The sequence below is a fragment of the Hymenobacter translucens genome (genome assembly GCF_020685205.1).
Classification (GTDB): Bacteria; Bacteroidota; Bacteroidia; order Cytophagales; family Hymenobacteraceae; genus Hymenobacter; species Hymenobacter translucens.
On record NZ_JAJERB010000008.1, the window covers coordinates 1 to 57671 of the forward strand.

A 57671-nucleotide genomic window follows, 5' to 3' on the forward strand; every position below is an offset into this window, starting at 1 on the left:
TGGCAGTGGTAGTCGATAATCGGCATCGACGACGCGTACTCATGGTAGAGCACCCGCGCCGTCTCGCTCTGCAACAGAAAGTCTTCGTTGAGGAAGGGTTTTTTCATAGTTCTTACCCGAGGGCCAGCTTGAATACTTGTTGAAAGGTAGAGGAGCGTGGGCCCCTCGCCTACCCGCAGTGTCCTGCTCGGCGGCAGTTTTTGCTTGCTTTCTACGCGACCAAAGAGGCTTTTTTGCTGAAGTAAGCCGCCAGCGTCGCGTGGGCGCCCTGGTCGAGCAGCTGCTGCAAGTAGTGGCTTACGGCCGCCGCAAAGCCGGGCAGCTTGGCCAGATCGTGGCCCCACATCACCTGGTTTTGCAGCACGGTCTGCGTCAGCTCCTCCGGCGTGAGGCGGGCCCAGAGGTCGGCAAAGTAGGCCGCCTTCTCATCCTGGATCGGGTAAAGCTGACCGTCGGCCTCCCCGTACCATACGCCGCCCTCCTGCCGCACGCCGTGCATAAAGCGCAGGTAGGCGGCAAAGCCCAGGGCAAAGTAGTGCGGCACCTGCCCCAGCTGCCGGTAGTAGTGCAGCAACGTCGGGATGGTGCGCATCTGCATTTTCAGGGAGTACTGCAGCGTAATGGCCAGCCAGCGGTGCTCGATGTAGGGGTTGCGGAACCGGTCGAGCACCTGCATGCCGAAGCGCTGCCCCACTTTCTCGTCGACGCGGTACGGAATACCGGGCAGCAGATCGGCCAGCAGCAGGTTGTGCACGAAAGCCGCCATCAGCTCGTCGTCCATGGCCTGGCGCACGGTTTCGCAGCCGGCCAGGTGAGCCAGCCCGCAGCTAAGCGTGTGCGTACCGTTGAGCAGACGCAGCTTCAGCTCCCGGAACAGGTCGATGTCGGGCCGGATAACGACGCCGGGATCGGCCTGGTGGAAGCTCAGCACCTCGCGCACGTGCTCGTTGCCCTCAATGGCCCAGAGCTTATAGGCCTCGGTGATGGTCAGCAGCTCGTCGTCGTAGCCGAGCTGCTCGTTCAGGGCGTTGTAGGTTTCGCGGTCGGGGTGGCCCGGCACGATGCGGTCCACCAGGGAGTTGCAGAAGTGGTTGGCGGCTTCGAGCCAGTCGAGAAAGGCGCTGTCGAGCCCGTTGCGGTGGGCCAGCTCCAGCACAATGGCTTCAAGTTTGTCGCCGTTGTGCGGAATCAGCTCGGTGGGCACAATCACGAGGCCCTTGGTTTCGTCGCCGTAAAAGGCCTGGTAGCGGGCGTAAAGCACGGCCAGCAGCTTGCCCGGAAACGACTGGGGCGGCGAGAGGTGAATATCCTCCTGCACCAGCTGGATGCCGATTTCAGTGGTATTGGAAATCACCACCTGCAGGTCGGGGCTGGCGGCAAACTCCAGCACCTTGTGCCACTGGCTTTTGGCCGGAATCACGCGACTGATGGCTCCGCAGACCACGTTTTCCTCGACCGGCTGCCCGTCTTCCACCCCGCGGATGCAAAGCGTATAGAGACCATCCTGCCGGGCAAAGGCCGTGGCATCGCCCCCGTCGGTGCTTTTCACCACCACGATGCGGCCCTTGAAGATGCCCTGGCGGTTGGCCTTGTCGATCAGGTAGTCGGGCAGGCCGCGTAGCAGCACGCCGGTGCCGAACTGCAGCACCTTTTCCGGCAGCTCGAACTGTGCCGCAGCGGGCAGGGATACGGCCGTTCCCGGCAGCAGCTCAATTTCTTGGGAGAGGTACTTCATGATGACAGCGGCTTAGGGTATTCTTTATTTCTTGCTCCACTTCTGCCGCCACCGCGGATAGTCCTTGGCGAGCAGCTTTTCCGGCCAGACGCCGGCGTAGGCATAGCCCACCCGGCGCTCTACTTCAATTTCCGCCAGGCTGGCGCGCTTTTCACCGTCGCGGCCCACGTAGATGGGCTGGTTGGTGTTCAGATCGTAGAAGCGGGCCCAGATGGTGGAACCGGCTTCGGGCACGATTACCCGGTCCTTCCCCTTGGGCTGCTTGGGGTCGTCGATGATTTTCGTGGTGTAGCCGGCCAGCTTCACTTTGTTGAACCAGGTTACCGCCGCGTTTACTGCCTGCACCACCTCAGCCGACGGATTTTCCACGCCCATCAGAAACCGGACAATTTCCACCGACTCCAGCCCGCTCAGCGAGGCCAGCTCAAACGCGCGGGCATTGGCCGGCAGCAGGGTTTTCTCGTCGTGCTGGGCGCACCAGGCCGTGAGCACGCCCTTCTGGCGGTACTGGGTTTTGAGGATACAGTCGATGCCCCGGTCCACGGCGCTTTTGGCGGCCGGAATCAGGCCCGGGCTAACGGCGGCAAAGTCGCCTTTGGTGGTGGCCACGTCGCGCAGAACGCCCAGCGCCCGGATCATGGCGTTGTCGTTGTAGGTAATCAGGTGGCGGTACAGCCGCAGGTCGGGGTAGTACTGCGGGAAGCCCCCGTTAGGGTACTGCATCTTGAGCAGGAACCGGATACCCTTCTCGGCCGCGTCGCGGTAGGCCGGGTTGCCAGTTGCTTTAAAGGCCTTGACCAGGTAGGTGATTTCCCGGGTTGTAGCGTTGTTGTCGATGGTGGCATCGAGGCGGTTGAAGTCGCGGCGGGTAGCCGATATTTCGGTGGGCGTCAGCGCGCGGTCGTAGCTTACCTTCACGCTGCCCACGGCTTTGGGCCAGCCACCCACTGCGCGCTGGTACAGCAGCATCCGCTCGGCAATGGAATCAGTGGGGGCAGCTTGCAGGCCACCGTGCCGGGTAGTCTCCGACGCCGAGAACTGCGCGGCCACCTTCCAGCGGCCGGCAAATGTCCAATCTGCATCAATCCGCTTGGCAGAAGGGGCGTTTTCGGCCGTGTTCAGGTTGTCCTGGTGCCAGGCGTAGTCGCCGCTGGTGCGGTGGCAGCCCGAGTAGTACACCCGCCGGCCCCACCTGGGCGCCCCGTTGCCGGACGGCGCGGCGTAGATGTCGGCATCGGCCATGTTCTTTGGGAATTTGCAGTCAATCAGGTAGAACTGCGACTCCCGGTGAAAGCGGCCCAGCTTGAAGTTGTCGTCGCCCTCGAACGTGCAATTCTTAAGCACCGTCTTGGCGTCCTTGTCGGCGGTGCCGTCGTGCCAGATGGCGGCGTTTTTGTTGTGGCAGATAAAGCGGCAGTTTTCGGCGTAGGCCCAGCCCCGGGGGCAGTAAAAGTCCACGCTGCCTTCCATCGTGCAGTTCTTGAAGTAGTACAGGCCGGCTTCCCCGTCCCAGGGGCTCACGGTATCGTTGCCGAGCGTGCGGAAGGTGCAGTTCTTTACAACCAGCCGGGTGGTGCCCTTGGTCGTGTACAATGCCATCTGGTGGTCGGTTTTCTTAACCATCCGCTTGCCGGTGGGGTCGGTGGGGCAGTCGATGACAATCGGCTCGGCCGGCGCCTCGGCACCGTACGTGTTCAGTACCGTCAGCTTTTCGAGCGTGATGTCGGGGCTGTTGCGCAGGCTGATGGTAGCCAGGCGCCAGTCCTGGGCTGTGGCCGGGTTGCAGCTGTAGATGGCGTTGGCCTGGCTGATGGTGATGACCACACCCTTCTCACTTTGTCCGCGCAGCGTCAGGTGGTCCTTGCCGTCGATAACTACCTTTTCCTTGTAGGTGCCGTTTTTGATGAGGATGACGCGCTGCTGCTCGGCGTGGTCGGGCAGGCTGGCCACGGCCTGCTGAATGGTCCGGAATTTTCCCGAGCCATCCGCTGCCACTGTAACCTGCTGGGCAGTTGCTGCTGAAAATACGCCCCCGAGTCCTCCCGTGAGCAGGAGCATCAGCTTGTTAGACCACCTCATTCTGTGTGTTTATTGGCGCTGGCCCGCAGTGGGGCCCGGCACAAAATCCTCCCGCATCGGGGTAAATACATCTACCAGCTCTCCAGCCTCCAGGCAGACCACCCCGTGCCACGCGTAGGGCGAAGCCAGAAAGGAGTCGCCGGCCTGCAGGCGCCGGGTTTCGCCGCTGATGGTCACGTCGAACACGCCGCTGGCTACGTAGCTGGCCTGAGTGTGGCGGTGCTGGTGCACCGCGCCCACGCCCCCGGCTTCGAACAAGACCCGGACCACCATGATATCGGCGTCGTAGCTTAAGATCTGGCGCTTAAGCCCGGGAGCCACGACCTCCCAGGGAAGGTCGTGGCCGTAGGCAAAAGGCGAAGTCAGCTCGTAGCCCATCCGGGTTAGTAGCCCATGTTCTGGGTCAGCTGGTTGTTGGTGTTGCGGGCTTCGGCCGGAATCGGCAGCAGCTGCTTGGCTTCGGTGTAGCCCGAAGCAATGTCGGCAATGCGGGCTTCGGTGATGCTGCGGCGCCAGGCCACTGCCGTCGAGCCCGTGGGCGTGGTGGCCGGGGCCGGACGGTACAGCGAGCGGGTCAGCACGTAGCCGCCAATCGGAGGCGTGCCGGCGGCCGGCGTCGCGGTGTAGTAGATGTTCCAGGGAATGTCGGCATAGGGGCCCCCACCCGTCTGATCAGCAATCCAGGCCCGCAGCGTGGTTTTGATCTGCTGGAAGGTGCTTCCCAGTCTGTTCCACCGGATCAGGTCGTACTTGCGCATGCCTTCACCACCAAACTCCAGCAGACGCTCTTTCATAACGGCCTCCTGAAAAGCAGTGTAGGAGGTCGGAGCCGCCGGGGCAGCAGCGCCACGGTACGCGCGGGTCCGGATTTCCTGCAGGGCAGCGCGGGCGGCCGCCGTGGGGGCGCCGGTAGCTTCGTTCTCGGCTTCCGCAAACATCAGCAGCACGTCGGCAAAGCGGATCAGGGGCCAGTTGTAGCCCAGGCTCTGGGAAGAGCCAGCACGCACCGAGCCGTTAGTGCTCCACTCGCGGCGGAACTTGCCGTCGGTGGCCGCAATCATCGTGGTGGGAACGCGGGAAGGCGTAGCGTTGATGGAGTAAGCGGCAATGGTGACGTCGCGCCGGGTGTCGGTGGAGTCGAAGGCGTAGAAGTACGTGGGCTGGAGCACGATGGCGCCGCTGCTGGTACCCAGGTTGGTCGAGGCCGCCGTGATGCGGGGCCCGTTGAAGTAGCCCAGCTTGCTGTCGGTGGTCGAGCCGTTGACGTTGCCGCCCATGGCTACCTCAAACATGATTTCGCGCTTCAGGTCGCGGCGGTACTCGGCGATGCTGCGGAACGGCTCCTCGAACGAGGTGTTCAGGTCGTGCTCCGAGCGTTTGGCCATCAGCTCCCGGCACTCGACGCGCACCGTATCAAAGAACTGCTTGAAGTCGGGGGCCCGCTCCGAAACGCCGGTGGCGGAGTTGGGGTAGTAGCTGGCACGGTATAGCGCCAGGCGGGCCCGCAGGGCCTTGACGGCACCTTTGGTGATCCGCTCATCGGCGGCTACTTCCGAGCGCCAGGGCACGAGCTTCGAGGCCAGGTCGAGGTCGGCCAGCATCTTGTCCAGGATGGCGTTGCGGTCGGTCCGGGGCATGTTGAAGTCCTGACCGGTCACGGTGGGCTCGTAGGGCGAGGGTACGTCGCCCCAGTTGCGGATCAGCTCAAAGTAGTACTGGGCGCGCAGCGTCAGGGCCTCGCCGTGCAGACGACGCACAGCGGCCATGTCGGCGCCGCTGTTGTACTGCGCCATCGTGGGAATGTACTTGATGCAGATGTTGGTGCGCTCGATGCCTTTGTACAGCGCGTTCCAGGCGTTGCGCACGTCGGCGTTGGTTACGCTCGACGAGTAGCGGGCAATGCCGCGGCGGCCTTCGCCGGCGTCGTTGCCGGTGGGCGAGTTCAGAAAGTCCTCGGAGTCGTAGGGGAAGTACGAGCTGATGCGGTTGCCGTAGGCGGCGTCGCCGGCCATCGGGGCATAGGCACCAATCACCGCGCTGTAGGCGCCGCTGTAGGTATTGAAGATGGCCTCGGACGTATCAATCGAGGTCGGCTCTACGTCCAGAAAGCTGCAGGACATGATGCTCGACAGGCAGACAATACCCAGAGCGGCCAGTGTGGGGCGAACTATGCGTTTCATACAGAAGGGCAGATTCAGGTATTAGAAAGTAAGATTGATGCCGGCCAGGAACGCCCGGCTGCGGGGGTAGGCGGCGTAGTCAACGCCGGGAGTCAGCGGGGTGCTGCGGCGGGTGTTCACCTCGGGGTCGAAGCCGGTGTACTTGGTAAAGGTATACAGGTTGTTGGCCGTTACGTAGAAGCGGGCCGCCTGCAGCTTGGCGTAAGCCGAAATCGTCTTGGGCAGGGTGTAGCCCAGGGTCAGGTTGTTTACGCGCAGGAACGAGCCGTCCTCAATCGCCCAGGAGTGGGGGAACAGCGTACGGGTGGGCGTCCAGATCGAGGCGTTCTGATTGACGCGGCGCGAGGTTTCCAGGTCCGTAATCAGGGTGCCCTGCTCATCAACCTGACGGTACCGGTCCTTCATGATTGCGAGGCCATTGCTGAGGTGGGTGTTGGTCAGGTAAGAGGTCAGCTCGATCTTGTTGGCATTGTACACATCATTGCCGTAGACAAAGTTCAGGAACAGGCTGGCGTCAAAGTTCTTATACGTAAACTGCTGATTCAGGCCACCGGTGAATTTGGGGTTGGCGTTGCCGATAACCGTGCGGTCGGCCGCATCCACGACACCGTCCTTGTTGATGTCCTTCAGGCGGATGGTGCCGGGCGTAACCTGCTGGTTGGCACCGCTGAAGCCGACTACGCCGCGGTTCGAAACCACGCCGGGCTTCAGCACCCACTGCCCGTTCACGTAGCCCGAGAAGTCGTCGGCATCATAGAAGCCTTTGCCGTTGCCGCTCTCAAAGTCGGTTACGTAGCCGTACATCTGGCCTACCGGTTGCCCCACGCCCACAAAGTAGTCGGCGGTGATGGCGGTGCTGGCCCAGCCGGAGTACTGCAGGGGCAGCTGGTCGATGCCGCCCAGGCTTTCTACCCGGCCGCGGTTCAGCGACACGTTAGCCGTGGCATTCCAGGTAAAGTCGGGGGTTTGGATGGCAGTGCCGGTCAGCTGAAGCTCCACGCCCCGGTTCGAGGTCGAGCCGATGTTGATCTGCTGGGTGGTGTAGCCCGTGGTGGCGGGAATCGACAGGTCGAGCAGCAGGTCGCGGGTTTTGTTGTAGTACGCGTCGGCCGTGAACTGCACCCGGTTGTTAAACAAGCTCAGGTCAATGCCCACGTTGGTGGCGGCCGTCGTTTCCCACTTCAGGTTCGGGTTAGCCAGCGAAATGGCGGCGGCGCCGGGCACCAGCACGTCATTCAGGGCGTAGTTGTTGCCGTTGTTGCCGGTGGCGAACAGCGGGTCGTAGAGGAAGTCGCGGATGCGGTTGTTGCCGGTCAGGCCGTAGCTCACGCGCAGCTTCAGGTCCGAAACCGTGTTGATGTAGGGCTGCATGAAGTCTTCCTGCGAGATGCGCCAGGCCAGGGACACGGCCGGGAATACGCCTACCCGGTTTTTGCCCTTGAACTTCGACGAGCCGTCGGCCCGGAACGTAGTCGTGAGCAGGTAACGGTCGTTGTAGGAGTAGTTGAAGCGGCCAAAGGCGGAAAGCAGTCGGGAGTTTTCACCGATGCCGGTCGTGGGCGAAGGCTGGGGCGTGTTCGGGGCCGAAGGGTCGCGCTGGTTTACGTTGTCGATGGCGCGCTCGGCAGTAATGGCCTGGGGCAGGTAGTAGCTGCTGATGTTCAGGAAGGTGTTCTTGCGGGAATACGTTTCCTGGCCCAGCAGGGCGTCAAACGAATGCACGTCCTTCTTCAGCGAGTAAGACAGCGTGTTCGACTGGTTGATGGTAATGTTCTGGCCGGTACCGATCTGCACGTAGGGCAGGCGGGCGAAGTTGTTGGTATTCGGCGAGTACTGTCCGTAGAACAGCTCGTTGCGGGCGTTGGTGTTGTCGAAGCCCAGCACCGAGCGGAACACCAGGTTCTTGGTGATGTTGAAGCTGGCGTTGCCGCTGAAGTTAAACACCCGGCGACGGTCCTTGCGGTACTCGTTGTTGACCGTCAGCACGGGGTTCGACAAGGAGCCGGAAGAGCTGAAGAATTCGTCGTCGGGGTTGTTGTCGATGTCGACGCCGGCCGCCAGCTGGTTGGGCGTAATCAGGGGCTGGTACACCAGCGTGTTGCGCAGACGGGAGTTGGTGGTGGAGCCGGTGCCCCCGGCCGAAGTGCCCGCGCCGGTTACGGCCTGGTCGGTGAGGCGGGTGCTGAAGCCGAAGCGGAATTTGTCGCTGGCTTTGTGGTCGAAGCGGAAGTTGAGCAGGTTGCGGGTAAAGCCCGAGTTCAACTGAATGCCGTCCTCGTCGTTGCGGGTCAGACTCAGCGAGTAGGTCGTGCCCTTGGCGCCGCCCGAAATGGCCACGTTGTGGGTTTGCTGGAAAGCGTCACGGCCAAACACCTTGTCCTGCCAGTCAATGAACTCGGCGTTGCGTACCGGCGTCAGGGTGTCGGACAGGAAGTTGGAGCTACCAAAGCGGCTGCGGAAGCTACGCAGCTGGTCAGAGCCGGAAATGCGGGACTTCTCGTAGGCGTAGTCGATGTAGTCGGCGGGCTGCAGCACGTCGAGCTTCTTGGTGATGCGGCGGAAACCGGCAAAGCCATTGTAGGTAACGGTGGTTTTGCCTTCGCGGCCGCCCTTGGTGGTGATGATTACCACGCCATTGGCGCCACGGGCGCCGTAGATGGCGGTGGCAGCAGCATCCTTCAGAATGTCAACCGACTGGATGTCCTGGGGAGAAATTACCTGCAGGGCGTTTTCGACCTGCACACCGTCCACCACATAAAGCGGGGAGTTGTCCTGGGTGATGGAGCCCCCGCCGCGGACGCGGATCTGAATGTCAGTGCCGGGCTGGCCTTCCGAAGCCGTTACCTGCACCCCGGCCAGGCGGCCCGACAGAGCTTCGGCAGCGGAGTTAACCGGCACGTCCTTGATCTGCTGGGAGCTTACCGACGAAACCGAACCAGTCACGTCGCGGCGGTTTACGGCCTGGTAGCCGATTACCACGACGTCGTCGAGGGTTTTGGCATCCGTCTTCAGAGTCGTGTTCACCACCGTCGTACCCGCAGGAACCACAATCTTCTTGGGTTCGAAGCCGATGTAGCTCAGGTTGAGCGTCACTTCTTCGTTGGCCGGCACGCTCAGGCTGAACTTGCCGTTGGGGTCGGTGCTGGCGCCGTTGGTGGTTCCCTGCACGACCACGGTCACACCCGGGAGGGTCTCACCATTTTCTGCGGCCTTCACAGTGCCTTCAATCCGGCGCTGCGTGGCCTGCTGGGCCGAGGCCATCAGCGTGGCCTGCAGCAGCAGCAGGAAAAACAGTAGGTGCTTTTTCATTCTAACTAGGTTGACAGTGGGAATTGAAAGTGGGTGACTGATGTGGTTGGGTGAGCAGACACCAATCCGTTGGGAGGCGGAGGCGCCGGTAGGACTCTGAATGACTGCACCCCGCCGGGTTGAACACTTCGCCGGGGAGGCAGGTCATTAAATTTAAGTTGTTTAAGATTGAAAAGGGAAGAAGGCCGGGCCTTTTATTTGTGCAAACGTTGCCGGGAACGTTATCAACAGGCCAGTTAAGCGGATAAATTCTCATTTACGCTTAAGAAACTCACTTTTTCGTTTGAACTGACCGGCCAGAGCTTTCTACGCGGGCAAGTCACCGAAATTGAACATTTCCAATTTCAACAACTTACCGAGCGCCCTCTAAAGAAGGAGGGCAGCCGACTATTTTCCAGCTGGTCCGGTGGTCTTCCATCCCGCGCCGAATGGCGTAAGGAGCCTACAACGGCCTCTTGAAAAAGATTCCTTGCTTTGGGGTTTGCCGCTTGCCGGTGAGCGGGCACGCACTCTCCTACCCTGCTCCCGAGCGGGCAGCGTCTTTCCTGGCACCGGTCAGGCACCAACTGCGTCGTGACTTCCTTGCACTGGGCTCCGCCGGGGAGCTACTGCCGCACGACCTTCACAAAATGGCGCTGCCCGTCGGCTTCCACGGTCAGCACGTACACGCCGGGGACCGAGCGCGACAGCGCCGTACTTAGCGCAGCTCCGGCTTCGGCCGCCGACAGGCCCACTACCTGCAGCAGCATCCGGCCGTGGGCCGAGCGCAGCACGAAACTCAGGCTGGCACCGGCCGGCAGCCCGGCAAGCGTCACCGCCCCGGTGGTCGGATTGGGATAGAGCTGCGGCCCGGGCGCTGCGGCCGGGGCGGGCACAAAGGCTACCGGTCCCCGGGTGGCCCGCCCATCGTAGTCGACCTGACGGAGGCGGTAATAGGCGGCCCCCGCCGCGCTGGGGTCAGCAAGCTGATAGGCTCGGGCAGACGCGGTCGTGCCGCTGCCCGCGACCCGGCCGATCGGGCGGAACACCTGCCCGTCGGCCGACTTCTCCAGCTCGAAATAATCGTTGCCCAGTTCCTGGGCGGTCTGCCAGCTTAGCTGCACCGTGGCCGGGCCCGTGCGCCGGGCCCCGAAGTGCAGCAGAGTTACGGGCATTGGGGAAGGGCTGCATTCATTGGCCGTCTGCTGGCCTAGGTACGAGTACACGTTGGCACCCACCGCTGACCATTCGGTGGCGGCGGTGGTCCAGTTGGTTTGCCCCTGCTTTACCGTGGCATTGCGGATCAGCGTAAAGTCTTCTGTGGAGCCGCCGGGTACGGCCCAGCTGGTGCCGGGGTCAACGCCCTTCACTCCTATTACGTCGAGCGTAGTGGTGTTGTAGCTGAGCACGAGGGCATCGTTGCCGTTGAAATTAGTGACGCCCGAAATGGCATCGCCCTGGTTGAGAAAGTTCGCGTCGGTAGATTGGTTGTTGATGATGACGTACACCTCGCGTCCGCCCAGGGTGCCGCTCAGATTGTGGGTGGCCGTAGCCGTACTACTGCCATTCGTAAAAAGCTGCACCTGGTAGCCGGCCAGGTTTACGGGCTGATCCGAGGGGTTATAGATCTCCACAGCCTTGTTGCTGCCGCTGGTCGATTCAATGTATTCCGAGAAAAACAGCCCGCCGCAGGCCAGAGTCCCTCCCCCACTAGCTACGTCGTCGTTGCGCAGGGTGAGCGAATGCGTTGTGGTACTGCCCCGCGCGGCCCCGCCGGTGGGCGTCCCCAGCAGCAGCCGCACCACTTCGTCGGGCTCCACTGTGGCATCTCCCTGCACGGTTACATTCACGGACCGCGAGGTTACGCCGGCGGTAAAAGTGAGGGAGGTCGTCGTCAGGGTGTAGTCCGCCGCGTCAGCCGAGGTGTTGGCGGCGTCGATTTCGATGGGTACGGTCACGGTTCCGCTGGCGGCCGGGCTCAGGCTCACTGTAACGGTATACGTGGCGGTGCCGGAGTTGCCTTCGGCGGTGGTGGCACTGGCGCTGGCAAAGTTGAGCGTGGGCGTAGCGGTGGTTACGTCGTCGTTGGTAATGGTAAGCGAGTGGGTCGTGGGCGTACCCAGCGTGAGCGGACCGGCGGGAGTCTGCAGCAACAGCTGCACGGTTTCGTCCGGCTCCACCGTGGCGTCCCCGTTTACCGTGACGGTTACCGTCCGGGTCAACGGCAATCCGGGCCCAAAGCTCAGCGTCTGAGGCGACGTGAACGTGTAGTCGGTGGAGGCCGTGGCGGTGGTGCCGCCGGCGTCGAGGGCTACCTGCACGGAGGCGGCGGAGCTGGGCTCGGCTGTCAGCGTTACGGTTACCACGTAGCTGGCAGTGCCGGCGCTGCCTTCGGCTTGGGTGCCCGAGGCAGCGGCAAACTGCACGGTGGGGCTAGTGCCGGTGGTCTGGAAGCCCCAGGCCCGGGCTACCAGCGACGGGTCGTTGATATAGGGGTTGTAGTTGCCCTGACTGGCGGCGGCGCGGCGGTTGCGCTCCTGCTCCTGGGCATCGACCGGGTCGGCCAGGTGCCACTGGTAGAGCATGTTCAGGTCGCCCACGGCCGTGATGACGTTCTTGCCGGAGATGAACGTCTGGTTGGCGTGCATCGTGTAGAAGTAGAACACGGCCCGGGCCAGATTGCCTTTATGGTCTTCGCGGGGCTCAAACTGGGTGTTGGTGTCCTCACTATACTCGTTGATGTTCGAGGTGGGAATCGAGGTCTGGCTGTTCAGTCCGCGGATCCACTTGGTGGTCTGGGCATCGGAAATGTCGGCAAACGGGTCGGATCCCCGGTCTGAGTTCCACTGGATGACGGTCGGAAACAGGTGGTGAATGTCGGAGCGCATGCGCTCTACCTCATTAAACCATGACTGCGGCACGGTGTGCTCACAGTTGATGTTCTGCATCGTGGTACTGGTGCTGCTGAAGCTCAGCGGCTTGGCTTCGGTGTAGCCGGAATATACGCAGCGGACCAGCCCCTGCTGGTTGTCGACATAGTTGTAGAGCTTGGCCCGGGCCGCAGAGTAGCTTAGCACGGTACGTTTGCCATCGTACCAGTTCTGGCGCAGCCAGTCGCGCAGGGCGGCATCGCGCAGGCTGGAGGCCGGAGCGGCGGGCACGGCCGGAAATGTCTGGGCGGCCAGCTTTACCGCTTGCGCCAAACTCAGAAAAAAAATCAGACCGATCAGAAAGGCAGCGCGCATAGTCAGAACAAAGCAGAACAGCCTTAAAACTAGCATTTTTCTAGGGATGCTCCACTATGCCTCCACCTTATAGCTATGCCTGTAGGTAGCACGCCCGCCTTCCCCGCCTTGTTCTATCCTTATAAAAACCCCACTGACCGCTATCAAACCCAGAAAACCAGAACTTCTGACTGCCTACCATACAAAACAACCAGCTCCCACAGCAGCAAGCCGCAGGAGCCGGTTGTAACTATTTAAAGGACTAAATCGGCGTGCCAGGCGCTCCGGCAGATACTGCCTACTCTACCCGGAACCAGTCGATGTCGGCGTAGCCGGCATCGTTGGTTTTGCCGGCGCGGGTGCAGAACAAGCCCACCTTGGCCCCGATCCACTTGCCTTCCCGGGCCTGAAACTCGGCTCCTACCGGCTGGAACGTCTGTCCATCGAGGCTGTAGCTGAACTGGCACTTAGCGCCGGCCTTTACGGCAACACGCAGGTACACGGGCTGCTTGGCCGGTATTTCCACCGGCGCGGTGGTGGTTTCGGCCGTCAGCTTGTCGGCGTTCTGGCATATGCTCTGGCTAAGCAGCAGCTTGCCGTTCTGGTTGGTCACCGACACGTAGGCATAGTCCAGCCCCATCATGAGCAGGCCGGTTTTCTCGCCTTCAAACCGGGGCGTGAAGGTGAGCTTGGTGGTCGTGGTGAATACATCGGCCGGAAGCTTCTGCAGCAGCAGGTTGGGCACCTGCCACAGGTTCTTGTAGCCTTCGGGAACGGGCACCGAGTACAGGCGGGCAAAGCCCTGATTGCCGGCCACGAACAGCCAGTTCACCTGGGGGTTGGCGTGCCACTGCCACTGCAGCCCCAGCTCGTTGCCGCTGAACTCGTCGGACGATGCCGGAGTGGCCAACGGCTGGCCCTTACCCCCTACCCCGGGCTTGCGGTACGTCAGCACGGGCTCCCCTTTGCCGTCCCCATCGGTGTCGACGCCGATAACGGGCCAGTCGTTTTTCCAGGTCATCGGCTGCAGGTGCACGACCCGGCCGTAGGGGCCCTGGTCCTGGAAATGCAGAAACCAGTCTTCCTTGCCGCCGGGCGTATCCACCCAGGCGCCCTGGTGCGGGCCGTTGATGGGCGTCTTGCCCTGGTCCATCACGATCTTGTCTTCGTAAGGGCCAAACACATTTTTGGAGCGCAGCACCATCTGCCAGCCCGTGGGCACCCCGCCGGCCGGCGCGAAGATGTAGTAGTAGCCGTTGCGCTTGTAGAACTTGGGACCTTCCAGCGTGGGGTGCTTCTCGTGCCCGTCGAATACCAGCACCTCGTCGCCGAACAGCTTCAGCCCGTCGGGACTCATGCGGCTGACGGCCAGCACTGTCTTGAAGCCGGCCCGGGAGCCGGCAAAGCCGTGCACCAGATAGGCCTTGCCATCCTCATCCCAAAGCGGGCAGGGGTCAATCCAGCCCTTGGCTTCCTTGAGCAGGATGGGCTCTTCCCAGGGCCCGGCGGGGTTGTCGGCCCGGGTCACGAAAAGGCCCAGGTCGGGGTCGGGGTAGTAGATGTAGAACTTCTTCTTGTGGTAGCGGATGGCCGGGGCCCACACCCCGTTGCCGTGCTGGGGCAGGTCGTAGCGGGACTTGGGCGGCTGCTGAGTGAACACGGCCCCGATAATCGTCCAGTTCACCAAGTCGCGGGAGTGCAGGATCTGCAGGCCGGGCGCGGCGTTGAAGCTCGACGAGGTCAGGTAGTAGTCCTGCCCCACCCGCACCACGTCCGGGTCGGAGTAGTCGGCGTAGAGTACCGGGTTTTTGTAGGTACCGTTGCCTAGGTCGGGCACCCATACTTTCGACAGCGGCCCCTGGGCCCGAAGCAGACCGGGCAACAGGCAGGCACCCAGCAGGCAGGTCAGAAAAAGAAGACGGTTGATTTTCAGCATCAGAAAGGAAAAGCGGAGCTTCCGGCTCCTCAAGGGTAGTCAGATTGAAATCCGGCCGTCAGAAGCAGGGCGGCCGGCGCCACTGCCCGGACATGCAAACAGCGGCGCCGGAAAAGTCCGACACCGCTGTTTGGCACACCGCGCAGCTTACTGCTTTACGATGGTGGTGGTAACGCTTTGCTTGGCCGAGCTGTAGCGCAGCAGATAGGCACCCTTGGCCAGCCCGCTCAGTTCCAGCACCGTCTGCTCCGCCCCGATCTGGGCCGGGAACGTAGCCAGCTTGCGGCCGTCGTAGGCGTATACCGAGATGAAGTCACCGGCGCCGGCTTTGGGGTGCTGCACCGTCACGGCCGCCTGGGCCGGGTTGGGGTACACCTGCAGACCGGCGGCGTGGGCTTTGGCCGCGTGCGTACCGGTGACGATATTCGCTTCGCCCTTCACGATGACGTTCTTCAAGGTAGCAAAGCGGGTGGTGACGGTGGTCGAGCCGCAGCTGAAGTAGGTGCGGAAGGTCAGGCGCTGGCCCGGAGTCAGCAGCAGGCCCGCGGCACCGTTGAAGGCTAGGCGGTAGGTGGCCTGCGAGGTCAGGAAGATCGGGGTGGTAAAGCCGCCGTTGGCCGTGCTGAGCAGGATGCCGCCCGGGCCCTTGCCTCCGGTCACGTCAGCCGAGTCCGTGGCGAAGCCCGAGCGGGACCAGACCACGGCCAGCTTGGTGTTGGAGGTCGAGCCGGTCACGTAGGAAGTGAGCAGCAGCGAGTCCAGGCGGGTGTTGGCCGTAGCCGTGACGGTGAACTGCTCGTAGTAGGTGCGGTTCAGGTTGCCGCCGTTGCCCCCCAGGGCGGTGGTCCAGGCGCCATCGGCCACGGGGGCAAAGGCCTGGCCGTAGCGGTTGGAGTAGGGCGGGATGGTGGCCGCGGCTGAGCCGCTGGAAATCTGAAACTTGCGGAACGTAGGCGTGCTGGCTGCCACCGAGGAGGCGCGCACGGCCGTGCTGTCCTGGTTGTTGCGCGTCATGGGCCACCACTGCAAGGGGTCCGAAATCGGCTGGGGCGTGTTCACCTTGGTACCGCTCACCGCCACCACGGTCGTGGCCGCGCCGGTGCTGGTGTGGGTGATGTCTCCGGCATAGTTACCGGCTGCGCTGGCGTTGAGCCGCACGCTGATGGTCGTGTTGGGAACGGTGTTGTTGACCTGGGCAATAACCAGCGGCGTAGCCGAAGTAGACCAGTTGGTACCGCCGTTGGCCGATACCTCGTAGCCGGCCGGGGGCGTGATGGTCACGTTGTTGGTCAGGTTTACGCCCGACAGCACGTAGGTTTTCGGAGCCGAGGGGCCGTTGGAGTACTGCATGAAGCCGTTCAGGCTGCCGGTCGTCGTGACGGTGGGCACCCGCGAAATCTCTACCGTATCGGTGATTTGCGTGGCCAGGCCGGCTTTGGAGGTGCGGAGGTAGTAGTAGTACGCGGCGCCGGCGGCGGGCAGGGCGTCCGAAGCCTGGTAGTTGTAAGTCGTGTCGTTGGGAGCAATAACCTCGCTGAGCTTGGTGTACGTGCCGCGGCGGGTGGCCGAGCGGTACAGCTCAAACTTCACCTGGCTGATCGCCCAACTCAGGTTCCAGGTAAAGGCCGTAGTGCTGGCGCCCTTCACGCCGCGGAAGTTGGCCACGGCAATGTCGGGAGTAGTCGTTCCGCAGATGCCGGCGGTAGCGCAGGGGTCCCAGGTGCCGAGCACGGCGGCGCGGGTGTACGCCGCCGTATCGGCCGGGGTCAGCTGAATCGACCACGGCACGCGCTGGCTGACGTTCACGAGGCGGCCGTCGAAGTGGCGGCTCTGAAACTCGGCGTAGGTGATGGCGCTGGTCAGGGTACCGGCATCCCAGGCCGACCAGCCCACGGGGCGGATAATGTTGCTGCCCATCTTGGTTTTCAGCCACACGACTTTGGTGTTGCTACGGCTGGCGGCCGTCGAGCCGGCGTCGTTCTGCCAGGGGCGGCCCAGCGTGTAGGTGGTGAAGCCGTGGTTGTCCGGAATAATGCAGTTACGGAACACGTAGCCGTACTGCTGCCCCTGAGGCGTGTTGGCCGCCGTGATGTAACCCAGGGAACTGTTATCGCGGCGCGTTTTGGGGTAGATGACGGAATTCTCAAATACAGCAGTGGAGCTGCCGAAGATAAAGTCCACCGTGCCGTCGATGTAGCAGTCCTTGAAGTACTGCTTCATGCCGTTGCCGTGGGCCAGCACCGTATCCTGCCCACCCAGGAAGCGGCAGTTCTTGAAGATGGCGCGGTCGGCCGTCACGTTCAGAGCCAGGGCCTGGGGCGCGTCGCCGGTGGTATTTTCAAAGGTGATGTTCAGGGCCGTGAAGTTGGCCGCGCTGATGGTCACCGAAGCCGAGTTGGCGGTGCCGTAGGTGCCGCCCCCGGGCATGGGCTTGCCGGAGAAGTCGTCGAAGGTCAGGATCGTATTGGCCACGCTTTCCCCGATAAACTGCAGGAAGGGCTTGTTGCTGGGCACGTTGATCTTCTCCTTGTACTTGCCATTCTTGATGAAGATGGTGTAGGGTGTGGTACGGCCGGTGGGCGCGGCGTTCACGGCGGCCTGCACCGAGGTGAACATGCCGGTGCCGTCCTTGGCGACTACCGCGTCGTAGGTCTGGGCCCGGGCCGTGATGCTCAGCAGCAGCATGAGCAGGACGCTCAGCAGGGTAAGCGGCCGCCAGGCTGGCTGTGTTCCGGCAGGAGTACAATTTTTAGTCATAGATCAAGAAACGTTATGAGTGGGATTCCAAGCTAATATTACCAGGATTGTACCCCGCAGGCACTCTACCGGGGCGGGTTTATTTATGCAATCGTTATCGGGAACGTTGCCAATGGTGGTATTTACCCCGATGATTCGCCTGACTAGCGGCCAAAGCCCTGGGCAGAAGAAAGTTCTGCCCAGGGCATAACAATAGAACAATTCCAATAAATCATCCTTATCAAACTGGCCTATACCCCCCGTTTTCATGACTTCCCGGTAACCCTTCCGGTTTGCACAACCGATTGTTAAAACCACGGTCTGCTTCCCCAAATAGTGCGAAACTCAGTGCTTACTTACCTGGGAAGCCCGGACTGACAACGTTCCCGACATCGATTGCGGAAATAAAGCCGGGGCGCCCTCAAGTTGGACACGACTTATTCACTAACATCAGTATCGCAATGAAGTACTGGTTGGCTGCGCTTCTGGCAACAGCAGCCCCTCGTTTCATGCCAAAAGTCAGTTATGCCCATTACCCGTACCCTTCTGAGAAATAGGATTACGTCGGCCGTCCGCCGCCTGACATTAACCGGCGGGCTGGCTTTCGGGGCGGCGCTTTCCCTGGCCCAGGCCCAGCTGATTGCTTTCCCCGGCGCCGAGGGGGCCGGCAAGTATACTTCCGGCGGCCGCGGGACGGCCGCCGTTCCCACCACGGTATTTGAAGTAACCTCCCTGGCCGACACCAACACGCCCGGCACCCTGCGCTACGCGCTCAGCCAGTCGGCTACCGCGGCCCCGCACCGCACGGTGGTGTTCCGGGTGTGCGGCACGATTCGGCTCACTTCCGGCCTGCGCATCCCGGCCAACACCACCATTGCCGGCCAGACGGCCCCCGGCGACGGTATCTGCCTGGCCGACCACGAGGTTACCGTCAACGGCGACAACGTTATTGTGCGCTTTCTGCGCTTCCGCCTCGGCGACCGGTACCAGAACGCCGGAATGGTGCCCGGCAGCGGCGACGACGACGCCTTTGGGGGCCGCTTCAACCGCAAAACCATCATCGACCACTGCTCGATGAGCTGGAGCACCGACGAGGCCTTCTCCTTTTACCAGGGCGACAGCCTCACGCTGCAGTGGAACCTGATCAGCGAGCCGCTCAACTACTCCTACCACTTCGAAGCCGGCGGCACCAATTTTCAGGAGCATGGCTACGGGGGCGTGTGGGGCGCGCGCAACGGCTCGTTTCACCACAACCTGATTGCTCATTGCAAAGGCCGGATGCCCCGCTTCTCGGGCAGCGGGGGCCTGACCCCGGCCGTGCCGGGCGCCGAGAAGTGTGACTTCCGCAACAACGTTATCTACAACTGGATATCCTACAGCACCAACGGCGGCGAAGGCGGCACCTACAACGTCGTAAACAACTACTACAAGTACGGGCCTTCTACCCAGACCGCCAGCACCAGCGGCGTGCCCCGGCGCACGATGATCATGAACCCGAGCAAGAGCACGGCCCTGCCCTACCCCACTATCTACCTGACCGGCAACTACGTGGATGGCTCGGCACTGGTGACAGGCCGCAACTGGCGGGGCATCGCCATGGCCGACGGCACCCTGGCCGATACCGTCCAGTCAAAGCTCAGCGCCCCCCTGGCCGTGATGTCGGTGCCCACCCAGTCGGCGCAGGACGCCTACAACGCGGTGCTGCAGAACGCGGGCTGCGTGCTGCCCGCCCGCGACGCGCTGGACCAGCGCATCGTTGATGATGTGCGCAACCGCACTGGCCGGGTTATCGACGTGCAGGGCGGCTATCCGCACGGCACGCCCTTCAGCACCTCCCAGGTAGCCTGGCCCACCCTCAACTGCGGCGTCGCCCCCACCGACACTGACCGTGACGGTATGCCCGACGCCTGGGAGACGGCCAACGGCCTGAACCCCGCCAATGCCGCCGACCGGGCCGGCCGGGCTGCCAACGGCTATACCAACCTGGAAAACTACCTGAACGGCATTGCTGCCGTGGTAATGGGCACCAGGACCGGCAAGTCAGGCCTGGGGCTGGGCGTATTCCCCAACCCGGCCCGGGAGCAGGCAACCGTGACGCACCCGCAGGCCCGGCCGGGCGCCGCTTTCACGCTCTACACGTTTGATGGCCGGAAAGTAGCCACCCTGCCGGCCAGTGCCGGCAGCACTTCTACCGTTCTAAACCTGCAGGCTCTGGTCCGGGGCAACTACCTGGTACGATTCACCGATGCTGAAAGCACGGCGACCCTTAAATTCCTCAAAGACTAACCCTTAGCGAGCGGGCGCGTTCTTACCTCACGGTTCCCGGCCGCTCCACCATCCTGCAACTCAACTCCCTTTCATATGACCTTTCTTGCTACTGTTAAACACCGCTCCAGGGCCGGGCTGCTCGCGCTGGGCTTGCTGGTGCTGGGCGGACTGCCCGCCGCCGGGCAGCGCCTGATTGCCTTTCCCGGCGCCGAGGGTGCCGGCAAATACACCAAGGGAGGGCGCGGTACAGCTGCCGTCCCCACCACGGTGTTTGAAGTAACCTCCCTGGCTGATACCAACACGCCGGGCACGCTGCGCTACGCCGTAAGTCAGCCGGCCACCCACCGCACCATCGTGTTCCGGGTGTGCGGAACCATTCACCTTACTTCCCGGCTGACTATCCGCTCCAACACGACGCTGGCGGGGCAGACCGCTCCGGGTCAGGGCATCTGCCTGGCCGACCGGCAGGTGAGCGTAAGCGGCAACAACATCATCATCCGCTTTATGCGCTTCCGCCTCGGCGACCGGCATCAGAACCTGGGCATGGTGGACGGCAGCGGCAACGACGACGCGCTCAGCGGCTCCGACAACAAGAACCTGATCATCGACCACTGCACGATGAGCTGGAGCACCGACGAGGCCTTCACCTTCTATGGCGCCGCTACCGACTCCATGACGCTGCAGTGGAACCTGATCAGCGAGCCGCTCAACTACTCCTACCACTTCGAGGCCGGCGACACCGACTTCCAGCGCCACGGCTTCGGGGGCATCTGGGGCGGCAAGCAGGCGTCGATGCACCACAATCTGTTTGCCCACTGCCTTAACCGCACCCCGCGCTGGAACGGCACCCGCTACGGCGCGGCGGTCGGCTCCGAGAACTGCGACTTCCGCAACAACGTCATCTATAACTGGGGCTCCAACAATGTGTACGGTGGGGAAGGCGGCAACTACAACATGGTCAACAACTACTACAAGTACGGCCCGTCGACGTCCAGCGGCGCCCGGTTCCGGATTGTAAACCCGTACCGGCAGACGTCGGCGCCGGTGCTGCCCTTCGCCAAGGTGTACCTGACCGGCAACTACGTGGACGGTTCCGCGGCCAACACCCGCCGCAACTGGCTGGGAGCCGCCATGCAGGGCGCTACCCTGGCCGACACGGTTCAGTCGAAAGTCAACATGCCCTTCAACATTGACCCAATCGTGACGCAGTCGGCCACCGATGCGTACACGTCGGTGCTGAACGGCGTAGGTGCCGTATTGCCGGCCCGCGACGCGGTAGACCAGCGCATCATCAACGACGTGCGCAACCGCACCGGCGCCATTATCGACGTGCAGGGCGGCCACCCCCACGGCACACCCTACAGCGTGTCGCAGACGGCCTGGCCCACGCTGACCTGCGGCACCCCGCCCGATGACACCGACCACGACGGCATGCCCGACGCCTGGGAAACGGCCAACGGCCTGAACCCCAACAGCGCTGCCGACCGGCAGGCCATTGCGCTCAACGGCTATACCAACCTGGAAAACTACCTGAACAGCATTGCCGTGGTGGTAACGGGTACCCGGGCCGAGCGTCCGACCGGCCTGCTCCCCGTGTTCCCCAACCCTACCAGCTCCCAGCTTACGTTTACGCATCCCACGGCCAGCGCCGCTGCTTTGCTTACCGTGTATGACTTTGGGGGCCGGGTAGTGGCCACGCAGGTTATCGGCGCGGGCCGGCAGCAAACGGCCGTGAATCTTAGCAACCTGGCCAATGGCAACTACCTGCTGCTGTACACCGACGCCGAGCAGCGCCTGTCGGCCAAGGTCGTGAAGCAGTAGCCGCTTATCTGGTTGCAAACTGGTCCGGCAACGGCACCGTCGGGTTCTGGCGGTGCCGTTGTGTTTCCGGCCTGTCAGTTTGATAACGTTCCCGACATCGTTTGCATAAATAAACCTGCCGGCAAAGGGCCGCCCACCCGGAGGCTGGCGTAATATTAGCCTGGGAAGCCTCTTTGCGGCCCCTTCCTCCTTGCCGCCATCCGGCTTCTGCCTTACCGGCAGCTTACAACCAAGTATCCAACCTACCCATGACGATTAACGCTTCACTTCTGACTTCCCTTGTGCTGCTGGGCACGCTGGCCTGCGCCAACAAGAGCATAGTCGGCTCCGCTCCGGCCGCCTCAACCCAAGCTCAGCCGACGACGAAACCGACAGCCCCGGTGGCTGCCCCGGGCCTGCCCGGCCTGCTGGGATTTGCGGCTGAGAACGGGGGCACCACCGGCGGGACCGGGGGCCGTACCGTGGCGGCAACTACGCTGGCCGAGCTGACGGCCCTGGCCAAAAGCGCCGAGCCTCTCATTATCACGATTGACCGGACGATTTCGGGCGGTTCGCAGGGCGCCTCGGTAAAGGTAGCAGCCAACAAGACGTTGCTGGGAGTGGGCGCTACGGGCTTTCTGGAAGGCGTGGGCCTGAACATCAGCGGGGGCCGCAACATCATTGTGCAAAACCTGAAGTTTACGATGTCGACGGTCACAAACACCGAAATCAACTCCGAGAAGCGGGCCCAGGTAGCGGTCAACGACGGGGACTGCATCACAATTCAGGGCGCCAGTGCCAACATCTGGATTGACCATTGCGAGTTCTTCAACCTGGACCCCGCCACCCAGCCCAATCAGGACCTGTACGACGGCCTGATTGATGCCAAGGGCCAAAGCGCGTTCATCACGATATCCTGGAACTACTTCCACGACCACCACAAAAGCCACCTGATCGGCAACTCCGACAAGGACACCGGGGACCGGAAAGTAACCTTCCACCATAACTACTACGCCAACATCCACGAGCGGGTGCCGGTCTACCGCTTTGGTACCGGACACGTGTTCAACAACTACTTTCGCCACGTGTACGGCACCGGCGTGAACAGCCGGATGGGCGCCTGCCTGCGCATCGAGAAAAACTACTTCGAGGATGTAAAAAACCCGATCATCACCAAGAACAGCGCCGTAGCCGGGGGCTGGGACGTGGCCGACAACTACTACTCCGCCAGCAAAGGCAGTCAGCCCACTACTTCGACCTGCACCTTTACGCCCCCCTATTCCTACGCCGCGGCCCTGACGCCGGTAGCCGAGGTGAAGGACGTGGTGATGAAAGGCGCCGGCGTGGGCAAGCTGTAGGTAGTAGTTCAACAGTAAATGGGTTGTCCGTTGCTGGTTGTCCGTTGTCAGTTGTCAGTACGATGTGAATACCTGACAACGAACAACTAATGCCTGATAACTAAATAGCATGGCCACCCGGTCAAACAAGGGCCGCTGCTTCCTGAGGAGGCAGCGGCCCTTGTTTTTCGGGACGAAATTGATTTATCCGGAAGCCCGGTTTATCTTTGCCCCATCAATTCTTTCCCTGGAAGGATTGTTTTTATAAAGAGGCGTGGAGAGAAAGGCTCTGCGAAACGCCGGCAACCCCCGCAACGCTGCGGAACGGTGCCAACCGAAGGTCCGGACAACGTAGCCCGGACGATATAAAAACAAGTACCGTGGGTTTTTCCAACAACCGCCGCGTATTCCTTTTCGCCTCTGCTGCTTTGCAGCGGACCCGCACCGCTATGCCTGCTCCGGCCGTCTGTATGACCCGGTGGGCAGCTGGTTGTTGTTGTTAACCGCTTCCTGCCTTTACCCGCCCCGGTTTTAGCCGGGTGCCCCTGCCGGTAAGCCCCAGGCTGCCGGCGTCCCTCCTATTCCTGCTTTTGCTGCTGCCCCAGCTATGGCTCCGCTTTGTCGGCTCCAACGGCTGCTGGCTTCGCAGTTGCGCTTTGTCTGTTTCCGGAAGCGCCTCTGCGGCCCTGGTGCGCCATTTTTGGCGCAGGGGGGCCTCTTTTTCACTGTTTATTCCAATCAACCCAACCTCCGTATGTCTGACGTTCAGAAGCCCATTGGCATTTATTACGAGCACCCCGAATGGTTTAAGCCTTTGTTTGCCGAGCTGGACCGCCGCAGCCTGCCCTACGAGCGGATCGACGCCGCCCACCACCTGTTTGACCCGTCCGAAACCGAGAGCCGCTACTCGCTAGTCGTCAACCGGATGAGCTCCTCGGCCTACCTGCGCGGGCACGGGCAGGGCATCTTCCACACTGCCGGCTACACCACCCACCTAGAGCGGCTGGGCGTGCGCGTCATCAACGGCTCGGCCGCCACAGCCATCGAAGCCAACAAGGCCCGGCAGCTTTCCCTGTTTGCCTCCCTGGGGCTGAAGTTTCCGAAGTCATTCGTGGTCAATCACGCTTCGCGCACCATCGACGCGGCTGCCCAGCTGCGCTTCCCGATTGTGGTGAAGGTGAACATCGGCGGCAGCGGGGCCGGCATCATTCGCTTCGATACGCCCGAGGGTTTACAGGCCGCCGTGGACGCCGGGCAGATCGACCTGGGAATCGACCAGACCGCCTTGGTCCAGGAATACGTCACGCCCCGGGGCGGCAACATCCACCGCGTCGAGACGCTCGACTACAAGTTTCTATACGCCATGAAGGTGTTCACGAGCGGGGAAAGCTTCAACCTCTGCCCGGCCGAAATCTGCCAGATTCCCGAGGAGCAGTCGGCGGAGTTCTGCCTGACCGAAGCGCCCAAGAAAGGCATTCAGGTGGAGGCTTTCACGCCCCCGGCCGAGGTGATTGAGGCCGTGGAGCGCATCGTGGCCGCCGCCAAAATCGACGTGGGCGGCATCGAGTACCTGATTGACGACCGCACCGGCGAGGTGCTGTTTTACGACGTGAATGCCCTGTCCAACTTCGTGGCCGACGCCGTGAACGTGGTGGGCTTCGACCCCTACGCGCGCTTCGTGGACTACCTCGAAGCCCAGCTGGCCCCGGCCTCTGCCGTTGCCCAGCCCGAGCTGGCCGACGCCTAACTGGCAGAACGCCATTCCGAGCGCAACCGAGGAATCTCGCGTGGATTGGTAATCCTGTGAAAAAGGCGGTCATGCTTGATCCGGCAGCCGCTTGTCGAAGTCTCCTGCTCTGTCAAGCTGCCATGCCAACGTCAGCACGCGAGATTCCTCGACTTCGCTCGGAATGACCGCTTTGTGTATCCATCACCACATCAAAATCCCAGCACCTCAAGAAAATGAAATTTGGCTATTGGATGCCCGTCTTTGGCGGGTGGCTGCGCAACGTCGAGGACGAGAACATGCGCGCCGACTGGAACTACGTCAAAACCCTGGGCCAGCGCAGCGAGGCGCTGGGCTACGACCTGACGCTTATTGCCGAGCTGTACCTGAACGACATCAAGGGGCAGGAAGCCCCGGCCCTGGAAGCCTGGAGCACCGCCTCGGCCCTGGCCGCCGTCACGGAGCAGCTCGAAATCATGGTGGCCGTGCGCCCTACCTTTCATAACCCGGCTTTGCTGGCCAAGCAGGCCGCCAACATCGACCTGATCAGCAGCGGCCGCCTGTCGCTGAACGTGGTATCAAGTTGGTGGAAAGACGAGGCCACCAAGTACGGCCTGCACTTCGAGCAGCACGACGACCGGTACGCCCGCACCAGGGAATGGCTCGACGTGGTCACCAACGTGTGGAAAAAGGACAACTTCAGCTACCAGGGCAAATACTACCAGGTAACCGAAAACGTGCTCCAGCCCAAGCCGGCCAAGGCGCCGTTTCTGTATGCGGGCGGGGAATCGGAAGCCGCCAAGGACCTGATTTCAACCCAGTGTGACGGCTACGTGATGCACGGCGACTCGCCCGAGCAGATCGGGGCCCGCATTGCCGACATGCGCCGCCGCCGCGAGCAGAAAGGTTTGCCGCCGATGAAGTTCGGCGTGGCCGGCTACACCATCGTGCGCGAAACCGAGCAGGAAGTGAAAAAGGAGCTGAACCGCATCACCGACGTGAAGGCCTCGTCGGCGGGCTACGGCAACTACCAGCAGTGGCTGGCCGGCACCCAGCTCGAGCAGCAGGTGTCCCTAGCCGACTACTCGGTCTCAAATCGGGGCCTGCGCACCGGGCTGACCGGCACCCCGGCCCAGATTCAGGACCGCATCGGCGCCTTTGAGGAGGTTGGCGTCGACTTTTTCCTGCTGCAGGCCAGCCCCCAGCTCGAAGAGATGGAGCGGTTTTCGGAAGCCGTTATCCGGGTGCTGGCCTAGGCTGAGCGCGGCGAATACAGAAGCCGGTCAGACGGTTTCGAGCCTTGTTCGGGCCGCCTGACCGGCTTTTTCCGTTTTACCCACATGGATTTCCCAGCAACCACCTACCGCTACCTCGGCGACCGGCTGGCCCGGCTGATGAACTCCCCGCTGGTGGGCCAGGTTTGCCGGGCCGTGCGCGACGAGCGAGGCAAGTGCATCCGGGGCCGCAACGGGTCCATGCTGGTTGAGTTTGCATCGGGTCCTGCCGTAATCATGGCCCGACAACTACGCAAGGTTGCTTCCGACGAAGCTGAAAGCAGCCTGGGTTGAAGCCTACGCTAAGTCAAGCTCAATCTGAACGGCGGTGGAGCCACCGGCATCATCGTCGGTTACGAGCAGGGCCTCGTAGCGGGTGGCGCTCAAAGCGCGCCGGACAGTCAGGCTTTCCACCTTGCCCCGGTAGGGCCGTCCGTCCGGCAGCTCCAGGCGCGTCAGGGGCAGGCTGGTGGGCTTGATGGTGCCCGCTGCCGGCAGGACTCCGACAAAGCTACCCAGCACTTCGCCATCGGCTATGGCATCCTGCGTGTCTTCTACCGAAGCCGTGACGAACACGGTGCCATGAAAGGTGGAGGCTCCCGAAAATCCCGCCGGCTTGCCCTCAATAGCGGGCAAGTCATACTGCTGATGCTGAAAAGGCGGCACGTCGCGCTGATGCAGCAGGCAGTCCAGCGTTGGTATCAAGGGTAGGCGGAAGACGATATTGCCGGCCGCCGAGCCTACCGTCCGCTGAAAAAGCAGCAGCTCCGTGGGGGTGGTGGCGGCAGCTTCCAGGTTGAGGGTGATACCGGCGGGCAGCACCTTACGCAAAGCCGCGTACAGCCGCTCCAGCGACACGGGTTGCACCGTGGCCGTACCCGGGCCCGCGGGCAGGGCTATCCAGAACCCCTGCTCCCGCGCCGCCGTGGCCCCGGAACCGCACGCCAGCAGACCCGTTTCCCCATTGGCGGCCGAAATAGCTGTGAGGCATTCCAGATCCGGCTTGCGGTCCTTGGGAATGCGGCCGGTGCTGAAATGAGCCGTTTCAAACAAGCTCAGCGGGGCGTTGGGGGCCAGCGAGTCGGCCGCGAAGCTGTACAGAAAAGGTGAGTCGTCGCCGATGATGTAGGCCGTGTTGCCCACAATCTCGATTCCGGAAGCCGAAGGCAGCCGGGGCAGCTCAAACTGACGCAGAATCGTGGCTTTCATTTGGGGGCTTGGATGTTGTGGTCGTGGGGACTGGAAGGTTGATAGTAGGTACTAGGTGTTGGGACAATAGGTTGGCCTGGGAAGAATGGCCGTCAACGGCTAAGGCCCAAATTGCCGGCGCAGCTTCTAAGAGCTACCCCGTTTCGAATACCAGGCACCAAACGCCGGAAATCTAAATCCTAAAATCCAGGATCCGAAGACCCCACTAACCAAGACCCTATTTCACAATCGTAAACTCTACCCGGCGGTTGAGCTTGCGGGTTTCCTCCCGCTCGTTGCTGGAACGGGGCTTCGAGCCGCCGAAGCCGACCGTCGTGATGCGCGCTTCGGCCACGCCCCGGCTCACGAGGTAGCGCTTCACCTCGGCTACCCGGTCTTCGGACAGCTTCTGGTTAAGCGCGGCGTCGCCCTGGTTGTCGGTGTGGCCTTCGAGGCGGATGTTTACCGTCGGGTTGTCCGTCAGGGTGCGGGCCAGGCGGTTCAGTTCCCCATACGAGGCAGGCAGCAGGTTGAACTTGCCCTGGGCAAAGATGAGCGTAGGCAGTTCCAGCCGGGCTCCTACGCTGGCTGGCACCAGCGTCAGCGTACGGTTAACCGGGCCGCTCATTACCACAGTGTCGGTAGCGGTGAGAAAGCCGCCACTGGTGGCCGCCAGCCGGTAGCGGCCGGGAGGAAGAGTGAACTGAAACGAGCCGGAGGCATCCGTCGTGGCCGAAGCATTGAATACCATTTCGTTGCCCAGGCGGTTGGCTTTCACGACGGCAGTTACCCCCTTTTGCGTTTTGGCGTCCACTACCTGCCCGGTCAGCAGCTGTCGGCGGGCCAGCTCGGGGCTGATAGCCGGTTTTTTAACCGTATCGGCCACCGGAGCGCGGGAGGCAGTGCGGAACAGGTCGGCAGGACCGTTGGCCGTGCGGGCCGAGGCAAAATAGGCCTGCCGGCCGTCGGCGCTGAGCGTGAAGTAGGCATCGAAGCCGGGGCCGTTGAGCGTGGGCCCCAGGTTGCGGGGCGTGGTCCAGTTAATCCAGGTGTCGTCGAGGCGGGTGCTGACGAAGATGTCGGAGGAGCCGTAGCCGGCGTGACCGTAGGACGAGAAGTACAGCGTTTTACCGTCGGGAGCCAGCCAGGGCGCAAACTCAAAGCCGGGGGAATTCAGCGTGCCGCCCAGGTTCCGGGGCTCACTCCAGCCCCCGGCGCCGGGCAGACTCACGTACAAATCGTTGGCCCCGTAAGCATCGGCCCGGTCCAGGGACAAGAGCAGCACCTTCTCATCGGCCGACTGGAAAAAGCCCGTGGACGTGCCGGCCGAGTAGTAGCTGGTGATAGGCAGCCGCTCGGGCCGGTCGTTGCGACCCAGGCTGCGGGCCACGCGCGAGACGCCCTCGTCGCGGAAGGTGCCGTCGCGCTCATAGGTGCCGCGCACGAGCAGGTGCTGGCCTTTGTCGCCGGTAATGGCCATTACGCCGTTGTTCTGCGGGGTATTCAGGGCGTCGAGACGGGTGGCGGGGCCCCAGGTGACGCCCTCGTCCACGGACGTACTCACCCAGATGTCGCCCGAGTCGGTGTTGCCTTCCAGGTTGCCGGTGAATTTCGTGCGGGCCAGGTACAGGGTTTTGCCGTCGGGGCTCAGCACGGGCTGCAGCTCGTTGCCGGGCGTGTTCAGGGCCGTCAGGGGCTCCGCCGGCCCGAACCCGCCCTGCGCGGGGTCCACGCTCAGGCGCAGCGGGAAAAGCCGCCACTGCTGGGTGGCGCGGTTCATGGGCCGCTGGTTTACAATAGCGGTACCGTTGGCTTTGTCGGAGGCCAGCAGCGACAGGCACTTTTCGTTGCCCCGGCTCACGAGCTGCACCGTACCGGTGGGGCCGGCGGCCACGAGCTTCCACTGCTGGTACAGACTACCGGTAAAGGGGCGCTGCACGAGCGGGGCGTTTTCGTCGGGCTTGTCTACCGTCAGGCACTTGCCGCTGTGCCGGCCCTCAATGCGGTAATACTCGCTGCCGGCATTGATGCGGACAAAGCGCCACTGCTGGCTGGGCGAGTGCGTGAACTCCCACTGCACGGCCACCGCCCCGGCCTCGGCCGATGAGCCGGTGATGTCGAGGGAGCGGCCACTGCCCCGGGCCACGATGCCATAGTAGACCCCAGGATCGGGAGCGGGAGCAGTCTGCTGGGCCCAGGCCGGGCCTACGGTAAGTGCCAGAAGCAAAAGCAGCAACAGGTGCCGCGGGAAATAACGCATGCAGGCAGAACGGATGGTCGGGGGCGCAAGTTAGCCGAAATCTACCCTGTCACGCAGCTTCAAGCTCCGGCGGGCATGGGCGGCCCGACTAACGCGCATGCCTAATGGGTTAGTGCCCAACCGCCTAGCTGATGAGCTTATGGCGCAGCGCATACTGAATCAGGCCTACCACGGATTTGGAGTTGGTTTTGGTCAGGATGTTTTTGCGGTGGGTTTCCACGGTCCGCTCACTGATGAAGAGCGTTTCGGCAATGTGCTGGTTGGAATACTCCTGGGCAATGAGCTGCAGAATCTCCCGCTCCCGGGCCGTCAGCTCCACCGGGCGGTCCTCCCCGCTCCGGTCCCGGTTGGCGGGCACGTTCAGGTTCTGCAGCAGCGTAGAGCCCACCTCGGGGCTGAAGTACGTCTGGCCCGCCGCCACCCGGCGGATGGCGTCGCCCAGCTCCTGCTTGCTGGTGTTCTTGAGCAGGTAGCCGGCTCCACCGGCTTCCAGCACTTCGGTAATGGAGGTGTGGTCGTGAAACATGCTCAGGGCGATGATGCGCACCTGCGGATACGCATCGCGTACGGCCCGGGTCAGCTCCACGCCGGTCATCTGGGGCATGTTCAGGTCGAAGATGGCCACTTGCACCTGCGGATGGTCGCGCAGGCGGCGCAGGGCTTCGGGGCCGGAGTTGGCCTGGGCCACCACCCGGATGTCGGCCTCGTTCTTGAGCAGGGTTTTAATGCCTTCAATCACCATCTGATGGTCATCGACCAGCAAAACCTGGATGCGGACGTCGGCGGAAGATTCGGGCATGGCGAGCAGATTTTGACCGCAGCGGGTTCCAAAGCAGGAGTGCGGTCAAAAGGGTTGGCTGACCACCACGTCAGCCCCTTGTTAATCAGGACCGCAAGGTACTGGTATATTGGGGGAGTATGAAAAATAAGAATTGTTCTATGCAGTTTCCAGACTAGCGGGAGAAACGCAGCGCCAGGAAACAGGGACTGCCCCGGTGCCCGCGCAGCCGGCAACTACCGGCCCCGGATCAGGCTTCCGGACCGGAGCGCAGCGGCACTTCCAGCGTCACGGTGGTGCCCCGGCCGGGCGTGGAGTCGAACAGGGCGCGGCCGCCCAGGTACGCCATACGCGACTCCACATTCTGCAGGCCAATGCCTCCGTCATCGGCCGTGGAGCCCGGGCTGAAGCCCACGCCGTTGTCTTCCACCAGCACGCTGAGCATATCCTCGTGGCGAATCAGCTGCAGGGTAAGCTCGGTGGCGCGGGCGTGCTTGATAATGTTCTGCACCAGCTCCTGAATCACCCGGAACAGCACGTTTTCCAGGGTCGCGTCCAGCCGCTGCTGATCGAGTCCGAATACCTCGACCTGAATCCGGAGGCGGCTGTCGGCCGGACTGATTTTGTGCAGGAAGTCGCGCACCGCCTGAGCCAGTCCCTGCTTGATCAGGGCATTGGGCATCAGGTTGTGCGAGATGCTGCGCACTTCCCGCACCGACTCATCCACGATGTCCAGGGCATTGGTGAGCAGCAGCCGGTCCTCGGCCGGCAGGGTCAGGCGCTGCTCCAGGGCCGAGAGGTTCATCTTGGCTGCCGACAAGAGCTGCCCGACCCCGTCGTGCAGGTCGGAGCCTACCCGGCGCCGCTCGTTTTCCTCGGCCTGAAGCACAGCTTTGGCCCGGGCCCGCTCCTGCAGCTGCCGGTCCTGCTCCTGGGTTACTTTCGTGCGCAGGCGCTGCCGGCTATACAGCAGATAAGCCAGGCCGCTGAGCAGCAGCAGGGCCAGCCCTCCGCCCAGCAGCTGCCAGTTGCGCCGCTGCACCAGCTGCTGCTGCTGGCTGAGCTGCAAGCGGTTTACCTGCTGCTGCTGCTGAAGAAGCCGGTTTTCCGCTTCCTTCCGCTCGGTTTCGTAGCGGGTCTGCATCTCCGTAATCTGGCGGGTGCTGGCTTCGCTGAGCAACGAGTCTTTGGTAGTGGCCGCCAGCTGTTGCTGGGCGTAGGCAGCGGGGTAGTTGCCCAGGCGGGCATAGGCAGTGGCCAGCCCCTGATACGCAGCCCGCAGCGGCTCCCGGGCCCTGATGCGCCGGGCCACGACCAGGGCCTGCTGATACAGGCTTAGCGCCGGGCCCGGACGGTTTTGAGCCAGTTCCAGGTCGGCGAGGGCCGTGAGGCTGGCGGCCCGGCCGGGCTGGTCGTCGAGGCGGGTCTGCAGGCGCAGGCTTTGCTGGTAGCTGTCGGTGGCTTCTACCAGTCGGCCCTGGGTCTGAAACAGGCCGCCGAGGTTGCTCAGGGCCTGGGCCTCGTTGCGCTGATCGGCGTGCCCCTTGCTGCGGGCCAGGGCCCGCCGGAACATCGACAGCGCCGAATCGGGCTGATTAAGGCGGAGAAAGTCCTGACCGGCGAGGTTAAAGGCCAGCGCGTCGTTGTGGGCGTCGGGCTGGCGGCCGGGCAGACGCAGGTACCGCAGGTGGTAGCGCAACGCCTCCCGGTAGCGGCCCATCTGATAGTTCACTGTGCCCAGGTTGGCCAGGTCGGCGGCAATCCGCTCGGGGGTACCGTACTTTTCTTCGAGCCGCAGGGCCCGCACGTAGGTAGCCACGGCTTCGGGGTAGCGGCCCTGCCCCATCTGGGCTTCGCCGATGTTGTTGATGGCCCCGGCCACGCCCTGCCAGTCGCCCAGCTCGGCCCGGATCCGGCGGCAGGCCTCGAAGTCGGCAATGGACTCGGTGAAGCGCCCACTGGTGGCATGGATGATGCCGCGCAGGATGTAGGTTTTGGCCTGTCCTTTCCGGGAATTCAGGCGCCGGCCCAGCTCCAGGGCTTCCGCAGCCAGGGTCAGGGAGCGGACGGGGTTGGAGTTGCGGTGTTCCCAGACCAGCTCATTTAGCGTCTGAAGGCGGATGGAGTCGGGCGCGGCCTGCCGGGGCAGCACGGCCTCCAGGGAGTCGAGGCGGGGGTTTGACTGGGCCCGGCCAGGGGCTGGCGCCAGCAGCATACCCAGCAGCAGAGCTCCGGCACCCCGGTACGGAAGAGCTGACAGACGACGCATCCAGTTAAAAGACAGAAGGAAAGAAGGCCGGGCCAGCAACGCATGCCCGTGGCGTGCAAGGTATTGCTTTCGGGCCGGGCCGCCTAACCCGGCCCTTAGTACAGGGCCCCGTCGTGTGCGCCGGCCGACTGACCTGCACTTATCGTCTCGGGCTCAGGGTAGATCGGCACTTCCACGGAAATGGTGGTGCCCCGCCCGGGCCGGGAGTCCACGTTGAAGCGCCCGCGCAGGTAAGCCACGCGGGAGGCAATATTGCGAAGCCCGATTCCGGCCTCGGGCGGGTGCTCGGCATCCTGCACCTCAAAGCCCACGCCGTTGTCTTCCACCAGCACCGTGACCTCGCCCTCGTGGCGGATCAGCTGCAGGGTAAGCTCGGTGGCGCGGGCGTGCTTGATGATGTTCTGCACCAGCTCCTGAATGATGCGGTACAGCACGACCTCTACCGCTGCCGGCAGGCGCTGCTCCAGCCCGATTGTTTCCAGGTGAATGCGCAGGCGGGCGGGCTGGCGAATCTTGTCCAGAAACTCCTGCACGGCCCGCACCAGTCCGCGCTTGATCAGGGCATTGGGCATCAGGTTGTGCGAGATGCTGCGTACCTCCCGCACCGACTCATCCACGATGTCCATCGTCTCGCGGAAGCGGTGGTCCTGCTCGGGCGTACTCAGGTTGCCAAGCTCCTCGCGCAGGGCCCCGATCTGCATCTTGGCGGCCGACAGCAGCTGCCCTACCCCATCGTGCAGGTCCAGCCCGATCCGGCGCCGCTCCGCCGACTCTGCTTCGAGCACGGCAGCGGCCCGCTGCTGCTGCAGCTGTTGCAGCTGCTGGGCAAACTCCACTTCCCGACGCAGATGGCGGCGACTGAGCAGCAGGTACGTCAGCCCGCCCAGCAGCGTAGCCAGCACCAGGGCCGCCAGCAGAATGTTCTGCCGGCGCTCGGCCGCGGCCAGGGCGCCTTCTTCGGCCAGCTCCTGCTGCCGCAGCTGCTCACTGAAACTCAGGGCCTGAACCTGGGCCACTTTGGTTTGACTGAACAGACTGTCGCGGGTGGCGGCGGCCACGGCCAGAAACCGGTAGGCCTCGTCGCTGTTGCCACGGGCGGCGTGAATTTCGGCCAGGTAGCCGCTGGCTTCAAACACGCCTTTGGCGTAGCGCCCGCGGCGGCTGGCTTCCAGCGCCTGCCGGCCGTAAGCCAAAGCCAGCTCGGGCTCCTGCCGGGTACGGGCCAGTTGGGCCAGGCCCAGATACGAGCGGCAAAGGGCGTAGGAAACCGGCATTCCCTGGGCCCGGGCAATCGAGCGGCGGTAGTACTCATCCGCCGCTGCGTGGTTGCCCCGCCGGGCCTCAACGTCGCCGAGCAACGATAAGTCGCCGATTTCGCTGTGCCGGTCGTGGTAGCGCAGGTCGTAGTCGTAACCCTGCCTGGTATAGAGCAAGGCGGAGTCGAGCTTGCCGGCCTGCAGGTAGGCGTTGCCGATGTTGCCCAGGATGGGCGTCAGCAGAATATAGTTCTGCCGGTCCTCTGCCAGCTTTTTAGCCCGAAAGTAGTAGCGCAGCCCCATCCGGTAGTTGCCCTGCTCGGAGTAGGCATAGCCGATGGCGTTATCGGCATGGATGATGCCGTCCGGGTAGGAAATCTTCTCGGCCAGCCGGCGGGCCTGGAGTTGGGTCTGCAAGGCCGTGGGGTAGTTGCCCGTGCGCATAAACGCCCAGCCCAGCATCAGCAGCGACTTGCACTCCCCCTGCCGGAACCCGAGCTGCCGGGCCAGGGTCAGGCTTTGCTCGCCGTAGCGGACCGCGGCCAGCGGGTTGTCGTCAGTCCGGTCCCAGGCCAGCTGAATCAGCAGCAGCACCCGGTTGGTATCCTGCCCCGTTACCCGTAGCAGGCGCTGCAGGCTGTCGGCCCGGGCACTCGGGCCCTGGGCCCGGACCGAGGGCAAGGCGGTGATAAAAAGCAGAAACGCAAGCAGTAGAGACTTTTGCACCCTCTAAGATAGAAATCTTTCGGGGGAGGGAAAAATCCTGCTGCTTATTGGTGCCCTCCTACTTCAGGTCGTACCGGCTCCGGAACTTGTCGCGCAGGTAGGTTTGCTTGTTTTCCCGACTAAAGGCGCGGCCGTCGATGTAGGCGTGGGTGACGTTGTTGGTACGCATGTCGAGCAGGTCGCCGCTGCTCACGACCAGCGTGGCGCTCTTGCCGGTTTCGAGGGAGCCGTAATCTTTGTCGAGCCCCAGGATGCGGGCGGGCGTGAGCGTGACGGCCGTCAGGGCCTGCTCTTTGGTGAGGCCATGCCCGGCGGCGGTGCCGGCAATAAAGGCCAGGTTGCGGGAGCCGGGTACTTCCTGGTCGCCCTGGTAGTCAAGGCAGAACCGCACGCCGGCCTGCTGGAGCAGGAAGGGCAGCTTGTAGGGCAGGTCGTAGTCGTCTTCAGGGCGGCGGGGCAGGGCGTGAATGCGCGACACCACCACAGCAATGTCGTTCTGCTTCAGAAAGTCGAGCATCATCCAGGCGTCGCGCGCACCCACCACGGCAACATTCTTCACGCCCAGGCGCTTAGCAAACCGCACGCTCTCCACGATTTCCTTGCCGTAGTCGACATGTACAAACAGGGTCTTGGAGCCGTCGAACAGCCCGCCCAGGGAAGACAGGCGTAGGTTTTCGCGGCGCCCGGCGGGCTGGGCACGGTAGGCGGCGGCCTCACCAAGCAGCTGCTCCAGGTCGCGCAGCTGGGCCTGGCGGGCCAGCTCCCGCTTCTCGGTTACCGAAGCATCCTCGGCCGGGTTCAGGCGCAGAACCATGGCCGGCCAGTTGAGGTGCAGGCCTTCGTCGGCACGGACCACGGCGTCCTGCCAGTTCCAGGCGTCGAGCTGCACTACGCTGCTCTGGCCCGAGAGCATGCCGCCCCGGGGCGTGACCTGGGCCAGCAGCACGCCGTTGGTACGCACGGTAGGAATGATATCGGAGTCTGTGTTATAGGCAATCAGGGAGCGGACGTTCGGGTTGAGCGTGCCTACTTCGGCTTCGTCCACGGTGGCCCGGATGGCGTCTACCTCCGTGAGGCCGATGGTGGTATTGGGCAAGATCAGGCCGGGGTAGATTTCCTGGCCTTTCACGTCCACCACCTCGTAGGCGCCCCTATCCTGGCTGAACCCGCTCTGGGCACCGGCATAGGTGATGCGGCCCTTGTCGAAGGCCACGGCCGCGTCGGAAATGACGGTGCCGTTGCCCACGTGCAGGGTACCACCCAGGAGCAGGATCGGCTTGCTCTGGGCCGGGGCCGGCTTGGGAACCTGGGCCAGGGCCGGCGTGGCGGTTAACAGGCTGATAGCTGCTATGAAGCTGATAGCTAACATCTGTTGGCTTGTAGCTTTCAGCTTCTGAAGGAAAGAGGAAGATGCGGAACGCATGCGTTTTGTCTTTTAGGTCATCTTTCGATGAGGTTGTCGGCCTGAACTTGCCAAAGGCCCTTATCAGGTTTAAGCGAGTCGTTGTCAGACTTGTCGTTCTGATATAAGAAGGTTCTTCGCAAGCTCAGGCTGCTAGAACAGTAATAGAGCTAACAGCTTGAAATACCCTACTTATCCAGATCCTTTTCCTCGCCTACCGTGTCGCAGTGGAAGTGGCCGGTGGGCTTGGCGGTGGGGTTCTGGGTGGGGGCGCCGCCTTTCTTGGCGTCGAGCATTTTCTGCACAAGGCGGAGCTGCTCCTGGCGGATGGCAAGGCGCAGCTGCCGGTCGGTTTCGATGTCGAACAGCAGGCGGCCGTCCACGAAGGTGCGCTCGGCGTGGGCGTACACGCTCAGCGGGTTGTCAGACCACAAAACCACGTCGGCGTCCTTGCCTTCCTTGATGCTGCCCATGTTCTTGTCGAGGTGAAGCATCCGGGCCGGGTTAATGGTGACCAGCTTGAGGGCTTCCTCTTCCGACAGCCCGCCGTACTTCACCGTTTTGGCGGCTTCCTGGTTGAGGCGGCGGCTCATCTCGGCGTCGTCGGAGTTGATGGCCACGTTCAGGCCGGCGTCGTGCATGATGGCGGCGTTGTAAGGAATGGCGTCGCGCACCTCGTTTTTGTAGGCCCACCAGTCGGAGAACGTGCTGGCATTGGCGCCGTGGGCCTTCATCCGGTCGGCCACCTTGTAGCCTTCCAGAATGTGCGTGAAGGTATTCACCTTGAAGCCCATCTTGTCGGCCACGTTCAGCAACATGTTGATTTCGCTTTGCACGTAGCTGTGGCAGGTGATAAAGCGCTGGTTGTTCAGGATTTCCACCAGGGCCTCCAGCTCCAGGTCCCGGCGCGGGGCCTCCCCTTTCTTTTGCTTGCCCTTGCTGAGCTTGTTCCAGGCTTTCCACTGCTGCTCGTACTCGCGGGCCCGGGTGAAGGCATCCACGAACACCTGCTCCACGCCCATCCGCGTCTGCGGAAAGCGCAGCACGTTCAGCTCACCCCAGTTGCTTTGCTTTACATTTTCGCCCAGGGCAAACTTGATAAAGCCCGGAGCGCCCTGGATTTTCATCTGCTCGGCGCTCATGCCCCAGCGCAGCTTGATCAGCGCCGACTGCCCGCCGATGGGGTTGGCCGAGCCGTGCAGCAGCTGCGCGGCCACTACGCCCCCGGCCAGGTCGCGGTAGATGTCCACGTCCTCGGGGTCCACCACGTCGCTCACCCGCACTTCGGACGTCACGGCCTGGGTACCTTCGTTGACACCCTCGGAAATGGCGATGTGGGAGTGCTCGTCGATGATGCCGGGCGTGAGGTGCTTGCCGGTACCATCGATGGAGCGGGCCCCGGAGGGCAAGCTCAGGTTGCGGCCGATTTTGGCGATTTTGCCGTTCTGGAGCAGCACATCGGTGTTTTCAAGCTTACCGGCCGCCTCCGAGGTCCACACCGTGGCATTCTTGATGAGTACCGTCTGCTGAGCCGGCACCGCCGGGCGGCCGTAGGCCGCAAACGGGTACAGTACCTGGCCCAGCTGCACCGGTGCAGGCGTTTTCACCGAGTCGCGCTTGGCGGCCAGGCTGGCCTGCTCCTGCCGTACAGCCCGCCACTTTACGGTGCTCGCGTCGGGCAGCATTCCGTCGCCCTGAAATACCCGGCCCTCGGCGGTGTAGTAGCCGGTGAGGCGGATGGAGCCGGATTGTTGGTTGTTGGTTGTTAGTTGTCCGTTATTGGGTGTAGGCGTAGCAGCCGGAGCTTGCGGCTTGCGGCCGGCGGCGGGCACCTTATCCTTTGGGTTGTACACGATGGTTGCCAGCTCGCCATTCACCGTCATGGAGCCGCGCACGGTGTCGCCGGGGGCTAAGGCCAGACGCAGCTCGGGGGCGGCGGCGTTGCCGGCCACCATCATGCGCATCTCGGGCTGGGCCCCGATTTTCAGCGTGTACACGCCCCGGTAGTCGGTGGGCAGCTCGCTGAGCTGGTACCGCTCGCCCTGCACCCAGTTGTCGAGCAGCACATTGTCGTCGGCAAACAGGCGGGTGGAGCACACCAGGAAGTTGGCCTGCATGCCGGGCTTCAGCCCGCCAACCTGGTTCTGAACCTTCAGTAGCAGGGCGGGCGTGGCAGTCAAAGCCTGCAGCGCCGCTTCTTCCGACAGACCGTGGGCAATGGCTTTGCGCAGGTTGGGCAGGAATTTCTTTTTGTCTTTAAGGTCGGCGGCGCTGATGGCGAAGGGCACGCCGGCCCTGGCCAGCATGGCGGCGTTGGCCGGCGCCATCTCCCAGTGCTTCAGCTCTTCCAGCCGCAGGCGGGAGGCGTCGTATACGTCGTCCACGTTGTAGGCGTCGGGGAAGTTCAGGCTCAGAATCAGCGGGGCCTTGGTGGCTTGGATGTCGGGCAGGCGCTGGTACTCGTCGCCCCGGCCTTTCAGGATGTACTGCACCCCGAACTCGTCGCCCACCCGGTCGGCGCGCAGCGCGGAGAGCTTGTCGCGCACCTCGAAGATCTGGGGCAGGCTGCGCTGCTGGCTAAACGCCCGCAACGACAGATTCTGCTCCCGGGAGGGGTTTCGCTGGTTCCAATCGGCATCCAGAAACGTCTGGCGCAGCAGGGAGATGCTGCCCATCAGCGAGCTGGGATAGTCCTGGGTGCTGGTGCCTTTGTCAAAGGAAAAAGCGGCGGCGGCGCGGTCGAGCAGCACCACCTCGTTTTCCCGGCGCTGGGTGTTGAGCGTCACCAGGGCGGCCGTGCCGCGGGCAATACCGTCGGGCTGGTGGGTGAGCACCGCCCCGAAGCCCAGCTTACGGTAGGCCGCGGCCTGCTCGTCGTTGAGGCGAAACACCTCGGCGGCATTTACCTCGGGGTGCACGGCCTGGTTCCAGCTGTAAGCACCGGTTTTCTGGCTTTCAAACTGCGGCCCGCTGCGGCGGCCCTGTCGGGCGGCGGGCGGCTGCACGGGCAGGCCGTAGCTGGTGTACAGGTCTACGAAGCCGGGGTAAATGAACTTGCCCTTCAGGTCCTGCACCACGGCCCCGGCCGGAATCTTAATGCCAGTGCCCACGGCCTCTACCCGCCCGTCCCGGATGAGCAGGGTGGCGTCGGTAAGCCGGGTTTTGTAGTCGGTGAAGATAGTGGCGTGGGTGAAGGCAAACACGCCCGGGCGCTGGTCATAGACGCCGTTGCGCGGAAAGGTGCTGGGCTGGGCATAGGCGGCGGCACTGCCGAGCAGCAGCGCCCCGAGGCCCAGCCGGCGAAGAGAAAAGAGCATCAGGAAGAAGACAATTTAAGGAAAGGCCGACCGGCTCCGGGAGTCAAGTTGGAGCGGTGGGCGTTTTCAAAGGTATTCAAAGAATCGGGTTGGCAAACTGCCGAACCCGGCGTGCGGAGCCAACTTTTTCGAAAGCACCACAGTTATAAATAATATCCTGTTTTAATTTCTCTTCACCGCTATGCGCAAAGGCACCAAAGTATCCTGGAAGTACGGCACTGGCACGGCCACCGGCAAGATTGAGGAAACGCACAAGGAGTCCGTTACCCGCAAGCTCAAGGGGCACGACATCACCCGCAACGGCACGGCCGACAACCCTGCCTTCGTCATCGTGCAGGACAATGGCGACCGGGTCATCAAACTGAAAAGTGAGGTGAAGGAAGTAACCAAATAGCGCAGCCGGCCCTGCCCCGTCTGCGCTCCGCTTAAAAGCAAAACGGCCCCGCTGAAAAGCTCAGCGGGGCCGTTTTCAAAGAATAAGGAGTTTACAGGTTGTCTTTATCGGGCTCGATAAAGGCCTGCTCTTCCATTTCGGTGGGAATCACGACGATGCCCTGCTGCAGCTTGGAGTTGCGCTTGCCGTAAACGAAGTAGACGACGAACCCAAGCAGCATCCAAATAACGGCCAGCTTCAGCGTATCGGCGTCCAGGCCTACAATCATGGCCGTGCACACCAGCATGCCCATCAGCGGCACGAAGGGAAACGAGGGCGACGAGAGCGGGGCCCGGAACGGACGGTGCTGGGCGGGATCCGACTTGCGCATAATCCACACCCCGGCCGATACCAGCACGAAGGCCAGCAGCGTGCCGAAGGAAGTCAGGTCGCCGGCCAGGGAGCCGGGTACGAAGGCCGCGAACAAGCCCACGAACACCAGCAGGGCCAGGTTTGACTTGTAGGGCGTGCGGAACTTGGGGTGCAGCTCGGAGAAAGCCTTGGGCATCAGCCCGTCGTTGGCCATCGAGAAGAACACCCGGCTCTGGCCCATCAGCATCACCAGAATAACCGAGGAGAAACCAGCCAGGATAGCCACCGTAACGGCCGTAGCCAGCCACTCGTAGCCCGGCATGTGCGCCGCAATTGCATATGTCACGGATGCCTCACCGCCCAGGGCCGGGTCAGCAAACTCGCGCCAGTTGGCAACGCCCGTCAGCACGTGGCCGAACAGGATGTAAAGAACCGTACAGATGGCCAGGGAGCCGAGGATACCGATGGGCATGTCGCGCTTGGGGTTCTTGGCTTCCTGCGCGGCGGTGCTCACGGCGTCGAAGCCGATAAAGGCAAAGAATACGATGCCCGCGCCGCCCAGAATGCCGCCCCAGCCGTGCTTGTTCCAGCCGGTGTACTCCCGCACGATGGCGCCAGCCGCGTTCTTGACGGGCTCGGCGTTGTCGGGAATCAGGTAGGGCGTGTGGTTGGCGTGGTTGATAAACTGCCAGCCTACCGCAATGAAAATCAACACGATGGCGACTTTCACCACCACGATAACGGCGTTGAAGATGGCGGACTCCTGCGTGCCCTTGATCAGCAGCAGGGAAAGCACTACGATAATCAGCAGGGCCGGCAGGTTGATGAAGCCCTGCTGGGTGATGCCGTCCACCACCGAGCTTTCGAAGGGCGAGTGGCTCAGACTATAGGGTATGCTGGTGCCAAAGACTTCCAGGAGCTTGTTCAGGTATTCGCTCCAGGCAATGGCCACCGTGGCGGCGCCCAGGGCGTACTCCATAATGAGCGCCCAGCCGATAACCCAGGCCACGAACTCGCCCATGGTGGTGTAGGCATAGGTGTAGGCCGAGCCGGCAATGGGAATCATGGCGGCAAACTCGGCGTAGCACAGGCCCGCGAAGGCGCAGCCGATAGCGGCCACGACGAAGGCCAGCGTCACGCCCGGACCCGAGGTTTGGGCAGCCGCAGCAGCCGTGCGCACAAACAGGCCGGCGCCAATGATAGCACCAATACCCAGCGCCATCAGGTTCAGAGCGCCCAGCGTGCGTTTCAGCGTGCCGTGGCCAGAGGAGTTTGCTTCGCCCAGCAGTTGGGCCAGCGGTTTTTTGGCGAAGATGTTTGCCATAGAAGCGGTAAGGGGTAGAACGAAAGATGAAGCCGAGGCATCCCGAAAAAGCGCTTCGGGGGGCCCGAATATAGACGATAATCGGCATTCCTGCTCCAAAAGAGCCCGACTAGCAACCAGGGTTGCACACCGGCCTGCTCTTTTGTCAATCTTACTCTCCCTGCCGCATGGCGCTGGCAACTTTTGCAAGCAGACCAGCCCTGTTTTTCAATTTTTGCTTAAAGGCGTGGCTTTATCGAAAGTAACTTCCGCTACCGTTTTATCTGGTCAAGCAGCCGGAACTGTCGGTTCCATGAGTCCCTTGGTTGCCGGCGTTTGTTAAGCAAGCAGCCAGAAAGAAGTGGCTTTGCCCCAAGCTGATTTCTGGGCACACCGGAACCCATCCGCAAGACTATGGTTGGCGCAACACCAATCGGCCATGGAACTGGCGCCCGTCTGGCTCAAGAGCTACCACCTGGTATAGGCCCGGCGACAGCGCCTGTACGTCGAGCTTGTCCATTCCTGGCCGCAGCCACACGCGCTGCCGCAGCCGACCCGTTGCGTCGTAGAAGGCCACTTCTCGAAGCTGGGCCGAAGCAGGCAGCCAGACAACATCACTGGCGGGGTTGGGATACAAACCGAGCAGCGGTTGGCTTTGGGCCTGTTTGCTCCCCAGCGCCGCGCCGGTGAACCGGTTCAGCAAGCCGCGGGCGGGCGACGCCGTCCAGGCCCGACCCGTGGCGGTTATGGCAAGCTGGGAATGCGCCGTGCTAGTTTCCAGTGGCCGCCATGTCGTGCCATCGTCGGTCGAGATGCTGGAGCCAATCTGGTCGTTGCCACCGGGCTGCCCCACTGATATATACGAGCCCGTCGACCCAGGCACAGCAGTCAGATCAGCCCGATGGATTGGCCCGGAGGTTGTAACCGGAGCCCAGGTAGTGCCGCCGTCGGCAGTGCGCAGTACCTGCCCCGAACTCGTCAGAATCACTCCATTTCGGTCATTCCGAAAGCTGAGCAGTTGTGGCGGGCTGCTTGCCCCTACTGCCGCCGCCGACCAGGTCAGGCCGCGGTCGGCCGAGTGCAGCACCCACCCAAGCCGCGTACCAAGCCACAGGTGGTCGTCCAAGCGGACGCAGTTTAGCACCTGATCTGTGTTAGGCACCGGCAGCGTCTGCGGGCCCTGCCAGGTGGCACCGCCATCAGTGGTGCGGTACACCTGCTTGTCCGACATGTTGGGGTCCCAACGAATCAGCACACCGGTAACGGCATCGAAAAAGCGGACAAAGCGCATAAAGGTAGCCGTGGGTGCAGAGCCCGGGACGAAGCCCGCAATGCCAGTGGTGGTGCGCACCAGCCGACTCTGCCGCGTCTGGGCATTTTGAAGCAGCGCCCAGGCCCGGCTGCCGTCCAGCGCCCAGACATCCGTTATGATGGTACCGCTACCGGCCGGGTCCGCGTTGCCTCCGCCCAGATACTCAGTTTGCCAGGTTTGCCCCTCATTAAGGGTCGTAAACACGTAGTTCTGAAAATTTCCCGCGCTTTGAGACTCGAACATCTGGCCCCACACGACGCCCGCAGCGGGCAGCTGCAGGTTGCTTACCGTGCGGAGCTGATTCGGGAAGGCGGTCCAGGGTGGTGTGGTTACGGGAGCCCACGGGACCTGAGCCTGCGTTAGGGTGGAACCTAGCAGGACCACCAGCAGGAGAGTAATTTGCTTATGCATGCCTGGAATATACTTATCGACCCGAAAATATCTATTCTCTGACGCAGGAGAACTTCACGAAGCACCGGGGCATCGCACCGCCGCAGTACCGGCCACTGAACTTAGAAGTCGCCCGCCGGTTTACCGGTCAGGACGAGCCACCATGAAAGCCCGGCATCTGGGTTGCAAAAGCCGTATTTCCCCATCAATCGAACACCGCCCGTTCCCCGGAAAGAAAGGTTCAGCTAGGCCCGACCGTCCTTGGTTTGTTCGCATACTTTTATCCGGTCTAACTCCGTCTTTCCGGAGTGGTTTTCTATATTTGACCTACGCCCTACCGGTGCGCCGGCCCGGGCTCCACTACAACCTACCACCATGAGTCCCCTCCCTAGTCAGCCCTTTCAGATCCAGCAGTTCTACGATAAGGGCCTTTCCCACGCCAGCTATGCTATCCGCAGCAACGAGGAAATCGTTTTGATTGATCCGGGCCGCGACCCTCAACCCTACTATGACTTTGCCGATGAGCACGAGGCGGATATCATCGCCATCATCGAGACTCACCCCCACGCCGACTTCGTTTCGTCCCACCTCGAAATAGCCCGCGAAACCGGGGCCACCATCTACTGCAGCCGCCTGGTAAAGGCACTGTACCCGCACCAGCCCTTCGACGACGGCAACCGCATCACGCTCGGCAACATCGAGCTGCACGCCCTTAACACCCCGGGCCACTCGCCCGACAGCATTTCCATCCTGCTCCTCGACGACGCGGCCCAGACCCGGGCCGTCTTCACCGGCGACACGCTGTTCGTGGGCGACGTCGGCCGCCCCGACCTGCGCGAGGAAGAAATGGTGGGCGGGCACCGGCGCGAGGAGCTGGCCGCCCAGCTCTACCACAGCACCCGCAACAAGCTGATGTCGCTGCCGCCAACCACCCGGGTGTACCCGGCCCACGGCCCCGGGTCCCTGTGCGGCAAAACCACCAGCATCGACCTCGACAGCACCATCGGCAAGGAGGTGAAAACCAACTACGCCCTCCAGCCCATGAGCGAGGCGGAGTTTATCCGGGTGCTGCTCGAAGACCAGCCCTTCGTGCCCAAGTACTTCGGCCACGATGTGCAGCTCAACAAGATGGGCGCCCAGCCGTTCGAGGACAGCATCCGGTCGGTGCCCCGCCTGCAGCCCGACGCCCTGCTGGCCGCCGAAATTCCCGTTATCGATACCCGGCCCCAGGCCGAGTTCAAGCAGGGTCACCTGCCCGGCGCCATCAACCTGCAGGACGGGGGCAAGTTTGAAACCTGGCTCGGCTCGGTTATCGGTCCCCGGGAAGCTTTCTACCTGATTGCCGACACCCAGATTGCCCTCGATACCGTTATTCGCAAAGCCGCCAAAATCGGCTACGAGCTGAACATCAAAGGCGCCCTGCTGACCCCGCGGGAGCTGAAGGCAACCAGCCCCGTGGCCGATGTGGAGCACGTGCGGGACCGGCCCGAGGACTTCACCATCGTTGATATCCGGAACTACACCGAAGCCAAGCAGCCCGTCTTTGCCAATGCCCTGGTGATTCCGCTGCCCGAGCTGCGGGAGCGGGCCGGGGAAGTGCCCACTGACAAGCCCATTCTGGTGCACTGCGCCGGCGGCTACCGCTCGGCGGCCGGCAGCAGCATCCTCGAAGCTGTCCTGCCCGGAGTTGAAATCTACGATCTGAGCGACGCCATCACCGAGTTTCAGAAGCAGGCGGTGCACTAGCATTACGGCCCGGCCGAACCATTTTATAAGCCGTTTTAGTTAGCAGGAGCTGGCTAAAACGGCTTATTTTTGTTGGCCGAAGCTAAAAGCCTTAGCTTAGAAGTTGATTCCGGCTTACTCTAAACTCTCCCATGCGCGTTTTACACACGGCCGACTGGCACCTGGGCCAACGCTTCCAGCATGGCTACGACCGGCTCGACGAGCACCGCTGCTTTCTCGACTGGCTGCTCGAAACCATTGAGGCGGAGTTTGTTGACGTGCTTGTCGTGGCCGGCGACGTATTCGACACGGGCAACCCGCCCGCGGCCGCCCGCAAGCTGTATTACCAGTTCCTGGCCCGCCTGCGCGCCTCCGCCACCTGCCACGACGTGGTCATCGTGGGCGGCAACCACGACTCGGCCGATACGCTGAACGCCTCGGCAACCCTGCTCCGGGAGCTGCGCGTGCACGTGGTGGGCGGGGTGCCCGGCCGCTTTGAAGATCAGTGCCTGACCCTTCCCTCCGATGCCGCTGAGCCCAGGCTCGTCGTGGCCGCGGTGCCCTTTCTGCGCGATGCCGACGTGCGCCACCTCATATCCGGCGAATCAACCGAGGAGCGGGAGGCCCGGCTCCGCAACGGCATTGCCGCCCACTACCAGCGCCTGGCCGACCTGCTGGGCCACTACCGGGAGGTGGGTGTGCCGGTGCTGGCCACCGGCCACCTGTTTGCCGCCGGCTGCGGCGACAACGACGCCTCCACCGAGCGGCCCCTCAGCATCGGCGCGCTGGGCCAGATTACCGCCGACGCTTTCCCGGCCTGCTTCGACTATGTGGCCCTGGGCCACCTGCACCGCCCTCAGGTAGTAGGGCAGCGGCCCCATATCCGCTACTCCGGCTCCCCTATTCCGCTGTCGTTTTCCGAAACCGACCACCCCCAGCAGGTTATGCTGCTCACCTTCGACGGCCCGGGCTGCCCCGAGGTACAGGCCCTGACCGTGCCCTGCGAGCGGCGCCTGGTGCGGTTCCGCGGTTCCCTGGAGTCGGTGCTTGAACAGCTGAGCACCTACGACAACACCGGCTTTCAGCACGAAGCCTGGGCCGAGGTGGCGGTGCTGCCGGGTTTGCCCTGGTCGGAAGTGCAGGACCGGGTGCGGGAAGCCTGGCAGAACACCAGCGGGCAGGTGCGGGTGGTAGCCGGCCCCCGCCCCCTGCGCGAGCAGGTGGAAGAAGCCGCTGCCGCCACGCCCGAAGCGCCCGCCGGCCCTCACCTCGATGAGCTTTCGCCCCAGCTGGTGTTCGAGCAGCTGCTTGATGCCCAGGCGCTGGAGCCCGCCGCCCGGGAACAGCTTTTGCGCACGTTCGACGAATTGCTGGCCACCCAGTAGACCAAGCCTTTTTTCCCGGCTTCGGCCCGCCTGTTCTCTATGAAGATTATTTCCATTGCCTGCCACAACATCAACTCCCTGCGGGGCAAGCAGCCTCACCGGCTCGACTTTGAGGCAGCGCCCCTGGAAAACTGCGGGCTCTTTGCCATTACCGGCCCTACCGGCGCCGGCAAAACCACCCTGCTCGACGCCATTACCCTGGCGCTGTACGGACGCACGCCCCGGCAAGGCAATGGCCGGTCGCTCATCAGCCACGGCGCAACGGAAGGCTGGGCGGAGGTGGTGTACGAAGTGGCTGCCGGCCGCTTTCTGAGCCGGTGGAGCATCAAGCGGGCCCGCAAGCAGATTGGCGGCGCCCTGCAGGATGCCTACATGGAAGTCTGCTCCTGGCCCGACGGCAAGCTGCTGACTCAGAAATCAGAGAAAAGCATTGCCCGCAACGAGGAGCTGACGGGCATGAAGTACACGCAGTTCACCCGCTCGGTGCTGCTGGCCCAGGGCAGCTTCGACGAGTTCCTGAAAGCCAAGGACGACGAGCGGGAAAAGCTGCTGGAGCGCATCACCGGCATCGAAATCTACACCATGCTGTCGGGGCAGGCCCACGACCGCGCCCGGGCCGAGGACCAGAAGGAGAAAGAGCTGACCGCCCGCATCGGGGCCGTGCAGTGGCTGACGCCCGAGGTGCTGGAGTTGAAAACCACCGAAGCCGGGGAGCTGACCGAATCGGTTGAAAAAGCCAGCATCCAGGCCGAAACCCTGCGACGTCAGCACGAGTGGCACCAGAAGCTGGCCGAGCTGGAAGGCAAGGCGACGGCAGCGGCCTCGGCTTTGGAGCAGGCGAAAGTTGCCCTGGCCGCCCGTCAGCCCGACCTCGACCGCCTCGCCGCCCACGAGCGGGCCGAACCGTTTGAGAAGCGCTGGGTGAAAGCCAATGCCGCCGTCCATGAGGCCCGCAGCGCCGAAGCCGACCGGCAGCAGCTGGCCGAAGACCTGCGCACGGCCCAGGTCCGGCACGAGCAGGCCCGCCAAGCCGTGGCCGACGCCAAGGCCGCCTGGGAAGCTACCGAGCAGAACCTAAGCCGCGAAAAGCCCCGCCTCGACGAAGCCCTGGCCCAGGTTCCCCGCCTCGAAACCCTGACCACGGCCGCCCTCCAGGCCAAAGCCGATGCCGAGCACGGCCAGCTGACTTACGCGCAGGCCGTCAAGGAATACCGGGCCTATGAAGCCCAGACCGCCACCAACCGCGCCGAGCTGGCCCAGCTGTCCGGGTGGCTAAGTGAAAATGCAGCCGACGCCCGCCTTAAAGAGGAGGAAGCTGAGCTGAAGGCGCTTATCGACAAGCGGGAAAAAGCCCGCATCGACTTGGAAGAGCGGCGGCAGGAGAAAGCCGGGGAGCTGACCAAGCTGCAGGCGGCCGGCCTCGCGGCCCAGAACTTCCTGAACAATGCCGAGCTGGCCCAGGAGGCGCTCAGTGGTCTGGCTGAGGAAGTTGCGCACTGGCAGCAGCAGCACGCCGGCCTGCAGGTGGCGGCCCTGTACCGCAGGTCCCAGCTTCAGCAGCAGCTGGAAATAGTGCGCACCGACCACGGCCGCCACTTCGAGCAGCTGCTGGGCAAAAAGCTGTTTGCCCAGCACGCCACGAATCTGAAGCCCGGCCATGCCTGCCCGCTTTGCGGCGCGCACGAGCATCCTGTGCTGATGGCCGGCGTGCGCGTCGACACCTCCGCCGAAGCTATTCAGGCCCTGGAGAAGCTGGTAGAGCAGGGAAGTCAGCAGCTGAATTCCCTGGCTGAGCAGCAGCAGGACAACGACAAGCTGCTCACCCTGCTCGAGGCGTTTCCGCGCGCGGCCGAGCCCGACCCGGCCATGCAGCAGCTCGATCTGCGGGCCGCGCTGCGCGGGGCTACTCTTTTGGTCCGCGACCTTAACGATGCTCCGGTACGGAAGGAAAAGCACGCCAAAGAGCTGACCCAGGCCCGGAAAGAAGCAGCCAGCGCCGAGGAGCAGGTGAAGCTTTTCAGCCAGCAGATCAAAGACCTCGACGAGAAGCTGGGCCGCATTCAGGCCGAAGGCGGGCAGGTAACACAGGAGATTGAGGCCCGGGCCGCACAGCTCGCCATTCCCTTCGACCGGCGCCAGCCCGAGCTGCTGCTGGCAGCCGTACGCACCCGCTTTGCCAACTACCAGCGCAGATCCGACCGTTACAACCAGCTTGATAAGGAGCTGGCCAGTGCCCTGGCCACGCTCCACGCCCTGGAGCAAAAGCAGCAGGAGCTGGCCGGGGAAACCCAAAAGCTGGCCGATAAGCACCTTGCTGCTCAAGCCGACTGCGAAGCCTGCGCCCGGGGAATTGCCGTGGCGCACGTCGGCTACGCCTCTCCCCGTGTTGCGCTGGACTACTGGCAGCAGCAGGAAAAAGAGGCCCGCAAAGCCTACGAGGACGCCCAGGCGCGGGAGCGGACCAGCAGTGAGCAGGTCAGCCACCTGACGCTGCGGGAAAAAGAGAAAGCCGCTGCCCGCGACCTGGCGCAGATGGCCCACGACCACGAGCTGGAAGAGCTCAGCCAGCAGCTGCCCGCCGCCGGCTTCTCGGCCTCGTCCGATATTCTGGACCTGCTCCTGCCCGAAGCCGAGCGCCCCGCCCTGCGCCGGCTCCAGGCCGAGCTGCAGGGCTCGGTAGCGCAGGCCCTGGCCCACCGGCAGTGGTGCGACGACGAGCTGCTGAAAACCCGGCAGCTGGCCCTGACGGCCGAGCCTGCCGAAACGGTGAAGGCAGCCTTTAATGAATCGCAGCAGCAGTACCTGACTCTGCGGGACCAGCTCACGACCCTGCGCAAAGAGCTGGCCGACGACCAGGCCAAGCGCGAAAAGCACGCCGAGCTGGCCTGGGAGCTGGCGGCGCAGAAGGTGGAAACCCGGCGCTGGACGGCTATGTACGAACTGCTGGGCTCGAAAGAGAAAAGCAAGTTCAGCCGCTTTGCCCAGGGCCTGACCCTGGCCCGGCTGGTGCTGCTGGCCAACCACCACCTGCGCCAGTTCAACGACCGGTACGAACTGCGCCGCCGCGACGCCATGTCGCTGGGGCTGCTGGTGGCCGACAGCTACGACGACTGCATCCGCGACGTGGGCACGCTTTCGGGCGGGGAAACCTTCCTGGTAAGTCTGGCCCTGGCCCTGGGGTTGTCGGAGCTGGCCTCCAACTCGGCCCGCATCGACTCCCTGTTTATCGATGAAGGCTTCGGTACGCTGGACCCCGATACGCTCGACGTCGCCCTGGCCGCCCTGGGCAGTCTGCGGCAGCGCGGCAAAACCATCGGCATCATCACCCACGTCGACGTGGACAAGCTCCGCGACTACATCGACACCCGCGTGGTGGTGGAGCGCGTAGGCCAGGGCACCAGCCGCCTGCGGGTACTGCCCGAAGTCACCGTGCCCCTGCCGGCCTGATTGGTTGTTCGTTGTCAGCTGTCAGTTGTCAGGACGATACGGACAACGAACAACTGACAACCGACAACTAAATCTGTCCTGCCCCCCGGATTTCTGCCCAGCTCCAGTAGCGGCGGGGCTCGATGGAGGCGTACCGCTCCCGGAAGAAAGCCACTACGGTCTGCTCCAACGCTTCTGGGCTGATGGACGACGCGTAGATCTGGCGCTGGTCGGGGTCGGCGTAGCGGGCGGTTTTGGGTAGCCCCTTGCCCGACAGACGTAGCAGCGGACCGGTGTCGGTAACCTGGTCGGCCGTCCAGCGCCGGGTAGTGGTTTCCCGGGTATTGAGCTTCGCCACCAGGGCATCGAGCGGGAGGCGGGGCAGCGTGGGACGGCTTTCCAGGTCAATCCAGGTGGTGTACTTGTACTCGAACTCGTAGCGCTGCCCGTCATACAAACTCAGGACCATGTCGAACCCGGCAGTGGGACCGAACAGGGCATAGTACGGCAGCGGCTCGGGCGTACGAACCACGACCAGCCCGATTTCGGGGTAGCGGGTAAGCTGCGTCCCGGGGCTGTGCATCACTTCGGCGGCCCGGCGCACCCGCTCAAACTCAGGCTCCCAGGCAGCGCGGCCGCTTTCGGGATTCAGCAGCACCTCGGCGAAGCGGGGCAGAAACCACTCGAACTTCTCGGCCGACGCCTCATCTTCCCGCCGCCGGATTGTCGGCGCCCCAAAGGGCGGGTAGAACAGCCCCTTTTCCCGGGCGTTCAGCCAGCACACCAGTTGCAGGGCGTGGTCGGCCAGCGGGTTGGTCCAATCCAGCTCCCGAAAGTCGCCCAGCGTCGCGGTTAGGCGCAGGAGCGGCTCGTGCGCCAATGCCAGCTCCGGATTCAATAGGCTCCACACACCCACAAAACCGTCGACGTCGAAGTGGTTGGCCGTCACGGCCCAGTTCCCAACCACGGCCGGGTTGGCCTGCCGGAGCGCCCGCAGCACCGAGCCGGCACTGGTATCGTCGCGCAAATGCCCGGGCGTGGGGGCTCCCCGCCAGTGCGCCAGCACCAGCGCCGCCCCCAGCGCCGTGCTGTCGACCACAATGGTAGGCTGGCGCCGCAGCCGCGGAAACGGAACGAAATGGCAGGGCATTGGGGAAGTGAAAAAACGGTGCGTTCGTGGGCCGTAGGCCCCCACAGAGGCCCTTGTCAGGATCACTCAATGACAGCTGCTGACGGGTTGTTTTGCCTGGCCAAAGCTAACAGCTATACGCTAACAGCTACTTCTTCCGGCGGTTGGCGATATGCTCGACGCGGCTGCGGCGAATCCAGTGCAGGTACTTCTGCAGCTCTTCCGCCCCGCGCAAGGCCTCGATGGTCGGGTAGCGGCGGGCCAGCTCCCGGTTGCTCAGCAGCAGGTGCACCGTGCTGTGGCAGGGCTGGCACAGATCCGCCACCGGGCCGTAGCGCCCGCCTTCTTCCCGGGGTACGAGGTGGTGCCGCGACACGTGCCGGACAGTCCGCTCACACAGCTCGCACCGGGGCTCGGCTTTGCCCGGCGCCCCGGTGAAATAAGGAGAATCGGGAAAACGACGGCGGGCCATAGCAACCTGCTACGCAGGACCGGCGGGAAAGCTGCCCCAAACCGATAAAGACCCGAATACCGGAAAATAATTGCCCGAAATAATTTTTGCGTTCCAATTAATTCTATATTTGGTTACAGAACCTCAGAATTCACAGTACATTACGCTTACTAGGCTTACTTTAAGTTCTCTTCGATCCGGCCATTTTCTGGCCCGGTTTTCCCTTCTGCCTCTCTCCTCACTTACTTACTTTTTATGACCTTCACTCTACCCACTTTTCGCCTGGCCCGCCTCCTGCGCGTGGCTGGCCTGCTCCTGGCACTGCAGGTTCTGGCTCCTGCAACTTCTCACGCCCAAACCTGGATGGTATCCACCGACGCGTACATTAAGATGGGCGTGATGGACAAGTTCGGTCAGCTGGGCTCGTACACGGCTCGTTTTGTGGTGACCAACCAGACCAGTGGCAAAGAGTACATTCTGGAAAAGCAGGTAACCAAGGGCCAGAATGGCGTGGACGTCATCTTCCCTTCCGAGCCTTCGGAGCCGGACTACTTCAAAGGCCCCAACGGTGAAGCTGCCAAGGGTACGCCCGGGCGCTACGTCTGGGAATGCCAGGTAGGCGGCAAGAAAGTAGTGGGTGGCCGCTTTACGTTTCCCGAGGTCGGCAACGACGTGACGGTGGTGGATAAGCGCTGAGCTATTTTTAACGTCTTGATGATAAAAAGCCCGGCTCCTGCCTGCAGGGGCCGGGCTTTTTGCTGCGTCCGGACAGCCATCCGCGGAGCGGGGCGCGTAGAATACGCGGGCGGCTTCGCCCCCTCCATTCTCACGTTCGTTAAGCAAAATGCCTAAAAAGTCTTTTTCCGAGCTTATCAACTCCCCCGGAATGCCGGTTCTGGTTGATTTCTACGCTGACTGGTGCGGCCCGTGCAAAACCATGGCCCCGATTCTGCAGCAGGTGGCCGAGCAGCACCAGGGCAAGATCAAAGTTATTAAGGTGGATGTGGACCGCAACCAGGCGGCCGCCCAGCAGTTCCGGGTGCAGAGCATTCCCACCCTGATTCTGTTCCAGCGCGGGCAGCCGGTGTGGCGGCAGGCCGGGGTGGTGTCCGCGCCTCAGCTCAGCCAGGTGCTCCAGCGTTTTTTGCAATAAGCCCGGCCGGCAAAGAACTATCCGCAGCCAAAAGAGTTGGTAACGTCGTGGCATAACTACCTTTGCCCCGATATTACTACTGGTTTCCTGATGCGCTACTTCTGGCTGTTTCAATTTGTATGTCTGTTACTTATCTGTTCAGCTTCCCTACCGGTCCACGCCCAGGAGCGCTACGTCCTGAGCGGGTACGTGCGGGGCGGGGCGGCCAATGACCTGCTGCCCGGCGCCTCGGTGGCCGTGCCGGCCTTGGGCACCGGCGTCAGCACCGACGCTCAGGGGTTTTACTCGCTTACCCTGCCGGCCGGGCGCTACTCGGTGGCCGTCTCGTTTCTGGGCTATCAGACCGTGACGCGGGAAGTCAACCTGACGAAAAACCAGCGCCAGTCGTTTTCCCTGCCGGAGTCGTCCAGTCAGCTCAAAGAGGTGGTCGTGGAGGCCTCCGGTACGCTGGAGGAAAAGCTGCGTACGCCTCAGATGAGCATGGAGCGCCTCACGGCCCGCGAAGCCAAGCTGCTGCCGGCTTTGTTTGGGGAAGTCGACATCCTGAAGACCCTGCAGCTCAAGCCCGGCGTGCAAAACGGCGGCGAAGGCACCAGCGGCCTGTTCGTGCGCGGGGGCTCAGCCGACCAGAACCTGTTTCTGCTCGATGACGCGGTGGTGTATAACCCGTCCCACCTGTTCGGCCTGTTCTCGGTGTTCAACTCCGACGCGGTGCAGAGCGTGGACCTTTACAAGGGCGGTTTCCCAGCCCAGTACGGTGGGCGGCTCTCCTCGGTGGTGGACGTGAAGTTCCGGGAAGGCAGCAAGGAGAAGTTCGGCGTGAGCGGGGGCCTGGGCCTGATTTCATCCCGCCTCACGGTGGAAGGCCCCATCGGCAAGGACACCACCGGGGCCAAAGGCTCCTTTATTCTGTCGGGCCGCCGCACCTACTTCGACGTCTTCACCCGGCAGATCAACCGCATCAACGAAGGCAAGGAAGACTACGACCCGATTCCGGACTACCACTTCTACGACTTCAACGCCAAGGGCAACTACAAGCTCGGGGAGAAAGACCAGCTGTTTCTGACCGGCTACTATGGGCGCGACATCTTTGGCTTCGAGAGCCCCAATGGCTTTAACTTTAACTTCACCTGGGGCAATACGGTGGGCGCCCTCCGCTGGAACCACGTATTCTCGCCCCGGCTTTACGTCAATACCTCGGTTTCGTACACGCGCTACCAGTACGACATTACCAACAAGCTCGACCAGTTCAGCTTCGGGCTGGGGTCTGATATCCGCGACCTGGCATTGCGTACCGACTTCAGCTACGTGCCCAACGACCGGCACACGGTGCAGTTTGGCGCCACTACCACCAACCACCGCTTCGGCGTGGGCCGCCTGCAGGCCGGCAGCAATGACGGCACCGTTAACATCGGCTCCAACGTGGCCTACCGCGGGCAGGAAGCGGCCCTGTATGCGTCCGACAACTTCAAGGTATCCGACAAGCTGCAGCTCGACTACGGCCTGCGCCTGACCGGCTTCCAAAGCGACTCCGGCCGGTTTGGCGGTCTGGAGCCCCGTCTGGCCACGCGCTATTCGCTTACGCCCAATACCACGCTCAAGGCCAGCTACGCGCTCATGTACCAGTACGTGCACCTGGTCACGAACTCCGGCGCGTCCCTGCCCACCGACGTGTGGTACCCATCGCGTCGGAACGTAAAGCCCCAACGCTCCCAGCAGGTGGCTACGGGCGTCAGCTTTCTGCTGGGCGACGGCAAGTATTTGCTCACCAATGAAGTGTACTACAAGTGGGCCCAGAACCAGGTTGACTTCCGCGACGGCGCCCAGCTCTTCGTCAACAACAACCTCGACGCGGAATTCCTGTTCGGCCGGGGCTGGGCGTACGGCAACGAGCTGTACCTGGAAAAAAAGCAAGGCCGCACCACCGGCTGGATCGGCTACTCCCTGGCCTGGACGCAGCGCAAGTTTCTGCCCCAGCGCGGTGGTACCGGCATCAACGAAGGCCGGGCGTTCTTTCCCACCTACGACCGGCGCCACAACCTGACGGTGGTGCTGCTGCATCAGCTTAGTGAGCGGATCAACTTGTCGGGCTCGTTTGTGTTCACGTCGGGCTCGCCCACCACGCTACCCACCGGGCGCTTTATGATTCAGGACGTGTTCGGCGACGACATCACGGCGGTGCCGGTGTATCCTGACCGCAACACCTACCGCCTGGCGCCCTACCACCGCATGGACCTGGGCCTGGTGTACAAGCTGCGGCCCCGGCACGGGGAGTCGGACCTGACGCTGAGCATCTACAACGCCTACAACCGCCGCAACCCCTACTTTATTTACTTCGACCAGATCCGCGACAAGGAAACCGACGACATCCTGCGCTACGAGGCCAAGCAGGTGTCCCTGTTCCCGCTGATTCCGTCGGTGACGTATAATTTCAAGTTCTAGTCAGCCGTTCCGACGTTTGCTGCTAGCCTATCGTTTGCCTTCCCAACCATGAAAAACCGTCTTTTTACTTTCTCTATTCTGCTGCTGGTCGGTACGACTGCCTGCAACCTGGAGAAGGGCGTTGATATCGACCTGCCCGTAGCACCGGCCCAGCTGGTACTGGAGTGCTACCTCGAGCCGGGCGAAGTTCCCCAGCTGACGGTATCCGAAACCGTACCGTACCTGGCCCCGCCCACGCCCGTGGTGCCGGCCGGGGTGCAGGTCGTACTGACCGGGCCGGGTGGCTTCCGCGAAACCCTGCGCAACCAGCCCGGTATCAACCCCGCCACGCAGAAAGTGTACACCCACCGGGGTCGCCAGCCCCTGAATGCCCGCCCCGGCGACGTATTCAGCATCGAAGTGACGGACAGCAAGGGCCGCCGCCTCACCGGGCAGGCCACTATGCCCCGCATTGTGCCCATCGACACGGTGGAGTGGAAATTCAACGACCTGACCGGCGACCAGCGGCGGGCCAACCTGCTGATCCGCTTTCAGGATCAGCCCGACGTGCCCAACTTCTACCGCCTGCAGATTCATCAGGACAGCATCTCCGATGACCCTAACCGGGATTTCGAGCTGGACGACCGGCTGCAGAACGGCCAGAAAATAACGCTCGGCACGTCGTTCCGCTACGCTGCCAACGACACGCTGCTTGTTACGCTCTATCACCTCGACCAGCCCTACTACCTGTTTCTGCAGTCGGTGCGGGATGCGCGCAATGCCAACGGCAACCCCTTTGCCCAGCCCGCGGCCGTGAAGTCGACGGTGCAGGGTGGCCTGGGCGTATTCACCATCCTGAGCTACCGCCGCAAAACCATCATCGTACGCTAACCGCCGCTCCTGCCGCTGCAACCCGGCGCCGCCTCCCGGTCTCCCCGATCTACACCGTTCTTTTCATTCCCCTATGCTGATTTCCCGACTTTCTGCCCTGTGTCTGCTTTTGCTGGTGCTCGTGGGCACCTTGGCCAGCTGCACCAAAACCGAAGAAGCGGCCCCCGCCATCCAGCCCGCGGAGCTGCTTTACACCTGGCAGATCGACCAGATCGTGCAGGGCGGCCAGACCACCAGCGCCGGCGCGTCCATCAAGGACCGCTACCGCCTTTCCTTCCGCAACGATGGTTCCTATACGCAAACGCTCCTCAGCGACAATACCACCTACCAGGGCGAGTGGACGTTCCTGAGTAACAATACCATTCTGCACCTTATCGATCACAAAGGCGCCCACCTCGAGTACACCATCACCCGCCTCGACAACCAGCAGCTCCGCTACGGCCATACCAACAAGGACAACAAGCTCGAAGAGTACGTTTTCTCCCGGGTGCCGTAACGAGCCCGGCTTTAACCAGAAACAAACGGCCGCGCAGTTGCGCGGCCGTTTGTGTTTAACTCCTACCAGGGACCTGACTGTACCCGGCCATTTCCAAGCTTCAGCCAGGTACGCTTACTGCCGCTCGATTACGGCCCGCAGCAGGGCCGTCAGCCGGGGCTCGGCGGCGGCGGCGGCCCGCAGAATGTCGGCAATTTCCACGTGCTTGAGGTTGCCGGGGGAACACAGGTCGGTGATGACGGATACGGCCAGCACGGGCAAACCCAGGTGGCGGGCGGCAATAACCTCGGGCACGGTGCTCATGCCCACCGCGTCGGCTCCAATGATGCGCAGGTAGCGGTACTCGGCCGGCGTTTCAAGCATAGGGCCCGGCACGCTCACGTACACGCCCCGCCGTACCCGGTCGGCAAAGCCCAGCTTCTGCGCTTCCTCCAGGGCCTGGCCCACGAGCTGCGGGTCGTAGGGCGCCATCATGTCGGGGAAGCGCGGGCCCAGCTCGTCGAGGTTGCGCCCGATCAGCGGGTTGGTGGGCTGCAGGTTGATGTGGTCCTCGATTACCATCAGGTCGCTGAGGGCATAGTCGGGGTTAAGGCCCCCGCCGGCGTTGCTCACGAACAGCTTCTGAATGCCGAGCAGCTTCATCACCCGCACCGGAAACACCACCTGGGGCATCGAGTAGCCTTCGTAGTAGTGAAACCGGCCCTGCATCACCAGCACCCGGCGCCCGCCCAGCTCGGCAGCCAGCAGGTTGCCGGAGTGGCTTTCCACCGTCGATACCGGGAAGTGGGGAATATCGGCGTAGCTGAAGGTGTGGTGAATGGTCAGCTCCTGGACCAGGGCGCCCAGGCCAGTGCCGAGAATAACTCCGAACTCCGGCTCGAACCCCGCCAGCCGGGGCCGCAGGTAGTCGACGGCCTGCTGCAGGTTAATGGATTCGGGATGAGCGGAAGCGGGAGTAGCGGACATGGATAGCAGATGGAGAATTCACGCCAAGATAAGACAAGGCCGCCAACCGCCCGATTCCAGCCAAGCGCCGAACAGCCACCGCCAGCTCTTTCCTTTCGGGAAGAAGTCAGCGGTGGCTGCACTAGGCGGTCATGCAGAGGCAGAGCCGAAGCGTCTCGCGTACAGACGCATGGGTTAGTAACTCAACAGCAGCACGCGAGATGCTTCGCTGCGCTCTGCATGACGTGCTGCTGTTGACTGAAAAAAGCTACTGGATGTTCAGCTCAAACGGCATGCGGGCCTGCACGCCTTGCATCTGGGTGAGCTTCTTGTACTGTTCGTACATCGGGTAGAGCGGGCCCATTTCCTGCTGTACCATGCGCAGGCGGGCTTCCTCGCCAAACCCGTTCAGCAGGCTTTCCATGAAGTTCTTCTGCAGGGGCAGGCGCTGGATGCGGTAGTCGTCCTGCTTGAGGTTGGCACGGCGGGCGGCAATGCGCAGGGCATCGTCGAACGAGCCGAGCACGTCGACCAGACCCCGCTCCTTGGCTTCGGAACCCGACCATACCCGGCCCGAGGCATACCCGCGCAGACGCTCTACCGGCATGCGGCGGCCCTGGGCGGCCTTGGTGGTGAAGTCGGCGTAGATGCGGTCGACCTCGCGCTGAAGCTGCTGCTGCTCGAAGGCGGAAAGCGGGCGGGTGATGGTGGGAATGTCGGAGAACCTGCCGGTGGTCACGCGGTCGGTGGTGATGCCGAGCTTGTCGCGCAGCAGGGGCTGAATATTGGGCAGGATGCCGAACACGCCGATGCTGCCGGTGATGGTGTTGGGGTGGGCCACGATGGTGTCGCAGGCCATGGCAATAAAGTAGCCGCCGGAAGCCGCTACGTCCGACATCGAGCAGATGATGGGCTTCACCTTCTTGGTCAGCACCACTTCGCGGTAGATGATGTCGGAAGCCAGGGACGAGCCGCCGGGCGAGTTTACGCGCAGCACCACGGCCTTCACCTTGTCGTCGAGGCGGGCTTTGCGGATGGCTTCGGCAAAGCGGGTGCTCCCGATGCTGCCGTTGCCGCCTTTGCCGGTCACGATGTCGCCCTCGGCGTAGATGACGGCAAT

Annotated in this window: 37 protein-coding genes and 1 riboswitch (1 of these 38 running past the window's edge); of the genes, 15 read left to right on the forward strand and 22 right to left on the reverse strand. The window is 62.9% G+C overall.

Translation table 11 applies throughout. The features are described from left to right. The 9 genes from LJY25_RS16475 to LJY25_RS16515 all read right to left on the reverse strand — a co-directional run. Positions 1-107 (reverse strand): glucuronate isomerase (locus LJY25_RS16475; RefSeq protein WP_227609761.1); only part of this gene is annotated, 107 nt, incomplete at its 3' end. Between the two features lie 104 nt (positions 108-211). After that, entirely contained in the window at positions 212-1735 is a 1524-nt protein-coding gene (locus LJY25_RS16480; protein WP_227609499.1) for a tagaturonate reductase, read from the reverse strand. 24 nt (positions 1736-1759) lie between these two features. Beyond that, positions 1760-3814: a pectate lyase gene (gene pelA / locus LJY25_RS16485; RefSeq protein WP_227609502.1), complete on the reverse strand. Its 2055-nt coding sequence runs from the start codon at positions 3812-3814 to the stop codon at positions 1760-1762. A gap of 9 nt (positions 3815-3823) precedes the next feature. Continuing rightward, positions 3824-4192 carry a cupin domain-containing protein gene (locus LJY25_RS16490; RefSeq protein ID WP_227609504.1) on the reverse strand — a complete coding sequence of 123 codons (369 nt, stop codon included), beginning with the start codon at positions 4190-4192 and terminating at the stop codon, positions 3824-3826. A gap of 5 nt (positions 4193-4197) precedes the next feature. Beyond that, positions 4198-5994, reverse strand: coding sequence for a RagB/SusD family nutrient uptake outer membrane protein (locus LJY25_RS16495; protein ID WP_227609506.1), 1797 nt, complete (start codon positions 5992-5994; stop codon positions 4198-4200). A 21-nt stretch (positions 5995-6015) separates the two neighbouring features. After that, positions 6016-9303 carry a SusC/RagA family TonB-linked outer membrane protein gene (locus tag LJY25_RS16500; RefSeq protein ID WP_227609508.1) on the reverse strand — a complete coding sequence of 1096 codons (3288 nt, stop codon included), beginning with the start codon at positions 9301-9303 and terminating at the stop codon, positions 6016-6018. A gap of 605 nt (positions 9304-9908) precedes the next feature. Next, positions 9909-12527, reverse strand: coding sequence for an endonuclease (locus LJY25_RS16505; RefSeq protein ID WP_227609510.1), 2619 nt, complete (start codon positions 12525-12527; stop codon positions 9909-9911). 277 nt (positions 12528-12804) lie between these two features. Continuing rightward, the gene (locus LJY25_RS16510; RefSeq protein ID WP_227609512.1) at positions 12805-14442 is read right to left on the reverse strand and encodes a glycoside hydrolase family 43 protein; all 1638 of its coding nucleotides are present in this window, start codon (positions 14440-14442) and stop codon (positions 12805-12807) included. Positions 14443-14589: 147 nt separating this feature from the next. Then, complete coding sequence (locus LJY25_RS16515) at positions 14590-17199, reverse strand: pectinesterase family protein (protein ID WP_227609514.1); 2610 nt, start codon at positions 17197-17199, stop codon at positions 14590-14592. Positions 17200-17703: 504 nt separating this feature from the next. Here LJY25_RS16515 and LJY25_RS16520 point away from each other — a divergent pair. The 6 genes from LJY25_RS16520 (at position 17704) to LJY25_RS16545 (ending at position 25877) form a co-directional block, all read left to right on the forward strand. Next, a complete protein-coding gene (locus LJY25_RS16520; protein ID WP_227609516.1) occupies positions 17704-19464 on the forward strand; it encodes a T9SS type A sorting domain-containing protein in 1761 nt (586 codons plus the stop codon). Between the two features lie 75 nt (positions 19465-19539). Continuing rightward, on the forward strand, positions 19540-21267 hold the full coding sequence (locus LJY25_RS16525; RefSeq protein WP_227609518.1) for a T9SS type A sorting domain-containing protein: 1728 nt from the start codon (positions 19540-19542) through the stop codon (positions 21265-21267). Positions 21268-21515: 248 nt separating this feature from the next. Beyond that, the gene (locus LJY25_RS16530; protein ID WP_227609519.1) at positions 21516-22604 is read left to right on the forward strand and encodes a pectate lyase family protein; all 1089 of its coding nucleotides are present in this window, start codon (positions 21516-21518) and stop codon (positions 22602-22604) included. 238 nt (positions 22605-22842) lie between these two features. Next, positions 22843-22955: riboswitch (SAM riboswitch) on the forward strand. A 382-nt stretch (positions 22956-23337) separates the two neighbouring features. Further along, the gene (locus LJY25_RS16535; RefSeq protein WP_227609521.1) at positions 23338-24330 is read left to right on the forward strand and encodes an ATP-grasp domain-containing protein; all 993 of its coding nucleotides are present in this window, start codon (positions 23338-23340) and stop codon (positions 24328-24330) included. A gap of 215 nt (positions 24331-24545) precedes the next feature. Further along, positions 24546-25565, forward strand: coding sequence for an LLM class flavin-dependent oxidoreductase (locus LJY25_RS16540; RefSeq protein ID WP_227609522.1), 1020 nt, complete (start codon positions 24546-24548; stop codon positions 25563-25565). A gap of 84 nt (positions 25566-25649) precedes the next feature. Beyond that, positions 25650-25877, forward strand: coding sequence for a hypothetical protein (locus LJY25_RS16545; protein WP_227609524.1), 228 nt, complete (start codon positions 25650-25652; stop codon positions 25875-25877). 3 nt (positions 25878-25880) lie between these two features. Here LJY25_RS16545 and LJY25_RS16550 read toward each other — a convergent pair whose 3' ends face one another. The 7 genes from LJY25_RS16550 to LJY25_RS16580 all read right to left on the reverse strand — a co-directional run bounded on the left by LJY25_RS16550 (position 25881) and on the right by LJY25_RS16580 (position 38779). Next, positions 25881-26792 (reverse strand): DUF6929 family protein, encoded by a 912-nt coding sequence (locus LJY25_RS16550; RefSeq protein ID WP_227609526.1) that lies wholly within the window; start codon positions 26790-26792, stop codon positions 25881-25883. Positions 26793-27009: 217 nt separating this feature from the next. Further along, the gene (locus tag LJY25_RS16555; protein ID WP_227609527.1) at positions 27010-29031 is read right to left on the reverse strand and encodes an RICIN domain-containing protein; all 2022 of its coding nucleotides are present in this window, start codon (positions 29029-29031) and stop codon (positions 27010-27012) included. Positions 29032-29155: 124 nt separating this feature from the next. Next, a complete protein-coding gene (locus tag LJY25_RS16560) occupies positions 29156-29830 on the reverse strand; it encodes a response regulator (protein WP_227609529.1) in 675 nt (224 codons plus the stop codon). Positions 29831-30059: 229 nt separating this feature from the next. Continuing rightward, positions 30060-32078: a tetratricopeptide repeat-containing sensor histidine kinase gene (locus tag LJY25_RS16565; RefSeq protein ID WP_227609531.1), complete on the reverse strand. Its 2019-nt coding sequence runs from the start codon at positions 32076-32078 to the stop codon at positions 30060-30062. Between the two features lie 95 nt (positions 32079-32173). Next, positions 32174-34060 carry a tetratricopeptide repeat protein gene (locus LJY25_RS16570; protein WP_227609532.1) on the reverse strand — a complete coding sequence of 629 codons (1887 nt, stop codon included), beginning with the start codon at positions 34058-34060 and terminating at the stop codon, positions 32174-32176. 58 nt (positions 34061-34118) lie between these two features. After that, positions 34119-35429, reverse strand: a complete 1311-nt coding sequence (locus tag LJY25_RS16575; protein WP_227609534.1) for an amidohydrolase family protein — start codon at positions 35427-35429, stop codon at positions 34119-34121. Positions 35430-35650: 221 nt separating this feature from the next. Beyond that, complete coding sequence (locus LJY25_RS16580) at positions 35651-38779, reverse strand: amidohydrolase family protein (protein WP_227609535.1); 3129 nt, start codon at positions 38777-38779, stop codon at positions 35651-35653. Positions 38780-38960: 181 nt separating this feature from the next. On the opposite strand from LJY25_RS16580, the gene LJY25_RS16585 reads away from it, so the two are divergent. Further along, complete coding sequence (locus tag LJY25_RS16585; RefSeq protein ID WP_227609537.1) at positions 38961-39173, forward strand: hypervirulence associated TUDOR domain-containing protein; 213 nt, start codon at positions 38961-38963, stop codon at positions 39171-39173. A 91-nt stretch (positions 39174-39264) separates the two neighbouring features. Here LJY25_RS16585 and LJY25_RS16590 read toward each other — a convergent pair whose 3' ends face one another. Next, entirely contained in the window at positions 39265-40848 is a 1584-nt protein-coding gene (locus LJY25_RS16590; protein ID WP_227609539.1) for an amino acid permease, read from the reverse strand. Between the two features lie 391 nt (positions 40849-41239). After that, positions 41240-42550 (reverse strand): YCF48-related protein, encoded by a 1311-nt coding sequence (locus LJY25_RS16595; protein ID WP_227609540.1) that lies wholly within the window; start codon positions 42548-42550, stop codon positions 41240-41242. A 354-nt stretch (positions 42551-42904) separates the two neighbouring features. Between LJY25_RS16595 and LJY25_RS16600 the strand changes: the two genes are divergently transcribed. From LJY25_RS16600 to LJY25_RS16610, 3 genes are all read left to right on the forward strand, one after another. Beyond that, positions 42905-44275 carry an MBL fold metallo-hydrolase gene (locus tag LJY25_RS16600; protein WP_227609542.1) on the forward strand — a complete coding sequence of 457 codons (1371 nt, stop codon included), beginning with the start codon at positions 42905-42907 and terminating at the stop codon, positions 44273-44275. A 131-nt stretch (positions 44276-44406) separates the two neighbouring features. Further along, entirely contained in the window at positions 44407-45639 is a 1233-nt protein-coding gene (locus LJY25_RS16605; RefSeq protein WP_227609544.1) for an exonuclease SbcCD subunit D C-terminal domain-containing protein, read from the forward strand. Positions 45640-45678: 39 nt separating this feature from the next. Next, positions 45679-49086, forward strand: a complete 3408-nt coding sequence (locus tag LJY25_RS16610; RefSeq protein ID WP_227609546.1) for an AAA family ATPase — start codon at positions 45679-45681, stop codon at positions 49084-49086. Between the two features lie 67 nt (positions 49087-49153). On the opposite strand, the gene LJY25_RS16615 is transcribed toward LJY25_RS16610, so the two are convergent. Further along, complete coding sequence (locus LJY25_RS16615; protein ID WP_227609548.1) at positions 49154-50215, reverse strand: DUF6687 family protein; 1062 nt, start codon at positions 50213-50215, stop codon at positions 49154-49156. A gap of 127 nt (positions 50216-50342) precedes the next feature. Further along, positions 50343-50666, reverse strand: a complete 324-nt coding sequence (locus tag LJY25_RS16620; RefSeq protein WP_227609550.1) for an HNH endonuclease — start codon at positions 50664-50666, stop codon at positions 50343-50345. 234 nt (positions 50667-50900) lie between these two features. On the opposite strand from LJY25_RS16620, the gene LJY25_RS16625 reads away from it, so the two are divergent. The 5 genes from LJY25_RS16625 to LJY25_RS16645 all read left to right on the forward strand — a co-directional run bounded on the left by LJY25_RS16625 (position 50901) and on the right by LJY25_RS16645 (position 55606). Then, on the forward strand, positions 50901-51341 hold the full coding sequence (locus LJY25_RS16625; RefSeq protein ID WP_227609552.1) for a hypothetical protein: 441 nt from the start codon (positions 50901-50903) through the stop codon (positions 51339-51341). 148 nt (positions 51342-51489) lie between these two features. Beyond that, positions 51490-51798: a thioredoxin gene (gene trxA / locus LJY25_RS16630; protein ID WP_227609554.1), complete on the forward strand. Its 309-nt coding sequence runs from the start codon at positions 51490-51492 to the stop codon at positions 51796-51798. 90 nt (positions 51799-51888) lie between these two features. Next, positions 51889-54240, forward strand: a complete 2352-nt coding sequence (locus LJY25_RS16635) for a TonB-dependent receptor (protein ID WP_227609555.1) — start codon at positions 51889-51891, stop codon at positions 54238-54240. Between the two features lie 48 nt (positions 54241-54288). After that, positions 54289-55110, forward strand: coding sequence for a DUF4249 domain-containing protein (locus tag LJY25_RS16640; protein WP_227609557.1), 822 nt, complete (start codon positions 54289-54291; stop codon positions 55108-55110). 73 nt (positions 55111-55183) lie between these two features. After that, a complete protein-coding gene (locus LJY25_RS16645; RefSeq protein WP_227609558.1) occupies positions 55184-55606 on the forward strand; it encodes a hypothetical protein in 423 nt (140 codons plus the stop codon). Between the two features lie 114 nt (positions 55607-55720). Here LJY25_RS16645 and LJY25_RS16650 read toward each other — a convergent pair whose 3' ends face one another. Then, positions 55721-56572 carry a purine-nucleoside phosphorylase gene (locus LJY25_RS16650; protein WP_227609560.1) on the reverse strand — a complete coding sequence of 284 codons (852 nt, stop codon included), beginning with the start codon at positions 56570-56572 and terminating at the stop codon, positions 55721-55723. Positions 56573-56819: 247 nt separating this feature from the next. Then, positions 56820-57671: the 3' portion of a signal peptide peptidase SppA gene (gene sppA, locus LJY25_RS16655; RefSeq protein WP_227609562.1), read on the reverse strand. Its footprint extends 909 nt past the window's final position; only the last 852 of its 1761 coding nucleotides appear in the window; its start codon lies off the right edge, out of view; its stop codon occupies positions 56820-56822.

Excerpts from the sequence above, each read along its gene's own strand:
- LJY25_RS16510 (WP_227609512.1), bottom strand. The coding sequence starts at position 14,442 with ATGCTGAAAATCAACCGTCTTCTTTTTCTGACCTGCCTGCTGGGTGCC.
- LJY25_RS16490 (WP_227609504.1), bottom strand. The coding sequence starts at position 4,192 with ATGGGCTACGAGCTGACTTCGCCTTTTGCCTACGGCCACGACCTTCCC.
- LJY25_RS16480 (WP_227609499.1), bottom strand. The coding sequence starts at position 1,735 with ATGAAGTACCTCTCCCAAGAAATTGAGCTGCTGCCGGGAACGGCCGTA.
- LJY25_RS16565 (WP_227609531.1), bottom strand. The coding sequence starts at position 32,078 with ATGCGTCGTCTGTCAGCTCTTCCGTACCGGGGTGCCGGAGCTCTGCTG.
- LJY25_RS16645 (WP_227609558.1), top strand. The coding sequence starts at position 55,184 with ATGCTGATTTCCCGACTTTCTGCCCTGTGTCTGCTTTTGCTGGTGCTC.
- LJY25_RS16575 (WP_227609534.1), bottom strand. The coding sequence starts at position 35,429 with ATGTTAGCTATCAGCTTCATAGCAGCTATCAGCCTGTTAACCGCCACG.
- LJY25_RS16650 (WP_227609560.1), bottom strand. The coding sequence starts at position 56,572 with ATGTCCGCTACTCCCGCTTCCGCTCATCCCGAATCCATTAACCTGCAG.
- LJY25_RS16525 (WP_227609518.1), top strand. The coding sequence starts at position 19,540 with ATGACCTTTCTTGCTACTGTTAAACACCGCTCCAGGGCCGGGCTGCTC.
- LJY25_RS16580 (WP_227609535.1), bottom strand. The coding sequence starts at position 38,779 with ATGCTCTTTTCTCTTCGCCGGCTGGGCCTCGGGGCGCTGCTGCTCGGC.
- LJY25_RS16505 (WP_227609510.1), bottom strand. The coding sequence starts at position 12,527 with ATGCGCGCTGCCTTTCTGATCGGTCTGATTTTTTTTCTGAGTTTGGCG.
- LJY25_RS16520 (WP_227609516.1), top strand. The coding sequence starts at position 17,704 with ATGCCCATTACCCGTACCCTTCTGAGAAATAGGATTACGTCGGCCGTC.
- LJY25_RS16620 (WP_227609550.1), bottom strand. The coding sequence starts at position 50,666 with ATGGCCCGCCGTCGTTTTCCCGATTCTCCTTATTTCACCGGGGCGCCG.
- LJY25_RS16545 (WP_227609524.1), top strand. The coding sequence starts at position 25,650 with ATGGATTTCCCAGCAACCACCTACCGCTACCTCGGCGACCGGCTGGCC.
- trxA (WP_227609554.1), top strand. The coding sequence starts at position 51,490 with ATGCCTAAAAAGTCTTTTTCCGAGCTTATCAACTCCCCCGGAATGCCG.
- LJY25_RS16555 (WP_227609527.1), bottom strand. The coding sequence starts at position 29,031 with ATGCGTTATTTCCCGCGGCACCTGTTGCTGCTTTTGCTTCTGGCACTT.
- LJY25_RS16500 (WP_227609508.1), bottom strand. The coding sequence starts at position 9,303 with ATGAAAAAGCACCTACTGTTTTTCCTGCTGCTGCTGCAGGCCACGCTG.
- LJY25_RS16610 (WP_227609546.1), top strand. The coding sequence starts at position 45,679 with ATGAAGATTATTTCCATTGCCTGCCACAACATCAACTCCCTGCGGGGC.
- LJY25_RS16590 (WP_227609539.1), bottom strand. The coding sequence starts at position 40,848 with ATGGCAAACATCTTCGCCAAAAAACCGCTGGCCCAACTGCTGGGCGAA.
- pelA (WP_227609502.1), bottom strand. The coding sequence starts at position 3,814 with ATGAGGTGGTCTAACAAGCTGATGCTCCTGCTCACGGGAGGACTCGGG.
- LJY25_RS16535 (WP_227609521.1), top strand. The coding sequence starts at position 23,338 with ATGTCTGACGTTCAGAAGCCCATTGGCATTTATTACGAGCACCCCGAA.
- LJY25_RS16635 (WP_227609555.1), top strand. The coding sequence starts at position 51,889 with ATGCGCTACTTCTGGCTGTTTCAATTTGTATGTCTGTTACTTATCTGT.
- LJY25_RS16605 (WP_227609544.1), top strand. The coding sequence starts at position 44,407 with ATGCGCGTTTTACACACGGCCGACTGGCACCTGGGCCAACGCTTCCAG.
- LJY25_RS16585 (WP_227609537.1), top strand. The coding sequence starts at position 38,961 with ATGCGCAAAGGCACCAAAGTATCCTGGAAGTACGGCACTGGCACGGCC.
- LJY25_RS16615 (WP_227609548.1), bottom strand. The coding sequence starts at position 50,215 with ATGCCCTGCCATTTCGTTCCGTTTCCGCGGCTGCGGCGCCAGCCTACC.
- LJY25_RS16600 (WP_227609542.1), top strand. The coding sequence starts at position 42,905 with ATGAGTCCCCTCCCTAGTCAGCCCTTTCAGATCCAGCAGTTCTACGAT.
- LJY25_RS16550 (WP_227609526.1), bottom strand. The coding sequence starts at position 26,792 with ATGAAAGCCACGATTCTGCGTCAGTTTGAGCTGCCCCGGCTGCCTTCG.
- LJY25_RS16530 (WP_227609519.1), top strand. The coding sequence starts at position 21,516 with ATGACGATTAACGCTTCACTTCTGACTTCCCTTGTGCTGCTGGGCACG.
- LJY25_RS16515 (WP_227609514.1), bottom strand. The coding sequence starts at position 17,199 with ATGACTAAAAATTGTACTCCTGCCGGAACACAGCCAGCCTGGCGGCCG.
- LJY25_RS16640 (WP_227609557.1), top strand. The coding sequence starts at position 54,289 with ATGAAAAACCGTCTTTTTACTTTCTCTATTCTGCTGCTGGTCGGTACG.
- LJY25_RS16560 (WP_227609529.1), bottom strand. The coding sequence starts at position 29,830 with ATGCCCGAATCTTCCGCCGACGTCCGCATCCAGGTTTTGCTGGTCGAT.
- LJY25_RS16595 (WP_227609540.1), bottom strand. The coding sequence starts at position 42,550 with ATGCATAAGCAAATTACTCTCCTGCTGGTGGTCCTGCTAGGTTCCACC.
- LJY25_RS16495 (WP_227609506.1), bottom strand. The coding sequence starts at position 5,994 with ATGAAACGCATAGTTCGCCCCACACTGGCCGCTCTGGGTATTGTCTGC.
- LJY25_RS16625 (WP_227609552.1), top strand. The coding sequence starts at position 50,901 with ATGACCTTCACTCTACCCACTTTTCGCCTGGCCCGCCTCCTGCGCGTG.
- LJY25_RS16540 (WP_227609522.1), top strand. The coding sequence starts at position 24,546 with ATGAAATTTGGCTATTGGATGCCCGTCTTTGGCGGGTGGCTGCGCAAC.